General features: G+C 56.5%; 55 protein-coding genes (2 of these 55 running past the window's edge). 26 read left to right on the top strand and 29 right to left on the bottom strand.

The window, feature by feature from the left end:
* The 5 genes from moaA to HMPREF2891_RS04095 form a co-directional block, all read left to right on the top strand.
* Positions 1-482 carry the 3' end of a GTP 3',8-cyclase MoaA gene (gene moaA / locus HMPREF2891_RS04115; RefSeq protein ID WP_070664250.1) on the top strand. 553 nt of this gene lie to the left of the window's left edge, so 482 of the gene's 1035 nt are visible here — the last part of the coding sequence; its start codon lies beyond the left edge, outside the window; its stop codon occupies positions 480-482.
* Positions 482-718: a ubiquitin family protein gene (locus tag HMPREF2891_RS04110; RefSeq protein WP_070621164.1), complete on the top strand. Its 237-nt coding sequence runs from the start codon at positions 482-484 to the stop codon at positions 716-718. The genes moaA and HMPREF2891_RS04110 overlap by 1 nt, the downstream gene beginning before the upstream one ends.
* A gap of 262 nt (positions 719-980) precedes the next feature.
* The gene (locus tag HMPREF2891_RS04105; RefSeq protein WP_070621165.1) at positions 981-3446 is read left to right on the top strand and encodes a DMSO/selenate family reductase complex A subunit; all 2466 of its coding nucleotides are present in this window, start codon (positions 981-983) and stop codon (positions 3444-3446) included.
* Positions 3447-3456: 10 nt separating this feature from the next.
* The gene (locus HMPREF2891_RS04100; protein ID WP_083309467.1) at positions 3457-4074 is read left to right on the top strand and encodes a DMSO/selenate family reductase complex B subunit; all 618 of its coding nucleotides are present in this window, start codon (positions 3457-3459) and stop codon (positions 4072-4074) included.
* Positions 4075-4077: 3 nt separating this feature from the next.
* Positions 4078-5052: a dimethyl sulfoxide reductase anchor subunit family protein gene (locus tag HMPREF2891_RS04095; RefSeq protein WP_034506322.1), complete on the top strand. Its 975-nt coding sequence runs from the start codon at positions 4078-4080 to the stop codon at positions 5050-5052.
* Positions 5053-5124: 72 nt separating this feature from the next.
* On the opposite strand, the gene HMPREF2891_RS04090 is transcribed toward HMPREF2891_RS04095, so the two are convergent.
* Together HMPREF2891_RS04090 and HMPREF2891_RS04085 are read right to left on the bottom strand one after the other, a co-directional pair.
* Complete coding sequence (locus HMPREF2891_RS04090) at positions 5125-5565, bottom strand: molybdenum cofactor biosynthesis protein MoaE (protein WP_070621167.1); 441 nt, start codon at positions 5563-5565, stop codon at positions 5125-5127.
* Complete coding sequence (locus HMPREF2891_RS04085; protein WP_034506331.1) at positions 5562-5861, bottom strand: DUF6457 domain-containing protein; 300 nt, start codon at positions 5859-5861, stop codon at positions 5562-5564. Before HMPREF2891_RS04085 ends, HMPREF2891_RS04090 begins: the two co-directional genes overlap by 4 nt.
* A gap of 167 nt (positions 5862-6028) precedes the next feature.
* Between HMPREF2891_RS04085 and HMPREF2891_RS04080 the strand changes: the two genes are divergently transcribed.
* From HMPREF2891_RS04080 to moaC, 3 genes are read left to right on the top strand one after another with little or no spacing between them, the layout of a single operon-like run.
* Positions 6029-6676, top strand: coding sequence for a TorD/DmsD family molecular chaperone (locus HMPREF2891_RS04080; protein WP_070664248.1), 648 nt, complete (start codon positions 6029-6031; stop codon positions 6674-6676).
* Positions 6677-6715: 39 nt separating this feature from the next.
* Complete coding sequence (locus HMPREF2891_RS04075) at positions 6716-7564, top strand: ATP-binding protein (RefSeq protein WP_070663965.1); 849 nt, start codon at positions 6716-6718, stop codon at positions 7562-7564.
* A gap of 7 nt (positions 7565-7571) precedes the next feature.
* Positions 7572-8042 (top strand): cyclic pyranopterin monophosphate synthase MoaC, encoded by a 471-nt coding sequence (gene moaC, locus HMPREF2891_RS04070; RefSeq protein ID WP_070621170.1) that lies wholly within the window; start codon positions 7572-7574, stop codon positions 8040-8042.
* 3 nt (positions 8043-8045) lie between these two features.
* On the opposite strand, the gene HMPREF2891_RS04065 is transcribed toward moaC, so the two are convergent.
* A complete protein-coding gene (locus HMPREF2891_RS04065; protein WP_070663964.1) occupies positions 8046-8525 on the bottom strand; it encodes a MogA/MoaB family molybdenum cofactor biosynthesis protein in 480 nt (159 codons plus the stop codon).
* A gap of 59 nt (positions 8526-8584) precedes the next feature.
* Between HMPREF2891_RS04065 and HMPREF2891_RS04060 the strand changes: the two genes are divergently transcribed.
* From HMPREF2891_RS04060 to HMPREF2891_RS04040, 5 genes are all read left to right on the top strand, one after another.
* Positions 8585-9307 (top strand): HesA/MoeB/ThiF family protein, encoded by a 723-nt coding sequence (locus HMPREF2891_RS04060; RefSeq protein ID WP_070663962.1) that lies wholly within the window; start codon positions 8585-8587, stop codon positions 9305-9307.
* 8 nt (positions 9308-9315) lie between these two features.
* Positions 9316-10551 carry a molybdopterin molybdotransferase MoeA gene (gene glp, locus HMPREF2891_RS04055; RefSeq protein ID WP_070663961.1) on the top strand — a complete coding sequence of 412 codons (1236 nt, stop codon included), beginning with the start codon at positions 9316-9318 and terminating at the stop codon, positions 10549-10551.
* 118 nt (positions 10552-10669) lie between these two features.
* Positions 10670-11065 (top strand): TOBE domain-containing protein, encoded by a 396-nt coding sequence (locus HMPREF2891_RS04050; RefSeq protein WP_034506349.1) that lies wholly within the window; start codon positions 10670-10672, stop codon positions 11063-11065.
* A gap of 19 nt (positions 11066-11084) precedes the next feature.
* On the top strand, positions 11085-11852 hold the full coding sequence (gene modA, locus HMPREF2891_RS04045; RefSeq protein WP_083309468.1) for a molybdate ABC transporter substrate-binding protein: 768 nt from the start codon (positions 11085-11087) through the stop codon (positions 11850-11852).
* A 124-nt stretch (positions 11853-11976) separates the two neighbouring features.
* Positions 11977-13839, top strand: coding sequence for an ABC transporter permease (locus HMPREF2891_RS04040; protein ID WP_070663959.1), 1863 nt, complete (start codon positions 11977-11979; stop codon positions 13837-13839).
* Positions 13840-13907: 68 nt separating this feature from the next.
* Here HMPREF2891_RS04040 and HMPREF2891_RS09950 read toward each other — a convergent pair whose 3' ends face one another.
* The 3 genes from HMPREF2891_RS09950 to HMPREF2891_RS04030 all read right to left on the bottom strand — a co-directional run bounded on the left by HMPREF2891_RS09950 (position 13908) and on the right by HMPREF2891_RS04030 (position 14964).
* Positions 13908-13982 (bottom strand): 50S ribosomal protein bL37, encoded by a 75-nt coding sequence (locus HMPREF2891_RS09950; protein WP_370870625.1) that lies wholly within the window; start codon positions 13980-13982, stop codon positions 13908-13910.
* A 123-nt stretch (positions 13983-14105) separates the two neighbouring features.
* Positions 14106-14369 (bottom strand): mycothiol system anti-sigma-R factor, encoded by a 264-nt coding sequence (rsrA, locus tag HMPREF2891_RS04035; RefSeq protein WP_034500396.1) that lies wholly within the window; start codon positions 14367-14369, stop codon positions 14106-14108.
* Positions 14362-14964: a sigma-70 family RNA polymerase sigma factor gene (locus HMPREF2891_RS04030; protein WP_070621177.1), complete on the bottom strand. Its 603-nt coding sequence runs from the start codon at positions 14962-14964 to the stop codon at positions 14362-14364. Before HMPREF2891_RS04030 ends, rsrA begins: the two co-directional genes overlap by 8 nt.
* A gap of 95 nt (positions 14965-15059) precedes the next feature.
* Here HMPREF2891_RS04030 and HMPREF2891_RS04025 point away from each other — a divergent pair, with 95 nt between their 5' ends.
* Genes HMPREF2891_RS04025 through rsgA form a run of 3 tightly spaced genes read left to right on the top strand, consistent with a single transcriptional unit; the run spans position 15060 to position 17914 of the window.
* Positions 15060-15569, top strand: coding sequence for a DoxX family membrane protein (locus HMPREF2891_RS04025; RefSeq protein WP_034506356.1), 510 nt, complete (start codon positions 15060-15062; stop codon positions 15567-15569).
* Positions 15559-16878, top strand: coding sequence for a 3-phosphoshikimate 1-carboxyvinyltransferase (aroA, locus tag HMPREF2891_RS04020; protein WP_070621178.1), 1320 nt, complete (start codon positions 15559-15561; stop codon positions 16876-16878). The genes HMPREF2891_RS04025 and aroA overlap by 11 nt, the downstream gene beginning before the upstream one ends.
* The gene (rsgA, locus tag HMPREF2891_RS04015; protein WP_070621179.1) at positions 16871-17914 is read left to right on the top strand and encodes a ribosome small subunit-dependent GTPase A; all 1044 of its coding nucleotides are present in this window, start codon (positions 16871-16873) and stop codon (positions 17912-17914) included. The genes aroA and rsgA overlap by 8 nt, the downstream gene beginning before the upstream one ends.
* Here rsgA and HMPREF2891_RS04010 read toward each other — a convergent pair.
* Positions 17911-18627 (bottom strand): glutamine amidotransferase, encoded by a 717-nt coding sequence (locus HMPREF2891_RS04010; protein WP_222566260.1) that lies wholly within the window; start codon positions 18625-18627, stop codon positions 17911-17913. The genes rsgA and HMPREF2891_RS04010 overlap by 4 nt on opposite strands.
* Positions 18628-18709: 82 nt before the next feature.
* Between HMPREF2891_RS04010 and HMPREF2891_RS04005 the strand changes: the two genes are divergently transcribed.
* The 3 genes from HMPREF2891_RS04005 to HMPREF2891_RS03995 are packed head-to-tail and all read left to right on the top strand — an operon-like array spanning position 18710 to position 23848.
* The gene (locus tag HMPREF2891_RS04005) at positions 18710-19615 is read left to right on the top strand and encodes an inositol monophosphatase family protein (RefSeq protein ID WP_186822285.1); all 906 of its coding nucleotides are present in this window, start codon (positions 18710-18712) and stop codon (positions 19613-19615) included.
* Between the two features lie 34 nt (positions 19616-19649).
* Positions 19650-20837, top strand: coding sequence for an exonuclease SbcCD subunit D (locus tag HMPREF2891_RS04000; RefSeq protein WP_070621182.1), 1188 nt, complete (start codon positions 19650-19652; stop codon positions 20835-20837).
* Positions 20837-23848: an AAA family ATPase gene (locus HMPREF2891_RS03995; RefSeq protein WP_070663955.1), complete on the top strand. Its 3012-nt coding sequence runs from the start codon at positions 20837-20839 to the stop codon at positions 23846-23848. The genes HMPREF2891_RS04000 and HMPREF2891_RS03995 overlap by 1 nt, the downstream gene beginning before the upstream one ends.
* Before the next feature lie 24 nt (positions 23849-23872).
* Here the strand turns inward: HMPREF2891_RS03995 and HMPREF2891_RS03990 are convergent, their stop codons facing one another.
* The 3 genes from HMPREF2891_RS03990 to HMPREF2891_RS03980 all read right to left on the bottom strand — a co-directional run bounded on the left by HMPREF2891_RS03990 (position 23873) and on the right by HMPREF2891_RS03980 (position 26185).
* Complete coding sequence (locus HMPREF2891_RS03990) at positions 23873-24151, bottom strand: DUF6912 family protein (protein ID WP_222566259.1); 279 nt, start codon at positions 24149-24151, stop codon at positions 23873-23875.
* Positions 24152-24302: 151 nt separating this feature from the next.
* Complete coding sequence (locus tag HMPREF2891_RS03985; RefSeq protein ID WP_070663950.1) at positions 24303-25568, bottom strand: CpaE/TadZ family protein; 1266 nt, start codon at positions 25566-25568, stop codon at positions 24303-24305.
* A 2-nt stretch (positions 25569-25570) separates the two neighbouring features.
* Complete coding sequence (locus HMPREF2891_RS03980; protein WP_148131709.1) at positions 25571-26185, bottom strand: hypothetical protein; 615 nt, start codon at positions 26183-26185, stop codon at positions 25571-25573.
* A 172-nt stretch (positions 26186-26357) separates the two neighbouring features.
* On the opposite strand from HMPREF2891_RS03980, the gene HMPREF2891_RS03975 reads away from it, so the two are divergent.
* Positions 26358-26567, top strand: coding sequence for a helix-turn-helix domain-containing protein (locus HMPREF2891_RS03975; protein ID WP_016443912.1), 210 nt, complete (start codon positions 26358-26360; stop codon positions 26565-26567).
* A 34-nt stretch (positions 26568-26601) separates the two neighbouring features.
* Here the strand turns inward: HMPREF2891_RS03975 and HMPREF2891_RS03970 are convergent, their stop codons facing one another.
* Positions 26602-27117 (bottom strand): hypothetical protein, encoded by a 516-nt coding sequence (locus HMPREF2891_RS03970; protein WP_070663947.1) that lies wholly within the window; start codon positions 27115-27117, stop codon positions 26602-26604.
* Between the two features lie 133 nt (positions 27118-27250).
* Between HMPREF2891_RS03970 and HMPREF2891_RS03965 the strand changes: the two genes are divergently transcribed.
* Together HMPREF2891_RS03965 and HMPREF2891_RS03960 are read left to right on the top strand one after the other, a co-directional pair.
* Complete coding sequence (locus HMPREF2891_RS03965; RefSeq protein WP_070663945.1) at positions 27251-28171, top strand: LysM peptidoglycan-binding domain-containing protein; 921 nt, start codon at positions 27251-27253, stop codon at positions 28169-28171.
* A complete protein-coding gene (locus tag HMPREF2891_RS03960) occupies positions 28171-28749 on the top strand; it encodes an Rv3235 family protein (RefSeq protein ID WP_052038719.1) in 579 nt (192 codons plus the stop codon). The genes HMPREF2891_RS03965 and HMPREF2891_RS03960 overlap by 1 nt, the downstream gene beginning before the upstream one ends.
* Positions 28750-28800: 51 nt before the next feature.
* On the opposite strand, the gene secA is transcribed toward HMPREF2891_RS03960, so the two are convergent.
* From secA to HMPREF2891_RS03925, 7 genes are all read right to left on the bottom strand, one after another.
* Positions 28801-31632 carry a preprotein translocase subunit SecA gene (secA, locus tag HMPREF2891_RS03955; RefSeq protein ID WP_070663941.1) on the bottom strand — a complete coding sequence of 944 codons (2832 nt, stop codon included), beginning with the start codon at positions 31630-31632 and terminating at the stop codon, positions 28801-28803.
* A 195-nt stretch (positions 31633-31827) separates the two neighbouring features.
* On the bottom strand, positions 31828-32484 hold the full coding sequence (gene hpf, locus HMPREF2891_RS03950; protein ID WP_070621191.1) for a ribosome hibernation-promoting factor, HPF/YfiA family: 657 nt from the start codon (positions 32482-32484) through the stop codon (positions 31828-31830).
* Between the two features lie 161 nt (positions 32485-32645).
* Positions 32646-33191, bottom strand: coding sequence for a ComF family protein (locus tag HMPREF2891_RS03945; RefSeq protein ID WP_070663940.1), 546 nt, complete (start codon positions 33189-33191; stop codon positions 32646-32648).
* 263 nt (positions 33192-33454) lie between these two features.
* Positions 33455-35095: an LpqB family beta-propeller domain-containing protein gene (locus tag HMPREF2891_RS03940; protein WP_070663936.1), complete on the bottom strand. Its 1641-nt coding sequence runs from the start codon at positions 35093-35095 to the stop codon at positions 33455-33457.
* Positions 35092-36672: an MtrAB system histidine kinase MtrB gene (gene mtrB / locus HMPREF2891_RS03935; RefSeq protein ID WP_070663935.1), complete on the bottom strand. Its 1581-nt coding sequence runs from the start codon at positions 36670-36672 to the stop codon at positions 35092-35094. Before mtrB ends, HMPREF2891_RS03940 begins: the two co-directional genes overlap by 4 nt.
* 3 nt (positions 36673-36675) lie before the next feature.
* Positions 36676-37359, bottom strand: a complete 684-nt coding sequence (gene mtrA / locus HMPREF2891_RS03930; protein ID WP_070663933.1) for an MtrAB system response regulator MtrA — start codon at positions 37357-37359, stop codon at positions 36676-36678.
* Between the two features lie 55 nt (positions 37360-37414).
* The gene (locus tag HMPREF2891_RS03925) at positions 37415-37807 is read right to left on the bottom strand and encodes a DUF3499 domain-containing protein (RefSeq protein ID WP_034506701.1); all 393 of its coding nucleotides are present in this window, start codon (positions 37805-37807) and stop codon (positions 37415-37417) included.
* Positions 37808-37886: 79 nt separating this feature from the next.
* On the opposite strand from HMPREF2891_RS03925, the gene HMPREF2891_RS03920 reads away from it, so the two are divergent.
* Complete coding sequence (locus HMPREF2891_RS03920; RefSeq protein ID WP_070621242.1) at positions 37887-38330, top strand: metallopeptidase family protein; 444 nt, start codon at positions 37887-37889, stop codon at positions 38328-38330.
* Positions 38331-38375: 45 nt separating this feature from the next.
* Here the strand turns inward: HMPREF2891_RS03920 and HMPREF2891_RS03915 are convergent, their stop codons facing one another.
* The 3 genes from HMPREF2891_RS03915 to HMPREF2891_RS03905 are packed head-to-tail and all read right to left on the bottom strand — an operon-like array spanning position 38376 to position 43452.
* Complete coding sequence (locus HMPREF2891_RS03915) at positions 38376-39782, bottom strand: DUF5719 family protein (RefSeq protein WP_070663932.1); 1407 nt, start codon at positions 39780-39782, stop codon at positions 38376-38378.
* Positions 39772-43161 (bottom strand): glycosyltransferase, encoded by a 3390-nt coding sequence (locus HMPREF2891_RS03910; RefSeq protein WP_070663931.1) that lies wholly within the window; start codon positions 43159-43161, stop codon positions 39772-39774. The genes HMPREF2891_RS03915 and HMPREF2891_RS03910 overlap by 11 nt, the downstream gene beginning before the upstream one ends.
* Before the next feature lie 9 nt (positions 43162-43170).
* Positions 43171-43452, bottom strand: coding sequence for a WhiB family transcriptional regulator (locus HMPREF2891_RS03905; protein WP_034506413.1), 282 nt, complete (start codon positions 43450-43452; stop codon positions 43171-43173).
* A 242-nt stretch (positions 43453-43694) separates the two neighbouring features.
* Here HMPREF2891_RS03905 and HMPREF2891_RS03900 point away from each other — a divergent pair, with 242 nt between their 5' ends.
* Positions 43695-44339 carry a TIGR03089 family protein gene (locus tag HMPREF2891_RS03900; protein ID WP_070621198.1) on the top strand — a complete coding sequence of 215 codons (645 nt, stop codon included), beginning with the start codon at positions 43695-43697 and terminating at the stop codon, positions 44337-44339.
* A 71-nt stretch (positions 44340-44410) separates the two neighbouring features.
* Here HMPREF2891_RS03900 and HMPREF2891_RS03895 read toward each other — a convergent pair whose 3' ends face one another.
* The 8 genes from HMPREF2891_RS03895 to HMPREF2891_RS03860 are packed head-to-tail and all read right to left on the bottom strand — an operon-like array spanning position 44411 to position 54936.
* The gene (locus tag HMPREF2891_RS03895; protein ID WP_070621199.1) at positions 44411-45304 is read right to left on the bottom strand and encodes a glycosyltransferase family 2 protein; all 894 of its coding nucleotides are present in this window, start codon (positions 45302-45304) and stop codon (positions 44411-44413) included.
* On the bottom strand, positions 45301-46956 hold the full coding sequence (locus HMPREF2891_RS03890; RefSeq protein ID WP_070663930.1) for a glycosyltransferase: 1656 nt from the start codon (positions 46954-46956) through the stop codon (positions 45301-45303). Before HMPREF2891_RS03890 ends, HMPREF2891_RS03895 begins: the two co-directional genes overlap by 4 nt.
* Positions 46943-47704 carry an ABC transporter ATP-binding protein gene (locus HMPREF2891_RS03885; RefSeq protein ID WP_070663929.1) on the bottom strand — a complete coding sequence of 254 codons (762 nt, stop codon included), beginning with the start codon at positions 47702-47704 and terminating at the stop codon, positions 46943-46945. Before HMPREF2891_RS03885 ends, HMPREF2891_RS03890 begins: the two co-directional genes overlap by 14 nt.
* Entirely contained in the window at positions 47704-48567 is an 864-nt protein-coding gene (locus HMPREF2891_RS03880; RefSeq protein ID WP_070663928.1) for an ABC transporter permease, read from the bottom strand. The genes HMPREF2891_RS03885 and HMPREF2891_RS03880 overlap by 1 nt, the downstream gene beginning before the upstream one ends.
* An 8-nt stretch (positions 48568-48575) precedes the next feature.
* Positions 48576-49742: a UDP-galactopyranose mutase gene (glf, locus tag HMPREF2891_RS03875; protein WP_070663927.1), complete on the bottom strand. Its 1167-nt coding sequence runs from the start codon at positions 49740-49742 to the stop codon at positions 48576-48578.
* Positions 49743-49782: 40 nt separating this feature from the next.
* Complete coding sequence (locus HMPREF2891_RS03870; protein ID WP_070663926.1) at positions 49783-51579, bottom strand: glycosyltransferase; 1797 nt, start codon at positions 51577-51579, stop codon at positions 49783-49785.
* 33 nt (positions 51580-51612) lie between these two features.
* Positions 51613-53634, bottom strand: a complete 2022-nt coding sequence (locus HMPREF2891_RS03865; protein ID WP_148131708.1) for a DUF6541 family protein — start codon at positions 53632-53634, stop codon at positions 51613-51615.
* Between the two features lie 3 nt (positions 53635-53637).
* The gene (locus HMPREF2891_RS03860; protein WP_070664246.1) at positions 53638-54936 is read right to left on the bottom strand and encodes a nucleotide sugar dehydrogenase; all 1299 of its coding nucleotides are present in this window, start codon (positions 54934-54936) and stop codon (positions 53638-53640) included.
* 209 nt (positions 54937-55145) lie between these two features.
* Here HMPREF2891_RS03860 and wecB point away from each other — a divergent pair, with 209 nt between their 5' ends.
* Together wecB and HMPREF2891_RS03850 are read left to right on the top strand one after the other, a co-directional pair.
* Positions 55146-56219 (top strand): non-hydrolyzing UDP-N-acetylglucosamine 2-epimerase, encoded by a 1074-nt coding sequence (gene wecB / locus HMPREF2891_RS03855; RefSeq protein ID WP_070663924.1) that lies wholly within the window; start codon positions 55146-55148, stop codon positions 56217-56219.
* A gap of 145 nt (positions 56220-56364) precedes the next feature.
* Positions 56365-57671 carry the 5' portion of an acyltransferase family protein gene (locus tag HMPREF2891_RS03850; protein WP_222566258.1) on the top strand. 823 nt of this gene lie beyond the right edge of the window, so only the first 1307 of its 2130 coding nucleotides appear in the window; its start codon is at positions 56365-56367; its stop codon lies off the right edge, out of view.

The raw sequence follows: 57671 nt of genomic DNA, 5'->3' as shown, positions 1-57671 counted from the left end.
AGCTTCTGGCCTTTTGCCTTGACCACGGTTACCACCTGCGTTTCATTGAGCACATGCCGCTTGGCCCCGCTCATTCATGGAAACGCGACCAGTTACTAACACAGGCCGACATTTTGGAGCGGCTTTCAACGAAGTTTGAACTAACTCCTTCCTCAAAGCCGCGCGGTTCAGCGCCGGCAGAGCTTTGGAACGTAGCCGCGAGCGCAGACCACCCCGCTGGGGACGTGGGCGTCATCGCATCTGTGACGAACCCGTTTTGCGACGACTGTGACCGCACGCGGATCACGGCTGATGGGCAGATCCGCACATGCCTATTTGCAACCACGGAAACAGACCTACGTGGCCCGTTAAGAACCGGGGCCAGCGACGAAGAGTTGGCAACCATTTGGATGGGTGCCACCGAACAAAAGCAAGCCGGGCACGGCATGGGCAGACCCGATTTTCAACCCCCTACACGCACGATGTCAAGGATTGGTGGATAGTGGCTACGATCCGTTTCTTTGCCGGGGCGGCCGAGGCCGCCGGACGTTCAACCATTAGCGTCGATTCTGCACCAACCGTTGCAGGATTACTCCAGCAGGTTAGTGAGGGAAATGACGTGCTCGAAACAGTTATCTCCCGCTCTCTGCTACTGGCTGATGGCAAGAAGGTTCTTCTAACCGATTCCGCTGCATCAATCGAAACACTCGACGTGCTTCCTCCATTTGCTGGCGGATAACTAAAACCTCATTTGCAGGCGTTACTCGAAACTCGAGTAACGCTATTTTTTTATTGAGACGAGCCTTTAGGTGAGTCAATCTACACCGTAGTTCGTTCATCCTAAGGACGAGTTTACTAACACGATCGTTTTTAATTTCACCATGGTTTTCTATTTGCAAAAATACTGAACGCCACTTTCTGGCGGAAACATAGGGATATGGGTCACACCAAATTAGCCGGCCATAGTATTTAGGAAAAGTTGCAGATTTAAGGAGGAAATCGTGTCCTTGGCCGACGTCAAACCACGAGAGGGTACACCGGGTCCCTCCCGTCGTTCATTCTTAAAATGGAGCGCCGTCGCCGGAACCGCGACCGCGCTAGCCGCATCCCCCGCAGTGTTCTCCGGTAAGCCGGGCGTTGGTGAAGCAAACCAAGCTTTTGCCGTCGAAGGCCACCCGGAAGCAGAAAAGACAGTTTGGAACGCCTGCGTTATCAACTGTGGTTCCAGGTGCCCACTTCGACTACAGGTTAAAGATGGTCAGGTTGTTCGCGTGCTTCCCGATAACACGGGTGACGACGGCCTATTCACCCGTCAGATCCGCGCGTGTGTACGCGGCCGCTCAATGCGTCAGCGCATTCACAACCCCGACCGCATCAAGGTGCCTCTAAAGCGCAAAGAAGGCACCAAACGTGGTGAAGGCGAATGGGAAGAGATTTCCTGGGACGAGGCTTTCGATCTTGTTGCTGAGCGCTTGAAGTACACGTACGACACGTACGGCCCACAGGCGGTTTACCGCAACTACGGTTCGGGCACTTGGAACGCCCACATTGCAACCAGTGCAGGATGGCAGAAGCTGTTCAACCTCATGGGCGGATACCTCGGTTACTACGGTAACTACTCCTACGCTCAGATCGGCACGATCACCAAGTACTTCTACGGCTCCCCCGACGAGCAGATTTCAAACTCCTTCGAGGACGCCGCGCTGCATTCCGACCTCCTCGTCCTCTGGGGCAACAACCCAATGGAAACGCGCATGTCCGGCGGTGGCCTCACGTTCACCTCACTGTGGGCAAAGAAGCACGGCAAGTGCAAGATCATCGTGATTGATCCGCGCTACTCCGATTCCGCGCAGCTACTGGCCGATCAGTGGGTCCCGATTCGCCCCGGAACCGACGCCGCTCTTGTAGCCGGTCTGGTTCACGTGATGCTCGAAGAGAACCTGCACGACCAGGCGTTCTTGGACAAGTACACGATTGGCTTCGATGAGGATCACATGCCGGAAGGGGCGCCAAAAAATGCCTCTTACCGTTCCTACATTGAAGGCAAGGGAGAAGACGGCATCGAGAAGACCCCCGAGTGGGCTTCAAAGATCACCGGTATTCCCGCGCATACCATCCGCCAGCTCGCCCGCGAGATTGCAGGCGCAAAGGCATGCAACATCTCCCAGGGTTGGGGCCCGCAACGCCACGCAAATGGCGAGAACCAGGCAACCTCGATCTACCTCCTCGCTTGCGTGACCGGTAACGTCGGCATTGCAGGTGGCGGCACCGGTGGCCGCGAAGGCTACTACTGGCCAGTCACGAAGTGGCTCGACAATGGTGAAAACCCCTGCCCGGCGCAGATCTCTTGCTTCGGCTGGACTGACGCAATCGATCACGGTGAAGAAATGACAGCGGCTCGCGACGGTGTTCGCGGCGTAGACAAGCTAGACACCGGCATTAAGTTCCTGCTGAACTACGCAACCAACATGCCGGGCTCGCAGCACGCCGACATCAACCGCACGCGCGAGCTTCTGCAAGACGAAACCAAGTGTGAGTTCATCCTTGCCATCGACAACCAGATGACGCGAAGCGCAGAGCTTGCCGACCTCGTCCTGCCCGACACCACCACAGCAGAACGCCACGACCTCGTGCCCTCCGAATACACGGGCGACATGGCCTACCTGCTCATCGTGGATAAGGCGATTGATCCGCTATACAACTCGATGCCCGCATACGAAATGGTTCGCGAGGTTGCAAAGCGACTCGGATTTGAAAAGGAATTCGAGGACGACCTGGAAACCCTCGCCCGCAAGATGCAGGCCGAAACGGTTCGCGAACACCCCGAATTCCCAAGCTGGGACGAGCTACGCGAAATCGGCGTATACCGCTACCAGAACCCCGAGGGAACAACGATCGCACTAAAGGAGTTCCGGGAGGACCCTGAGGCGAATCCGCTAGAAACACCGTCGGGCAAGATCGAGATTTACTCGACGCAGCTGGCAGAAATGGCAAAGACGTGGGAGTTCCCCGATGCCAAGCCGGGCGACGAGATTTCGCCAATCCCGAAGCACCTTGCAACTTGGGAAGGCGCAGAAGAAGCACGCACAAACGAGGAATATCCTCTGCAGTGCATTGGTCACCACTACAAGCAGCGCACGCACTCCACCTACGGCAACCTGTCGTGGCTTAATGAAGCGCACCCCCAGATGGTGTGGATCAACACCATCGATGCCAAGGAGCGCGGCATCAAGAACGGTGACCAGGTATTAATCCGCAACGATCGTGGACGGGTTCGCATTCAAGCACGAGTTACCAGCCGTATCGCTCCCGGAGTTATTTCCCTTCCTCAGGGCGCGTGGAGCCGATTCGATAAGGACGGCGTGGATGCCGGTGGCGCAGTCAACACGTTGACTAGCTGGCACCCAACGCCGGTCTCTAAAGGCAACGGCCAACACACTGCCCTCGTTCAGGTAGAGAAGGCTTAGGAGGTTTATTGTGGCTGCAAAACTTGGTTTTTACTTTGATCAGACCGCTTGCAACGGGTGCAAGGCCTGCCAGATCGCTTGCAAGGATAAGCACGACACGCCTATTGGTGTGAACTGGCGGCGCGTAGTTGAGTACACGGGAGGCTCTTGGCAACAAGACGGTGACACCTTCACCCCGAACGTGTTCTCTTACTACACTTCCATCTCTTGTAACCACTGCGAAAACCCAATCTGCGTGCAGGTGTGTCCCACCACCGCAATGAGCCAAGACGAAGACGGCGTGGTTACCGTCGATCCGGGCAAATGTGTTGGTTGCCGTTACTGCGAATGGGCGTGCCCTTACTCGGCCCCGCAGTTCAACGCGGATCTCGGTTACATGACCAAATGTGACCTCTGCTCTGACTACCGTGCTACGGGTCAAAACCCCGCTTGTGTAGATGCCTGCCCCTCCCGCGCACTGGACTGGGGGCCAATAGATGAGCTACGCGAAAAGTACGGCGACGTCCAAGCCGTAGCACCGCTACCAGATCCATCTATTACCAACCCGAACCTAGTAGTTACACCCCACCGCGACGCTCAACCGTGGAACAACCCCTCCGGTGAGATCGCTAACCGAGAAGAGGTCTAGAAAGTGAACGTTCATGAATGGCCATTAACGGCTTTCACCATTCTTGCGCAAATGGCGGTGGGAGCTTTTGTCACGCTAGGTCTAGTAAACCTATTCGCCCAGACCAAGTACTCATCCAAGACCGTAGACCGCTTGGCCAAGCCTGCCCTCTACGCAATCGGACCGGTCATGGTTCTAGCATTGCTTGCTTCCATGTTCCACCTTGGCAACCCCCTGAATGCGCCTAACGCGATCCGTCACATCGCCACTTCGTGGTTAGCGCGTGAAATTCTGTTTGGCGCTGGCTTTGCCGGACTCGGATTCATCTTCGCGGCCGCCACCTGGTTTGGCTGGTTCAACGCGAAAATCCGTAACGCGCTAGCTATCTTCACCGCCATCTGGGGCCTGGGTTTCATCTGGGTTATGGCCCACGTATACATGCTTCCAACCGTTCCTGCATGGAACCACTGGACTACCCCTGCAACCTTCTACATCAGCGCGGCCCTAACCGGTAGCCTTGCAATCGCTCTGGCCTTCAGTGCCTGGCCGATCGTCTCAACAAAATGGCCCAAACTGGACCACGTCCTAACCGGGGCTAACAAGAGCGCGAACGATCCGGCGCAGGCACGCGCAGATATTCAAACTGAACGCGAAACCATCAGCCTGACCAACCAGGCAACCAAATGGATCGCAATTACCACCATCGCGATGCTCGCACTCCAACTAGTGGTTGGCACCTACGCCGCTGCTAAACCGGCCGGGCCCAACCCCGCCGAAGTTGATCCATCGCCAACCTGGTACGCCATTCGCCTCGTCCTGCTTATCATCGGCGCTGGCATCATTGGCCTCTACCTGACCCTAACCACCCACAAAAACCTCGAGGGCGGCCAGCACAAGCCGCTGCTAGCCCTCACCCTCACCAGCTTTGCCCTCGTGACTATCAGCGAGATCATCGCCAGGTTCCTCTTCTACGGAGAGATGAACAGGATCGGAATATAAGCCGGTAAGGACACACGCTTGAGGGCCACAAACACTTCGTTTGTGGCCCTCAAACTATTATCTGCATCAACTCTAGCTTTGGATGTCAGCTATACCCGTCCACTCGTGGTTACCATCTGGAAAATTCTGTTTCTTCCAAACCGGAACGCGAGCCTTAATCTCATCTACAAAATCACTGGTGGCACTGAACGCCATTGACCGGTGCGAGGCAGCAACGACAACAACCATCGCAGTCTCCCCCACTCGGACATGCCCAACGCGGTGAACCGCTGACACAGCATGTACCCCCTCGCGGCCAGCAATCTCCTCAGCAATCTCACGCAAAATCTTCTGTGCAATCTCGTGCGAGGAATACTCGATTGACTCCACGTCCCTGCCCTGGTCATGGTTACGAACCACGCCGTTAAACGTGATAACTGCGCCAGCCTTGTCATCCGCAGTGGCGGCTACGACCTCAGCCTCCTCAAACGGTTCCGGGCTAATCTCAACGCGAACAACGCGGCCACCACTCACTTAGATTCCTCCACAAAATTCTTCTCAATATCAGCAATCAAAGAAGCGATTTTAGCGCGTGCCGTTGTCACCGTGGCCTCATTGTCACCGCCAGCCGCTCCGGCCGCCAGACCAACCAAGAAAGCGGTAAGCGGAGTACCCGGACGCGAAGTGTTATGCGCAGTCATCTGCGCAAGCTTCAACAAATCGACTTCTAGATCCAGAACGACATCCTTATCCACCTCGATTATCTGCGCGGCGCGCGTAAGCCACTCACGCATTCGTTCCATTTTCTGCGGATCATCTTTGCGCTCCATGTGCCCTCCCAAATCTCAGTGAGCTAGATGCTCTTTTAATACTGTAACTATGCAATTCTAAGCCGCGCCGGGGTCAACCGCTCACCGAGTACGACAGGCACCGGCCATACACGGTTAGATAAACTAAGAGAAAGTAAACATTGCAACTAATGTGAGGAATGGCAGGCATGACCGTTTCAGCTGTGGAACAGGCCGAACGCATCTCGGCAGCTGGCAAAGTACTATCCCAGCTTTATCTAAGCGCTCCCGCAGAGCAGCTACGCGAAGCGATGTATTCCCCCCAAATGCTGAACGACTGGCCCCTCACTGACTCAAATTCTATTCAAGGAGTGCGCACCCTTCTTAGCTCGCGCCCCGAAAGCGAAGAAGAAATCAAACGCGACCACCTCTACCTGTTCGTTGGAGCCGGCCGAGCCCTCGCACAACCGTACGAATCCGTGCGTACCTCTGAAGAGGGTCTCGTTTTTGAAGAAGAAACGTTTGCCGTGCGCGCCGCCTACGCGAGGTTCGGGCTTCGCGCCCCCAACTTTAACCGCGAACCCGATGATCACATTGGCCTCGAAATTGCGTTCTTGAGCGACCTCGCGGAACGTGCCGCCGAGCAACTAGGGGCCGGCGAGGACGCGGAAGAAATCCGTACGGCAATGCGCGACTTCCTATTTGACCACCTCGACCGATTTGCGGGAGGAGTTGTTGAGGACATACGCAAACACGCAAAAACTGCCCTGTACAAGGCCGTTGCTGAGTTCACGCTCGGTTTCATTGCCAGCGTTCGCGCATTTGTTGAAACAGAAGGCGCAAATGCGGTCAAATAGTCTTACTAACACAGCAATATCGCGAATAGAGCTCCGCTCATGAACGCGAGTCTGCTTAGATGGATTAGCGATGAGGAGCCCGCCATAACCCTCATCTGCGGCTCCGCTATCCGAACGTACAACAAATCCACTACGCCCCTTCGCGTTGAAGGATGCATTGCCGACACCCCGCTGGCCCTCGCCCCGCAGATTCTAGCTTGTGGTGCAGAAACGCTCACCGTTGATGTGGATGCTTGCGAGTGCGAGAACCGCGAGCGGGCGAGAAAACGATTCGAGGTATGGCAAAGCCTGCTCGGACCAAGGATCAGCGAATATCAGGGTAAATCCCCTCGATTCCGCCCCGCGCAAGAGGTATTGGCGAACTCTGCCCCAGTTTCACGCCGGGCATTGTTTGGGCTGAGCTCGGATAGTTCATTGCCCGTCGACATTTCCGGCAATGAGAGTGCACAACTGAGCGCCGCCCTCGCAATCCTAGGAATCGAGCCTGAAATAGCTGACGAGTTTGCGACCGCCCCAAGCGCGGCGCGCCTGAAGGTCAGTGGTTGCACTGCCTGCGGCGTATGCGTATCCGCGTGTCCAACCCACGCCCTCGCCCTCGAAAATGCTAATGAAAAAGGTAGTTCCACCGCTGTTTTGATGCACGATCGCACCATCTGTGAAGGTAGTGCGAAGTGCATTGAACTATGCCCCGAAGATGCGATCAGCCGCGGGGCCACCCTTTCCCTAGCTGAGATGAAACGCGTGGAAGTTGCGCGCCTGCAAACCGCGAAATGTCGCAAATGTCAATCGTTATTTGAAGATGACGGCGAAGATCTGTGCCCCACATGCAGGCGTGTTGAACAAGATCCATTTGGGTGCTGGCTGCCACCCGGTTTTGAAAGAAAGTAGAAGCGAAATGAAGTTCACTCACCTTAACAATGCGGGCGAGGCCTACATGGTTGATGTCACCGCAAAAGTGCCTACCGTTCGCGAGGCAACCGCGGTTGGGAAAGTCACCGCATCCGAGGCAGTAATGCAGGCACTCCGCGACGGCACCGTTCCCAAGGGCGATGTACTGGCAGTTGCGCGTATTGCCGGCATTTCAGCCGCTAAACGTGTACCCGAACTATTGCCATTGGCGCACACCATTGGCGTTCATGGCGCAGCGGTTGAGCTGGATCTGCAAGACGATCACGTTGCGATCAAAGCCACGGTTCGCACCGCGGACCGCACCGGCGTAGAGATGGAGGCCCTGACGGCCGTCACCGTTGCCGCCCTCGCAATCATCGACATGGTGAAGGGGGTTGATCGCTCCGCCGCCATTGAAGAGTGCAAGATCATCGCGAAGTCCGGAGGCCGATCCGGCAACTGGGTGCGCGAGCAATAGCGGTTAGTGGTCGCCCCCATCCACTTGAGCCAAGATGTGGGAGGCGACCGTCACCACAACCTCGGCCGCGTCGCGAACGCCACCGGTTGAACCGGGCGCATTCACCACGAGTGCGCCCTCTTTTGTTAAACCAGCCACGCCGCGCGCAATTAGGGCGTGGGGAGTGTTCTGCAATCCCTTAGACACGATTGCACTCATTAGGTGGGACAGCTCGCGCTTAATGAGTGGCGCCGTGGCCTCGGGGGTGAAATCGCGCGGCCCTACCCCGGTGCCGCCCGTGGTTAGCACGAGGCGAGCGCCTTCAGCCACGGCCTCGCAAATCGCACACTGGATCGCTTCTTTAGAGTCGGGAATAACTACGGGTGCCCCCGCATCAAATCCCGCCTCCCGCAGAATCTGCACGGCAACGGGCCCAGAGCGGTCTTCATACACCCCTTGGGATGCGCGATCCGAAATCGTAATTACGCAAGCTTTCAGCTCCACGGCGCCTCCTTGATGCGCTAGCGTTTTTCACGTCACTGGTTTTAGCTTACGGTTTACCTATGGGTTCACGATACGAACGCAACATTCTAGTTAAGGACTTTGGCGCGGCAGGTCAAGCAGCTTTGCAAAATGCGCGCATCGGGGTGTTAGGGGCCGGAGGTCTGGGCTCGCCCATCCTCTACTATCTTGCGGCGGCGGGAGCCGGCTACCTGAAAGTGGTGGATTTTGACGCCGTTGAGGAATCCAACCTGCAACGTCAAATTCTGCACGACACCGCGCGCATTGGCCGGCGCAAAGCCGAATCCGCGGCAAGAACGCTACGCACTCTCAACCCCGAAATTACTGTAGACGCTATCTGTGAACGCGTAGGCAAACACAACGCGGCACGTATTTTTGGTGATGTGGACGTGGTTGTCGAAGCCTCAGACAACATGGAAACAAAGTTCATGCTGGCCGATTACTGTGAAACCTCCGGCCAACCCTTGGTTTGGGGAAGCGCAGTGGGAATGCAGGCTATGGTAACCACGTTCACCTCACGCCCGCTTGCCGCGGATCCCAGCGGGAAAACGGCTACTTTGCGCGAGCTGTACCCGCAGTTGCCAGATCCGCAGACCACCCCCACAGCCGCAACGCAGGGCGTGCTCGGCCCCCTCGTTGGAGTTGCCGGGTCCCTAATGGCTATGGAAGTCATTAAGATTGTGTGTGACACACCCGGGGTGCTGGTGCGCCGACTAGCTCTTGTAGATGTGCGCGAAACCGGAGTTAGACTCGTCGAGTTTTAGGAGAATCCTTGATTAGCGTTGAAGAGTACGTTTCGCAAGTAACCGCGGGTATTGCTCCCCTTCCTGCCGAAGAACGGCCCCTGGAATCTGCCCTCGGCACCACTTTGGCAGCGAGCATCGAGGCCCGAGTTGCCGTACCGCCTTTCACGAACTCCGCGATGGATGGGTTTGCGGTACGCGCAGATGACGTGCACGGAGCGTCAAAAGATGCCGGGGTGAACCTGCCTGTTCTCGAGGACGTTGCCGCCGGCAGCACGGCTAACGGTACGCTAAAGCCCGGTTTTGCAACGCGCATCATGACGGGCGCTCCCCTGCCCGAAGGCGCCGACGCGGTGGTGAAAGTTGAAGACACCAACATTGAGCCTGGCCCGGTGCAAATGCCAGATCAAGTCACCATATTCAGTGCGGTCCAGCCCGGAACAAACGTACGTAAAGCAGGCGAAAACGTTGCCGTTGGGGATCTTATTCTTGAGGCAGGAATTACGGTTACTCCCCAGGTGTTGGCAGCGGCCGCCTCGGTAGGCTACGGGAAGCTACCGGTAATCCCGAAGCCTAGGATTGCGATTATTTCTACCGGAACGGAGCTGCAGGATCCGGGGAGCGAGCTCGCTCACGGGCAGATTCCCGACTCGAACGGGATTATGCTCGACGGTTTAGCACACTCGCTGGGAGCAGAAGTAACGTATCGAAGTCGCACCGGCGACGAGCCTGAGCATCTTGAGCAGATGTTCACCGAGGCTGGGCGCTGCGCGGACCTCATCATCACTTCGGGTGGAGTTTCTGCCGGAGCGTTCGATCCTGTCAAAATCGTCGGTAAGACACACAACTTCAACTTCGAAAAAGTAGCCATGCAGCCCGGAAAACCGCAGGGGCACGGCGTCATTAATGTGGATGGCCGGGGTGTGCCCGTCATGTGCCTACCCGGCAATCCCGTGTCGGTCTACGTATCATTCATGCTATTCGTGCGCCCGATTATCGGCATTCTCGCCGGCCGTCCCGGAAGCAAGCTACAGGCGGTTCCCGCTCTGGCCGGCGCGTCGTTCAAGTCTGCCAAGAATCGGCGTCAGTATGCCCCCATGCGTGCCGAGCTCAGCACGAGTGGCATCACGGTTTACCCAACCCACTCGCAAGCCTCCGGCTCGCACCTCATCGCCACCTTGCATCAGGCTACCGGCCTCGTGGCGGTTGCGGCTGACGTAGACGAAGTGGCGCAAGGCGACCTCGTGCAATACATTCCGCTCTAAACCGCGTTCTCGCCTGACCCCGATCCCACGAAACCTTCTCATATCACCAACGCGACATAGCGCAAATGCGGCACTCATGCGATAGTAATACCGCATTTGCTGGTATATGGTTTGGGATATGAAAGATTTACGAGTATCAAATGTGGCCACACTACTGGGCGTATCCACGGACACGGTTCGACGCCTGGTAGAAGATGGCACGATTAAAGGCACGCGCCAAGATGGGCGCATTCTGATCGACGGCAAGTCCCTGGTTGATTACATTCGCCAAATCGCAGCGCAGGACGAGCGTTCTACGCATGGCACGGAAGTTAACTCCATCCGTAACCAGCTGACCGGCATCGTCACAGACATCACCTCCGATAAAGTCATGACCCGAGTCGAGATGATTTGTGGCCCGTTCCGAATCGTTTCCCTAATTTCCACCGAGGCTGCACAAGAGATGAAGCTCGAGGTGGGCTCGCTCGCCGTTGCCGGCGTGAAATCCACCAACGTTTCTGTAAGCCTTCCCTAGATTCACAATGAGGATGAACATGAAGAAAACAGCTAAAATTTTTGCCACCCTCGCCGCCGCATCGATGATGCTCGCAGCATGCTCGGGCTCTCCTGCCCCGGCAGACAAGGAAGGCGCCGAGCCGCAGACGCTAACCGTTTTTGCTGCGGCCTCGCTAAATAAGGTCTTCCCGCAGATTGCTGAGGAAGTTTTTGAGCCCGCAAATGAGGGCGTGAAGGTGTCCTTCTCGTTCGAGGGTTCCTCCACACTCGTGGACCAGCTCAAGAACGGCGCCCCGGCAGATGTATTCGCCTCTGCTGACACGCGCAATATGGATAAGGCAACGGATGCGGACCTCGTTGAGGCGCCAGAACCGTTCGCACTGAACACGCTTACCCTTATCGTTCCGGCAGGAAATCCGGGCGGCGTTACCGGCCTCGACGACTCTTTGAAGTCTGCAAACGTCATCAAGTGCCATGTGGAAGTACCCTGCGGCAACCTGACCAACAAGGTGCTTGACGAGGCTGGAATCGAGCTAACACCGGTTTCCGAAGAGCAGAAGGTAACCGACGTGCGCGGCAAGATCGAGTCGGGTGAAGGTGATGCAGGCTTTGTCTACATGACCGACGCAATCGCTGCCGGCGACAAGGTAGAGATTATCCCCATCGACGTCAAGGGCGTAAACGAGTACCCCATTGCTGTTGTAAAGGATTCTAAGTCTCCTGAACTCGCACGCAAGTTTATTGAGGCGGTGCTCTCCGACGAGGGCCAGGAGCTGCTGAAGCAGTACGGATTCGCCAGGCCATAGTCCGCAAGCAACTGAAGAACACAACCGTCCCGGCATATTGGACCAAGCGCCGCTAACCCTGCCACGTGAAACCAAGGTGCCGGGACGGATTGATAAGTCATAGGCATTGCAAAGGTGGAGCATTTTGAGTAGGCAGCAAAGCACCAGCAGGCGTGAGACCGCGGCGGGACCGGCACCCTGGCTCGCAGTTCCGGCAGGGATAGCGCTGGCCTTCGTGGTCGTGCCATTTATTGGCATGTTCGCCGAGGTGCAGTGGGCAGACCTCCCTGCGCTGTTGGCCGGTGAAGCTGCACGAGACGCTCTTTGGCTGTCCCTCAAAACAACTTTTGCCTCAACTATCATCTCGCTAATTCTTGGTATTCCCCTAGCGCACATCCTCGCCCACACCAGCCACGGTGCACGCGCAAGTTTGGGTAGCGTCTTACGCCTGCTGGTCACGCTTCCTATGGTTGTGCCACCCGTCGTCGCCGGCCTTGCGCTCCTGGTCACGTTTGGACGCCGCGGCCTCATCGGCTCTTACCTGCACGTGCTGGGCATTGATATCGGCTTCAGCACCATCGCAGTAGTTATGGCACAAGTGTTTGTATCCATGCCGTTCCTCGTTATCTCACTCGAAGGCGCACTGCGCTCACGCGGACGCGACCTCGAAAAAGCGGCAAACAACCTTGGAGCTTCTCGCACTCGCATATTCTTTGAAATCACGCTACCCCTTACCGTTCCTGCGATGGCCTCGGGCACAGCGCTAACCTTCGCGCGCGCCCTTGGCGAGTTCGGTGCAACCATCACGTTTGCTGGCTCACTGCAGGGCGTTACCCGCACTCTCCCCCTCGAGATCTATCTGCAACGCGAAATTGACACCGCCACTGCCCTAGCCCTCGCGACCGTGATACTTCTAGTTGCTGGCCTTGTAATCGCTATAACTAGCGCTATTTCGAAAATATCTGCAAAGAGATCCAGCGAGGAGGCGCACGGAAGGGAACCTGAATCTGCGCGCCAGAACCAGTTGGACACCATGTGCGCGTTGAGCGACCTCGATATGTCACTACAGCAGTGGGAAAACGCGCCCGTTGGGATCGAAATAAACGCGGACGTATCCAAGCGACATGTTCATATCGATGCCAAACTGAAGCGAGGCGCTATTACGGCCATTGTTGGCCCGAACGGCTCGGGCAAGACCACCGGGATAGAGCTGATTGCCGGAACTCTAACTCCTTCCAGTGGAAGCAGGAGCCTAAACCTGGGGGAAGATCCCACCATCGTATGGCTAGAGCAACGCGCGCTCCTATTCCCGCACCTAACCGCCTGCCAAAACGTGGCGTTCGGGCCGCGAATCAGAGGCCTTAGTTCCGAGGCGGCAACTAAACGAGCCCTCGCTGAGCTCGAAGCCGTAGGTTGCTTGCACTTAAAAGACCGCCTGCCGAGTGAACTCTCCGGAGGCCAAGCACAGCGCATCGCAATCGCCCGCGCCCTAGCTGTAAACCCCGATCTCGTTTTGTTAGATGAGCCTTTTGCCGCCGTTGACTCTGAGATTGCCTGGCCCCTTCGCCTGGTGCTGCGCGAGCGTATTCGTGCAGCCAAAGCCACCGCCGTGATGGTCACTCACGATCTCACAGACGCCGCATTCATGGCAGATCAAATCATCACCCTGGAAGAGGGACAGGTTAGCGAGAGCGGATTCAAAACCCAGGTCTTGCAGGCCCCCTCCTCCGCCTTCCTAACCCGTCTTACAGGCGCAAACACGGTTACTGAGGGCAATCAAGTCTTGGTGGTTCGCCCATCCGATTTCCGTGTCGAGGCTGGGCACACCGAAGGCGGAATCCATGGGCAAATCCTGCGCCGCGTGCTTTCACCAACTGGCGAGATTGCGATTATCAGTGGCGAGGACGGTGAGCTGCTCTCCGTATCAATCAACGCCTACAACGTCGATCTGCTTCAACCGGGCAGCGCCGTAACGCTTCACGCCCAGCCGGTAGAGTCCCTGCAGTAAACCGGGAAACAGCGTAGAAACCAAACAAAAGAGGCTCCCGGAAAATCCGGGAGCCTCGAAGCTTTTGCTTAAGAGTTGGGTCGCTTGCCGTGGTTAGCGGCGCTCTTGCGACGTGCCCTGCGTTTGCGGCCTCGCTTGCTCATTTCGACTCCTCTACCTACTTCATTAAACAGCTTTGCCATTTTCGCACAATTTGCGAAGTTTTAACAGCCCGGCCTAAGCGAAATCATCGAAAAACACGCAAACGTGACTAAATCAACCCGAAACTAGTCCCACTGCCGCGTAATATGCGTGACTCGCACGCTTGCAACCACGCGCGCGCGAAGCGATGATGGCGCCTGCTTCTCGTAGCACTTACGCATCAGCTCACGCACGTGCATCTCCGCATCCACCCGATCCGCGCAGTGCCTGCACGTCTCCAAGTGCTGTGAAAGGCGATACGCCAACTCATCCTCCAACGCGTCATCAGCAAACGCGTAAAGGAAGGAGCTCAGTTCCTCGCAAGGATCGCAATCATTGTTGTTAAGCATGATCCTCCTTCACTCCAATTCCCATTCGTTTCGCATAATCTGCAAGCGCCGTTCGAAGCTGCGCCCGACCGCGATAGATTCGTGACATCACAGTGCCAACGGGGGTACCCATGATTTGGGCGATCTCTTTGTAAGAAAACCCTTCAACGTCGGCCAGGAGCACCGCCTCGCGATACGTGTCAGAAAGAGACTCGAGGGCTTCGCGAACCGTGTCGTCTGGTAGCGAGTCAAGCGCCGCAGCCTCCGCGGATTCAAGGGCGACCGGATGGTGACTGGAGGCATCAACTAGTTGCCAGTCCTGCACTCCTTCATCGGAGGTTTGTTGCGGCCGCCGCTGATTCTTGCGGTAGGTGTTAATGAACGAGTTCTTCAAGATTCGATACATCCACGCCTTCAAATTGGTACCCGGCTTGAATGTGTTGAACGAGCTAAATGCACGCACATACGTGTCCTGCACCAGATCTTGAGCATCTGCCTCGTTACCGGTCATACGAAACGCCGCCCCGTACAGCTGGTCTAGCAAAGGGAGCGCCTCTTCTTCGAACCGCGCGCGAAGCTCGGCCTCGTCTACCTGTTCCTTCTTGTCCATCACCATCGAGCATACTTGCACCTCCAACAATTAAGGCAACAACAAAGCCCCCATTTTTCTTCCAACCTCCACTAACGCTGAGATGTAGGTAACATGGACCTATGAAGGTTTTACGGATGATTGCAAGGCCACTAATCGTGGCGCCGTTTATTATCGATGGGCTTTCAGCAGTGAAAGACCCAGATGCCCACGCACGTCAGTTCCAGAAGGTTTCACCCTACCTTGAGCGTTTAGGGGTACCTCCGGTAATCACATCGGATGCAAAAATGGCCTCGCGCGCACTCGGTGCTGTCACGGTTCTAGCGGGCACCAGCTTTGCGCTTGGCAAGGCTCCGCGCACCTGCGCAGCCATCCTCGCAGCCACCGCTGTTCCGATTGCACTGGTTCAAAACCCCGTATGGACTGCCAAGGACCACGCCCAAAAAGAGCGCTACCGCCGTGGTTTAGAGCGTTACGGCACAGCCCTAGGCGGCCTAATTCTTGCAACAGTTGACCGCGAAGGTGAGCCCTCCAAGACCTGGCAGCTTGCTAACTGGCGCGAACATCAGCTGGCTCTAACGCAGGCGCGCAACGAAACGTGGGAAGCCGCTAAGGAAGCATTTGACGCCTAACCCTTGGCTCGCGCCACAGGCCACCAAGCCTGTTGATAGCGATGTCACGATTCCCGGTTCGAAGTCTTTGACGAACCGGGAACTCATGCTGTCGGCGCTGGCGACTTCCTCCTCTACAATTTGCGGCGCACTTAGCGCCCGCGACACGCGCCTCATGGTTGAGGCGTTGCGCTCCTTGGGAGCGCAGGTCGAGACCGGAGCTGACAACTGGGCGATCACTCCCATTCCAAGCGTTCCCGGTTCTACACCAATCAGCATTGACTGCGGCCTTGCAGGAACCGTCATGCGATTCGTCCCTGCCCTTGCCGCACGCTGTACGCGACCAGTGCGCCTCACGGCTGATAGCCAGGCAAATGCCCGCCCGATGGCTGGCCTGTTCAAGGCTCTGCGTTCCATCGGCGTGAGCGTTACACATGAGAGCGACGAAACCTTCCCCCTCACCGTGCAAGGCCCAGCGCGCGTGCGTGGCCCCATAAGTTTGGATTCATCCGCCTCGTCCCAATATCTATCCGCGCTGTTACTTGTTGCTCCGTTGCTAGAAAGCGATCGGGAGTTTATAGAGATTGAGCTAGAGGGCACACTTCCATCGCGACCACACGTAGAAATGACGCTTGCCGCGATGCGTCTACGTGGCGTAGACGCCGATTGGACGGGTGAGCGCACACTGCGGGTTAAACGCGGCGACATCAGCGGACGCGACGCGGTGATAGAGCCAGATCTTTCTAACGCCGGCCCGTTCCTCGCCGCCGCCGCAGTTACCGGCGGCCACGTTCGCATCCCCTACTGGCCGCTCCAAACCACGCAGGCAGGCAACGAGTGGCTACCTATTTTGCGCCAAATGGGTGCCGACGTAAACCTCGTGCCGCAAGGCACCGTGTACGGCACGCTGTGCCTGCGTGCCGGCGAACTTCAAGGATTTACTGGCGACATGTCCCAGGTTGGGGAACTCGTTCCTACACTTGCCGCAATCTGCGCGTTTGCAACCGCCCCCTCAACGATCACGGGAATCGGGCACCTTCGCGGACACGAAACCGACCGGCTAAAAGCGATCGCCACTGAACTAACCAAACTGGGTGTGCTCGTTGAAGAGGGAGCCGATTACCTCAGAATTGATGGCACAAACGGCTGGGTGGAAAACCTTCGTGAACCGACTCTGCTACATTCCTACGCAGATCACCGGATGGCCACATTCGGTGCCATTATCGGTCTGCGCGCCCCGCAAATCTACGTTGATGACGTGGAAACCGTGGCGAAAACCATGCCTGATTTTGTAAACCTATGGACGAAAATGCTGGAGCTAAATGTCTAGACGAGACATTGGAACCGACGACCCGCGCGTAAAAGTACGCCCCGGAAAAGGCTCGCGCCCGCGCACCAAGCGGCGCCCCAGCTATGAGGATGCCCCCACGGGACGCGTGATTGCGGTTGATCGAGGTCGCTACCACGTTATTGCCGAGGACGGCACGCGTGTCACCGCTGTGAAAGCCCGCGAAATTGAGCGCGGCGGCATCGTTGTGGGAGATAGCGTAAAGCTGACCGGCGATCTCACGGGACGCAAGGACACTCTGGCGCGCATCGTGCAGGTAAACGAGCGCGAGAGCGAACTCACGCGCTCTGCGGAGGATGCGGAGGCAAAAGGCCGCGAGCGCACCATCGTTGCCAATGCCGACATCATGGTGATCGTGGTGGCGAAGACCAATCCTCCGGTTCGGCCCGGGTTCATCGATCGGTGCCTCGTTGCCGCCTACGACGCAGGTTTAACACCGATAGTGTGCCTCACTAAGGCTGACCTGGGTGATCCGGATGATGTTGCCACGTTCACGGCCTCGTTGGGCATCGAGACCTACACTGTGTCGATGATGCCGGATCACCCTGCACATGCCGGCTACGAGGAGGTCATTGACCGGCTGACCGGGCATACCTCCGTGCTCATCGGCCACTCCGGGGTGGGTAAATCCACGCTCATTAACGCGATTATTCCAAACGCGGACCGGGCTACGGGCCACGTCAATGAAGTGACGGGGCGCGGACGCCACACCTCCACCTCCGTCGTGGCTCTGCCGATGCCGGGCGGTGGCTGGGTTATTGACACTCCGGGCGTGCGTGGCTTTGGCCTCGCCCACGTCGAGCCACACACCGTTGTTGCGGCATTTGAGGAACTGTGGGAAGTCACCGAGGAATGTCCGCGCGGTTGCGAACACCTCACTGACTCTCCAGATTGTGCCCTCGACGACTGGGTTCGAAATGGAGCTGAGGGCAAGGATATTCGCGAAATGCGCGTCCAATCGGTTCGCCGCCTCCTGGCCTCGTTGAAGGTGGCGCAAGAAAAACCCTGGGAGAACTAGCGCGCGTACATGTCGACGAAGTTCGAGATGATTTTGTGTCCGGGCGCAACGTCAACGTCAATGCACTGATCGATGATGCGCTGTTGGTCATCCGGCTGATAGTAGCCTGAAGCGGCATACCCGATGATGCGAAGCTTCAGGGCAGGCCAATCGAGTTCGGGATGGAACTGCGTGCCGTACATGTTCTGTTTTACCTTAAACAACTGGATTGGGCAGGCCTCGCCGCGCGCCAGAAGCGTTGCCGATTCGGGCAGTTGCTCGCATGCCTCCTTGTGGCCTACATAGGCTCGGAATGTGTTTGGAATTCCGCGCGTTATCGGGTCTTCACGCCCCTCTTGCGTGAGCTCAATGACGGGGGCAGAAATAGATTCACCATACTTTTCTGAGATCTTGCCACCCTGGTGACCAAGCAGGGTACCCACGCCATAACAGATGCCAAGAAACGGGAAATCCTTTGCAACCAATTGATCCATGAGGCCTTGAAGCTCTGCTTCTACACGAAGTTGCACATGCGATTTCTTCTCAATCGGGGAGAGCGAGTCGAAGGGAGATCCGCACAGGATCACGCCGGCCCACTCATCCAGGTTGAGCGGCGGGAGCGAACTCTGTTCAAGCCGGTGCCAGACCAGCTGGTTTGAGTCCAGCCCCGAAAGTTTTCTCAGCATTTCGACCTCGGAAGTCAAAATTGCGGGCTCGGTTCGCGTTGTGATCATTAAGAACTTCGCGTTGGATTTCATTTGCTCAGCTTACGGGATTACCCGGCCATGCGCGCCCGCGCGGGGGTAGTTTGGACACATGGATAAGACTTTGCATGGCAGTGGACAAAATATGGCATCGGCCGCGGATTTAAAGCTGGCACACGCCCTCGCAGATCGCGCTGACGCGGTAACGCTGGACCGCTTTCAATCGGATGATTTGAAGGTAGCGACCAAAGCAGACCGGTCTCCCGTTACCGACGCCGATCAATCTACTGAGGCCGCGATTCGCGAGCTACTGGCCACCCATCGCCCGGACGACTCTATTTTTGGCGAAGAAATGGGAGTTACCGGAAGCTCTACGCGCCAGTGGGTGATTGATCCGATTGATGGCACTAAGAACTTCCTGCGCGGCGTACCCGTGTGGGCCACCCTTATTGCTCTGGCCCAGGATGGCGAAGTAACAGTTGGAGTGGTATCTGCCCCAGCCCTTGGCAGACGCTGGTGGGCGGGCAAAGGCCTCGGCGCCTACGTAGGAGTACAACAGGCACTGCGTGAGTCTTCAAACTGTTGCGGCACTAATGATTGCTGCGCTGATACGCCACCTTCGGGCGCATTTGATTATGTGAGCGCCGGGCAGCGCATTCACGTATCTACCATCGACCGTTTTGAAGATGCCTCACTGTCTTACTCTTCCTTGTCAGGATGGAAGGCACGCGGCAAGCTAGACCATTTCTTGGACCTTACTGATCGCATGTGGCGAACTCGCGCGTACGGCGATTTTTGGTCTTACATGATGGTGGCCGAGGGCGTATGCGATATTGCCGCAGAACCAGAGCTAGAAACCTACGATATGGCGGCCCTTGTGCCCATCGTGACCGAGGCGGGGGGCCGTTTCACCTCTTTGCTGGGCGAGGACGGACCGTGGGGTGGCACGGGGGTTGCGACTAATGGCTTGCTCCACGATGAGGTGCTCCAGATACTGGCGTGGGAAGAGGGACTGTAAAATTTTTGTCCGTACCGTTCGCTAACCTGTAGGCATGAAGTTAATTCACACCGCAGATTGGCACCTGGGCAAGACTCTACATAAGCAGTCGCTGGAAGGTTTCCAAGAGACATTTCTTGACCACATGGTCGATTTGGTGGACGATGAGAGGCCCGATGCGCTCCTAGTTGCCGGGGATGTTTACGATCGCGCGATTGCCCCGACCTCGTCAATGAATCTGCTCGAGGATGTACTGCAGCGCCTCAGTGAGCTCACTCAGGTCATCATGATTCCGGGTAACCACGATTCTGCGGCCAGATTAGGATTCGGATCGAGGCTGTACACAGAGCGATTAAAGATCGTTTCGCGTACTGCAGACGTAGGGAAGCCAATCGTGATCCGAAGCGGATCCGAGGTGGCAAACGTCTACCCTATCCCGTACCTGGAGCCCGATATAGCTCGCGTTAGCCTCTCCGATGAGGTCGATGACGCTGGAGTTCTCACCAGCCTTGCTCGCAGTCATCAGGCCGTTATGGAGGCCGCCCTGCGGCGCATAGACGCGGACCTCGCAAAGCGCGAAGGCATGGGCATCGCGGTGATTCACGCGTTCATCGCTGGATCCGAAACCAGTGATTCTGAGCGCGACATTTCGGTTGGAGGTTCGCAGTCGGTTACCCCCTCAACCTTCAAGACTATGGGCGCAGACAAGCCACTTTCGCGCGGGCTTTCCTACGTTGCCGCCGGTCACCTACATCGGCCCCAGCAACGCGACACTGATGGGCCGATCATCCGCTACAGCGGGTCTCCCCTACCCTTTTCATTCTCCGAAGCACGCGACAAGAAGTGCACAACCATTCTTGAAATTGAGAACGGAGTTGTTGACCTGCGGACCGTGCCCGTGCCCCAAGCTTATTCCCTCCATCAGATCCGCGGGACCATTGCAGAGCTTACGTCCGATGTACCCGAATGGGCGAAAACCGGATTCGCCCACGTTGAGGTCACTGACCTCACAAGGCCTGAGCATCTCCACGAACGCATTAAAGCTAGTTACCCCAATGCTCTGCTGATTCGGCATACTCCTCCGGCCTCGCAAATCGAAGGAGCGGTAGCTGTAATCGAGAAGAAAACGCCACAAGAGCTTGCCGAAGAGTTCTTCGAACTCGCGCTTGGACGCAAAGTACTGCCTGGAGAGAGCGAAATTATTGAGCAAACGTGGGAAACCGTGTTGCAGGAGGAAGAGTAATGCGACTACTAACACTCGAGTTTCAAGCGCTCGGCCCCTTCGCCGGACACCACCAGATTGACTTCACCCGGTTCGAGCCATCCGGCCTATACCTTCTGCGCGGACAAACCGGTTCGGGTAAATCAACTATTATCGACGCCATCACGTTCGCTCTCTACGGCGATGTTGCTGGCGGGCAAACCTCTACGCGTGACCGATTGCGCTCCAACTTTGCCAGCCGCGACACCGACACGTTTGCGCGGTTGCGCTTTGAAACTTCGCACGGCGCGTTTGAAGTCACCAGGCGTCCTTCCTACACCAAGGAAGGTAACAAAACCGCCACGCCAGCAAGTGCCGTCCTGGTAAAGCTCGACGCCAGCTACGACCCTGTTACCGATCCTTTCTGCGGAACAGGTGAAGAAGTAGCGACCAGGGCAAAAACCGTCACCGATGAAATTACACGCGTCGTAGGCCTGGGACTAGACCAGTTCCTCCAAACTGTGGTTTTGCCGCAGGGCAAATTCGCCGACTTCATCCACTCCAGCCCAAAGGATCGCAAAGACGTCCTCGAAGACATTTTCGGCACAGAACACTTTCGCCGTTTCACTGAATCCTTGGCTCTGCAGTCGAAAGCAGCGCGCGCCGAGTTTGACGAGCAACGCGCTGCCGTAGCATTTCAGGCCAGCCAAATCTGTGAAGAAGCCGGTGCGGCAGTCAGGCTGGCCAACTACGAAGAGGCAATCGGCCGCGCACTCACCATCTCTAAAGAGCTCCAGGCTAAAGCACGGCAGGCCGAAGACCAGCTATACCGCGCCATTGCCGACGTACGTGAAGTGGAAGCCACCGAAGCTGAACGTGAGAGGGTTGAAACCACCACGCTCCGGTGGAAAGCCGCAGCCAAGCAGCTCGCCGCGCTCGAAGAAACCGTCGATGAGCACAAGCAACGCGAAGCCAAGTTAAAGCACGCACGCGAAGCACTTGCACTTAACGCAGACCTGCTTGCCAAAGAACGTGCGGCCACAGCTCTCGAACAGGCGAAAACAGGCGCATTTTCCAGCATTGATGCAATTAACGAGGAGGACGCTGACCTGCGTAGCACCGCGCGTGGGGCCCTCGATGGCACATCCTGGGAAGCGATTCGTAAGCGAGATGAGGAACTTACCAGCGAACTAACTCGGCTCGAAAAAACCGAGCAGAACATCGAGCAATTAGAACTTTTATCCACCCAGATTGAAGAGCTTCGCGCGACCATTGTCGAGCTGAAACAGTCCGCATCGGGCCGCCAAGCCGAGATTGATCAGTTCCACCAGGCCGAGCAAAAGGTTGAAGCCGCCGTTGCTCAAATGGAGCAACAAGGACATAGCTACGCAACTCTCGTAGATCAAAGGAATGAGCTCTCACTGCGTCTGGAAGCTTCCAAGAGCGCCGACAAAGAAAGAGCACGCCTGCTTGAAAGCTCTGCAGAAATTGGACGCAAAGCAAAGAAACTTGAGCAGGCTCGCACCCAGGCACAAGATCTAGCTGCAAAGTGGATAAACAACTCCGCTTTAGAGCTGGTTGCGAAGCTTGTCGATGGAGAAGAATGCATAGTTTGCGGGTCTACCAACCATCCTCACCCGTACGAGGGCTCGCCAACCGACGTTCAGCGTGAAGAACTTGACGAAGCCCGGGCCCTCGTAGCGCGGATCGAAGCGTCTCTTACTGCAACCCGAGAAGATCACCAGCGCATCGTTGAATCCATCAAAGAACTCAACAAGAAGGCAGGCGCGGACACCGCGTCACTGCAGATAGCGTATGACGACATCGATACCCAGGTTGTAGCGGCCAAACAAGCAGGCGACACCGCCAGCCAACTGCGTAAAGACCTGGCCGAATCCCGCAGTCAAATTGAAAAGTACAAAACACAGATTGCCAGTGATAACGTCAAGATTGCGGCGAATACCAAAGACGTAGAGAATAAGACCGCTGAAATTGAGCGTCTCTCGCAACTGATACAACAGGCGCGTGGTTCCTTCACGTCCGTAGCCGAACGACGCGAAAGCATCGTCACTAGGCAAGACCACATTCGGCACATAATCAAAGTAATCACCGCATTTGAAGATGCCCACAGCCGGTACACCGAAGCTGCGGCCGTGCTGGCCAAAGCCCTGGCAAATAGTGCCTTCGCCTCGGCTAATGAAATCCAAGAAGCGCTACTGCCCCAGGCTGAAATCAATGCGCTAGAAGAGCAAATCTCCAACTACAACCTGACCAAACGCCAAGCGGGCGCCACTATCGAAGAAACCGAGCGATCCGGGCTTGTGCGCACCGAATATCCCAAACCTCTTACTAACGCGCTATCTCGGCTTCGTCGTATCCACGAAGAAGCCACCAGCACACACGCCCTCGCAAAGAATGCTCTCACTCAACACGAGGAGCAAGTGGGCAAGCTCAGAGCAGGGATAGAGAACCTGCAGACGTTAGAAAAGGAGTTGGGACCAATCCGACGCCTCGCTGAGCTTGCGCAGGGAGCAAGACTCGAAGATGGCACCCCAATCCCCTTCGACACCTGGGTAATCATGCGTCAATTCGAACGCGTACTTGAAGCCGCCAACCCTTACCTAGAAAGGTTCTCTACCGGACGGTACCAACTGCGCAGAGTAAGCTTGGACGCTTCTAGGAAGAGCCAGCAAGCCGGACTTGGACTTGCAATCATCGATTTGAACACAGACACCGAACGTTCCCCCGCATCGCTATCTGGCGGCGAAACCTTCTACTCCTCACTCGCACTTGCCCTCGGCCTCGTAGAAGTAATCTCATCTGAAGCTGGTGGCCTGGACCTCAAATCAATGCTCATCGATGAGGGGTTTGGCTCACTGGACCAAGATGCGCTAGATAAGGTCATGATTGGTCTTCAGCGCCTGCGCGATTCTGGGCGAACCGTAGGCGTAGTATCACACGTAGCCGAAATGCAACAACGCATCAGTGACGGCATCGAAATCAAACATGCAAAATCGAAAGGATCAACACTTGTAATCCACGCCGCCGACTAGCGCCACCACACTTGAAAGCCATTACTATTCGTGCGCGTTCAACGCCTGGCAGAGCTGTGCGCGCTCACTGACGTCAAACCACTCCAAGAAAGCGTCCATAAGCTCTTCCACCGCTTCATCAGCTTCCTCTTGCGTAGCAGCCGCACATGCGCGACGAACCAGCGGCTCAGACTCAAGGCCGTCCACCAAGATAGCCTGCGCATTCTCCCACACCGGCTCCCCCTCAAGGGCTACCACAATGCGTCTTTGTGTGGGTTCCTCTAAATCACGCACAAGCTCCAGCGAAATCAAAGAAGCTGCCACGGCCGCTTCGTACTCGAACCACTCCCGCTCTTCCGCACAGGTCGCTCCAGAAGATGGAGTAACCAACTCGCGGACAGGAAGATCCCCACAAAGCTCCGAAGCAACCAAAGGCAAGAAACAGCGCATAAAACGAGTTTAAAACAGGGCCAAACTATTTGCGATCAAACAACTTAAAGCCAGACCGCTTCGACTTACGCCTACTCCGCCTGCGCGCCGGGGTAGACTCGCCCTGGCCAGTACCAATCAGATCAATAATCTGCGCGATCCCAGCGCCAAACTTCGACTCACCAGATGCCATAACCGTGGCGGCAGAAAGCACTGCCTCATCCACATCCGTGCTGTCCTCAATCACCACGCGAGGGGTCACCGGAGCGATCGAGGCAAGTACAGTATCAATCGGGCGACTCACGGATCCACCCGTACCCGAAGATCGTGCTCGATTTACTACCAACACGTCCGGACGCACTCCGGCTTCTTCAGCCTCGTACAGAGTATGCGTAAGCCGGGTCAATCCAATTGCATCACCACGAGCCACAATCAGAACTACATCTGCATCCTCTAAAACCGTGCGGTTAATGTCTTGTGGCGTTGGCACAAAAGTTAGCTGCGACGGATCATCATCAGCAAGACCGTCAGCCAGATCTACAACCACGTCACCCAGCTTGCGCAGTTCGCTCAGCACGTCCGCAACAACCTCAGCGCGAAGCATCCTCCATTTATCCGCGCGCGTGAGGCCAGAGAGCAAGTGGAAATGCTCATCAACCAGCAGGCGCGCATCGTCCAAAGCCAAACGGGTCAGTTCACCCTGGTTGCGCAGATTCGAAGCCTCCAACAGGCCCGACTGCGGGGCGTCAAACCCCAGCATGAACGCCAGCGAAGGAGCATGAGCATCAGCATCAACAAGCGTTACCTCGCGTCCCGCAAGCGCCAATGCGTGAGCCAGATTCAATGCCACCGTAGAGCGCCCCGGCGCACCCGATGTGCCCCACACCGCGATCAAACGTCCTCGATAATCAACAACGTCGGTAGTCTCCGCGGGAGCAGAGAACACTTGGCTCTCTTGCCCCATCATCCAGTTTTGGATCCCCATCGTCAGAGTGTCGACCACAAACTCAGCACTGGACGCATCACAACGCGCGTCCTCCCCGATGGAGGCTGCCGTAATCGGATCATCAACCACCAGCAGAACAAAAACGCCGGCCTCGTGAAACTCATCTACAACAGAGCGATCCAAGCCGGGAGCTCCGCCGCGTGCGACCACAACCGAACCGATTCCCGCACGCACGCACGCTCGCGCTTCCGCCAAATCCGCACACCTGCGTTGAACTGAAAACTTCGACGACTGCGCGTTGAGTTCCCGGATCACTTCCGTCTCAAAGGGCTCGTCAAGCCAAACAATTACACCCTTAACCGCCATCGCTACCCCGCGGGAACCACAATCAGGGAGCTCTTGGACCCCGTTGCCGCCAAGACGGTATCCAAATCCGACTCGGGCACAGAAATCTCAACGCTTTGGGCGCGATTAACCAGCGTGGTGTCCGGCTCCGAAATCGAAAGAATAATAGCCGAGGACGCAATCATTCTCGGTTCCGTTTGGCTACTGAGCGGCGTATCCGGCGAATCTACGGCCCACACCTCGACCGTAGAGCCTGTGGAGACGGATGAAGGAATACGTGTAGCCACATTTATTACAACCTGTCTGCGATCGAGCGAAGCCGCGCTTGCTACCGCGTCACGAGGAAGTAACTCGCCTGCACTGAGGGTACGCGTTGCCACGGCTCCCTCGGGCAGCGCTCCGGCCTCCAAATACGCCGTTGACCCCGTACGGGCGGACACGATTGAAAGAGCAGAGGCTTGAATGGGCTGGCCTTGCGCAACCGGAGCGTTCAACTGGTAAACGCTCTCCCCTCCGCGAGCCTTTTGCACCAGCCAGGTAGTAGCGACGATTGACACTACAACCAGGGCAAGTCCAAGAAGAAACCTGGGATCAGTAAACACGTGTGAGCGACGCGCTCTGGGTAAAGCTTTAGACACGTGACAATGATGCAGGAATTTTTGCCGCTTGTGGAAGATATCCACAGTTTGGTCTCAGATAAAGAAGACTAACGCCCCGAATCACGCCACTTCTGATAGTTAATTCGCGGAGCTTTTACACAACAGTGCGCGCGGACTATTCAGAACTGACACGAAGTGAGACAATATAGACATGAGCCAAAGATTCTTAACCATTGCAGACGTTGCCGAAACCCTTAACCTGTCTCAGTCCGCAACCCGCGCACTCCTATCGTCGGGCGAACTGCCGGCCATACAGGTGGGCGGGAAACGAACGTGGCGAATCGAGGCCTCCGAGCTTGAACGCTACATTGAGCGCCAGTACGCCGCCACCCGCGAGCGCATCGAATCGGGCAAGATCTAGGCTTCCCACAAATCTGCAGCAACCACCAATCTGCTTAGAATCCCGGCAGGAGGCGAATGCTAAACAGGTGAGATAGCGACACCGAAGAGACCCCGCCTTCGTGCCCTATGTCCACGTGGTCCATGTAGACCGAAACAATAAAACCGGTTAGAGAAGTTGCTCCCACCTGCACTGCCACGCGGCGACGTTGCCGCATAATTTGGCGCAATATAGCGGATAACCCCAAGCGCTTGTCTATAAGACTGGGCTCTGGCGCCACTCTTGCAAGGCCTTCAACGACCGCCATCGACGTGGTAGAGACCAGCTCCTGCACTCCCCCATCCTCAAGCAACACCCACGCCGGGTTTGAGCGCACTATTCTTCCCTTCGCACTGACGCCAAAGGGAGAGAACACGTTAACTTCGAGGCCTTCTGCGGCCCGCAACCGATCTGACATCCCCGCCGAAACCATCTCGGCCTCGGCGAGCTCCGCCACCTCTTCACGGCTTTGCACGGTCTCTTCGCCTGTGAACTCTTGCGCAAGACCGGCAATAATCTTCTCGAAATCCATGTCCTGATTGAAACATATCCAGGATTCAACATCGGGTTTTCCACCAATTTTCGAAACGCTATTGACTTACTAACCCCTAACGTGCAAACATCAATCATCACGAACTGATACGAACTAGCACGAAAGAGGGGCAATGGAGTCGAATAGGAACTCAAAATCTAGCGCAAGCATTGCGCTGGTCAGTGCCGCCGCGTTCACTGTTAGCGCGGCTGCCTCACTCTCGATCGCGATAGACAACTCAAGTGCGTTAGGCCTTCTTCAAACCGATGCGAATGCGATCTTGCATAGTTCTTTAAACCCAAACGCGTTGGCCCTACCACTGATCACCGCATTTCTTGGCTTTACCATCGCCACACTGTCGCTGTGGAGTCTCACTTCCCTGCTAGTTACTGAGATCCTTCTTATTCTTGCCAGGCGAGGCACACCCGTTCAGCGCCTACTCGAACTCGCGGTTAACACCTCCAGCCCTTTGGTTCGATCCTTGTTGAAGAAGAGAGTGGCAACGCTTGCAGTGTCGGCGTCTTTCGTGGTGAGCGTTACCTCGGCGTTTGCACCAGCTCCAGCAACGGTTCAAGACAACCTGGGGTGGCAGGCAGTATCTACACAGGAGACTCGTCCGTCCCAAACGAGCGTTCCAAGCGACCTCACGCTATCTGACCCATCGGCGCCCACCGCACCGACGCCGCAAGCTTCGCCGCCTACTCAACAAGCGGAAAAGAACACTAGCCACGGCGCTAACCTCCCGGCCTCACATACACATCTGGTCAACGAATCCTCTAGCGCTCAAGCCATCGATGTTCTGCTACAGACACACAAAAGCGCGAATGCGCCCGCCGGGAAATCTGAGCCGGACATTGCCGCGGATGAACAATACGTTGTGCGCAGCGGGGACTCCCTGTGGACCATAGCCGCCCGCCATTTGCAAAGCAGTGATCCCACCAAGATTGCTACCGAGTGGCACAGAATCTACAACCTAAACAAATCCGTTATTGGTACCGATCCCGACCTCATCTATCCGGGAACAACTCTGACCTTGCCTGAGGAGGACCTCTAATGTCTACAGCACTTGCAACCCTCGAACCCGTTTACGAACCCGTCAAGCTACGCACTGTCAAGGGCGGCAAAAGCCCTGCTAGGCGGCCCTCCGACATCAAGATCAAGCGCGCACCCAACCCCGTACGAACCCTCAACGGAATCTTGCCGAAGCCCGCACCTACGGGGCGCCACTGGGCAATGATTGAGGCATCGTGGGATTATTCAAAACCCGAGGCTGAAATTGACACCATTGGGAAAGCAGAGCAACTTCCCGACGCACGTAACTGGAGCCGCGCCCTAGCACTCGCGATCGTTGAGACACTCAGCGGACAAAAGTATCCAAGCGCGCTAGAACGCTTCGTCACCCCAGACCTTTACGACGCGATCGAACGAAAAGTTGCTCTCGCTACCAGACTGGATGGGCCGGCGGGACGCTCCGCTAGAACAAAAGCCCTGTCTTCCAGAGTATGCGTGGTCAATGAATCCATTGCGGAGACCACACACGTTGTCGTTAAGGGAGAAACCACCCGAGCCGTTGCCATTCGCCTTGAAGCTCGCAGAAGACAATGGGTAGCCACCGCCCTTGAAATCCTGTAAACGAAAGCCCGCCACCTGCGAATGCAAATGGCGGGCAATCTTAAAACGCTCTTAGCGACGCTTGCGCTTTTGCGCTCTGCGCTGCGCGCGATTCATCGCGGGGGCGGCCCCATCCGCGGACGTAGTCGGAGCCTGCCCGCGGCCGCTCGGACGGAAAGCAGAACCCTCATCCGGGATTCCATCTGAATCTCCAGAGCCGGCAGGGCCAGACATTTGCATCTTTCCGAAGTGAGAACGGCCCACATCGCCCATCACGTTGTCACTCTTAGGCTGATTCAAAGCCTTTGCCTGACGAGCAACCGCAGACGCCTTCGCCGCATCAAGCTTCTCCTCCTGCTGTTGCAACGCAAGCTCAAACTGGCCAGCAAACGAGAATGCGAGCTTCACAGCTTCTTCACGGATGCGCTCCATCATTGCCTGGAACATCTGCGCACCCTCAGACCCGTACTCAACCAGAGGATCACGCTGACCCATTGCGCGAAGGCCAATACCTTCCTTCAAGTAATCCATCTCGTACAGGTGCTCACGCCACAACTTATCCACCGAAGCAAGCACGACACGGCGCTCCAAAGCCCGCATCGGCTCCTCCCCAAGCTGCGACTTAGCTAGCGGATTTGCGCTCACCTTCTCAGAAATCTTGTCGTACTCATTGTGAATATCCGACACGTACTCAAACACGAAATCCTCAGCCGAAGCGCCCGTGCCCTCGCCTACTGCATCCACAATCTCCTGCGGACGAATCGACACCGGATAATACTCATGTAACGTCGAGAACAAACCGTCGAGATCCCAATTCTGTTCATCATCCGACGGAACGTACTGGGACACCACCTGACGCACGAGTTCTTCCATGAAGAACTTCATCTGCGGATTCATGTCTTCACCCTCAAGAACCCGACGACGCTCACCGTATACCGACTCGCGCTGGCCGGTCATCACATCGTCATACTTGAGGACGTTCTTACGAATCTCAAAGTTACGAGCCTCAACCTGGGCCTGCGCCGAAGCGATGGACTTTGAGACCATCTTCGACTCGATTGGTAAATCCTCCGGATAGTTGCCTGAAGCCATAATACGCTGGGCAAGCCCCGCATTAAACAGGCGCATCAAGTCATCTTCCATCGACAGGTAGAAGCGAGACTCACCCGGGTCACCTTGACGGCCGGAACGACCCCGCAGCTGGTTATCAATACGGCGCGACTCATGCCTTTCGGTACCCAGCACGTACAGGCCGCCAAGCTCAACAACCTCATCGTGCTCCGCAGCGACGGCCTCCTTCGCGGACTCCATCACCTTCGGCCACATCTCGTTGTACTTGTCCGCATCCTCCTGCGGATCCAAGCCCTCCGAAGCCATGTGAGCAAGCGCAATATGCTCAGCGTTACCACCAAGCATGATGTCCGTACCGCGGCCAGCCATGTTCGTAGCCACCGTAACAGCGCCCTTACGACCCGCCATCGCCACAACTGCAGCCTCACGCGCGTGTTGCTTAGCGTTCAAAACCTCGTGCGGAATGCGGCGCTCCTTGAGCATGCGCGAAACCAACTCTGACTTCTCCACCGAAGTCGTACCAACGAGTACAGGCTGGCCCTTCTTGTGGCGCTCCTCGATGTCCTCCACCACGGCCTTCATCTTGCCCGCAAAAGTAGGGTAAATCAGGTCCGACTGATCCTTGCGAATCATCGGTCGGTTGGTTGGGATGGGTACAACGCCAATACCGTAGGTAGAAACAAACTCCGCAGCCTCAGTCTCTGCCGTACCGGTCATGCCAGCACGCGAGCCCTCTGGGTACAAGCGGAAGTAGTTCTGCAACGTGATCGTAGCGAGAGTCTGGTTCTCCGCCTTGATCTCCACACCCTCTTTAGCCTCAATCGCCTGGTGCATGCCCTCGTTATAACGACGGCCTGGCAACACGCGGCCGGTGTGCTCATCAACGATCAGCACCTCACCGTCCTGCACGATGTAATCCTTATCGCGCTTAAACAGCTCCTTGGCCTTAATCGCGTTGTTCAAGTAGCCAATCAGAGGCGTGTGCGCGGCGTCGTACAGGTTGTCAATGCCAAGCTGGTCCTCAACCTTGTCGATGCCCGGCTCAAGAATGCCGATAGTGCGCTTCTTCTCATCAACCTCGTAATCAACCTCGGGCTCAAGCGGGCGCACCAAACGCGCGAACGTCATATACCAATCATCCGCATTGCCTTGCGCCGGCCCCGAAATAATGAGCGGCGTACGCGCCTCGTCGATCAAAATCGAGTCAACCTCATCGACGATCACATAGTTATGACCGCGCTGCACCATGTCTTCAGGCACCTGCGCCATGTTGTCACGCAAGTAGTCAAAACCGAACTCATTGTTGGTGCCGTACGTGATGTCACAGTTGTACTGCTTGCGGCGCTCATCGGGCGTCTGCCCCACCAAAATACACCCGCAAGTAAGACCAAGGAATCGGTAAACCCGGCCCATCAGCTCCGACTGGTAAGAAGCCAAGTAGTCGTTAACCGTAACCACGTGCACGCCTTTGCCCTCCAACGCGCGCAGATAAGCCGGCAACGTTGCAACTAGCGTCTTACCTTCACCGGTCTTCATCTCCGCGATGTTGCCCTTATGCAACGCAGCTCCACCAATCAGCTGCACGTGGAAAGGACGCAACCCCAGCACGCGATCCGCGGCTTCGCGAACCGTTGCGAAAGCCTCAACCAGCAAGTCATCAAGCGTCTCGCCCTCTTCTAAGCGCTGCTTGAACTCATCAGTCTTCGCCTTGAGTTCCTCATCAGTGAGGTCCCGAAAATCGTCTTCGAGGGCATCAACCTGATCTGCAATCGCTTCAAGTTTGCGAAGGGCTCTACCCTCGCCCATCCTCAAGATCTTGTCAATAATAGACACGGCGCTCCAAAAGTTGTCCTTACACAGTTGATTCCCATTGTAGACCGCCAGTCACGTGAGCGCCGCACCCGCCCAGCCCGGAACTGATAGCAGCGCCAACAGCCCCACATCAAAAAACGCTCTCACGCCCACTCATCGCGAGCCCTACACAAAAAGGGGCGAGGACTGCTCGTCCTCGCCCCTGGTGGTGAAAACCTATTCGGCTTCAACCTTCGTATTCAAACGGATCACACCGTACGTCCAACCCTCGCGATGGTAAACAACGCACGGCTGCATCGTCTCTTGATCAATGAACAAGAACCACGGGTGGCCCACCAGCTCCATCTGATACAGAGCCTGATCAACCGTCATTGGTTCAGCCTCATGCAACTTCTGGCGAACAATTACCGGCGAATCCCCAAGCTGTTCCTCTCTTGGCTCACCGATCTTCAGATCCTCAGCCGAGCGCAACGTATCGCGATGTGCCTCCTCCTTCAGATCCTGTTCCGCCTCCGGCTCTTCATAAATTCCGCCTAGCTCCGGCGCAATCGGAGCGTTGTAACGCCTGCGATGATCCTTCGCACGATCACGTGCACGACGCAGACGCTCAAACAGTTTTGCGGTTGCAATGTCGACCGCCGCATATCGATCCGAGCTGGATGCTTCCGCTCGGATGATTGGGCCCTTGCCAAAGACTGTAAGTTCAATCCGCTCCGCGGTCTCAGCTCGACGCGGGTTTGGCTCGTGAGTGAGCTCAACGTCAATACGCTGTGCGCGCGGGTAGAACAGTGTCACCTTTGACACTTTCTCTTCTACGTACTCGCGGAAATTCGGGTGGATTTCGGCATTGCGTCCGACAACTGTGATGTCCATGGTTCCTCCAGGAATACGAGGGAAAAATCCCAACTGATTCGCCAGACACACATCGCGCCTGGCCGTGCGTTTAGTTACCACCCCCTACCAGACGTTTGCGGCAAAAACCTTGCTAAGACTTTGCCTGGTTACTTAAGTTTACCCGAACTTCGTGATGGGCGTCACTTTAGCGGATGGCAATTGTGAACATCCGCGAGCGCTACTCCCACAAAACATTGGCCTCCCGCGTATTCCACAGTCTTTCGGCAAGCCAGCATCGTAGCTCCCGTTGTAACCACATCATCCACCAGGATGCACTGCGCCCCGCGTAACTCCACCAACGCACCAACCGAACTACTGTGCGCGCGGCGTTCAACGCCTGACTTCCCTGCCTGAGTCGACCCCCAAGCCTTGGTGAGCACCGGAGCAACCATTACGTCGACCCCTTCGCGATCAAGATGAGACGCAAATCCGCGAGCGATGTGCGGCGTAACCATCAGGCCGCGCCACGCCCTCGTCCACTGGGATGGAACCGGGACAACGAGCAAGGGGCTACCTGCGAGAGGAACATCCACCACTGCGCGATGCGTCATCCACCCCTGCGCCAGCGACACTCCTGCCTGCACCAACCATTCTTGTAACCTGTTTGCCCGGTCATGTTTCGCAGCGAGGATGATTCTGCGTAGCGCTCCCTCATACTCGCCAAGGCTGATTAGCCGCATCGGCATTTCACCCTCCACCAGGCCGGCTCTAGCAGGGCGTTTCGCTATGGCGGCGCAGCTAGAACACAGCGTCGTATCCCACGCGCCACAACCCGCGCAAGAAGCCGGAGCGACGATATTTACTAACTCGCTAAACAATGCCAACACGAGGCAACAGTAACTAGGTACGAAAGTAGCAATAGCTCCCGCGGGCGAAGGTGTGCAAACCTGAGGGCGTAGCGCCCCTGGGGACACCCTGTCACTTTGGAGCCAAGTAAATAGGCAACGAACTAGTGCGGGTACGATTCCTCTACGAGGTCCGTTGTAGAGCTACGCCAAGACACACCAAATCGCGAGTAAATCGCCTCATCTTTGGTGTCTAAGAGCACCGCCTGCGGGGTGGCTCCTCCCGAAATCTTAATCGCGTCTGCCGGCGCTTCGAGCGTTTCAGGCACCGAACCAAGGCTCGAAATAGTGACCTTGCTAGCCTCATCACCGCGCTGCAAAATCAGTGCCGAAGTGTTGCCAGCCCACGACACGTCCAGCACCTCAGCCGCATCGAGTTCCACACGCCGAGGTACGTCAATACCCGCGGGTTTGCCTTGCGCATTACGTTTCACGGCGGCCATCCACACGCTGGAAGAGCCATCCCCATCGCGGCGCAACAATGCTCGCGCGCCATCTGGAGAAATCGAAATACTTTTTATCGAGCGATCATCCTGCCATGGAGATGCGATCCTTACTGAATCATCCCCCGCCGGATTCGTAACAACGACCTCGTTGCCCACAACCGTCCAAATCCAGTCCAGTCGATCGATCGACGGGCGCGAAATTCCCTCGCCCTCTAAAATCTGCACCGGTTTACCGCCCACGCGGACAGAAAAGAGCTTATCGCCGTTAATGAAAGCCAACGGACTGGAATCAACGGGACCAACCGAAGCGGCATGAGCTCCCGGCTGTTCACTAGCCGGAACCACCACAGTAGTGAACGACCTATCGCGCAGAACCAAACCCGACTTGTTAAAACCAACGCGCTTATCCATTGCCCACGTGGGGCCGGCCGGGATAGCAACATCGTCCAGGCGCATACCGTTGTTTTGCACACGTACCTCAGTCACGCCCGGCACCTGCGCCAGCGTTGAAGTTACCTGCCACTTCAGAGCTTCCTGTTGCTCTGAGCTAACCAAGTACTCTCCCTCTAGCTGCACGTCCGCAACGCCAGCCGTTACCGCAACCTGTTGAAGCGGGAGGCGCGCCCCCGCGGGGATTGCCGAAACCACAGCCGAAGCAATATCGCTAGAAGGCCCCTCAATAAGCGCCTGCATCAGGTGAGACTCCAAACGGCGCACCGGATACCAACGCCTATCCGGCACCAACGCGCGATAGTCGGGCGCAAAAAAGTACACCGAAGCCTGCGTGTACACCGCGTGGAAAGAGGACTGAGACAGGAGCACTCCGTCTGGGAGCTCATCAATGCGCCACTCGCCTAGCGAATTCGTTGTGAGCTTATACTTCAACGACGTCTTGGATGAGGCAGCCTGCTCCTCATAACTGCCATCAGGAGTCACCACGGCGTTAACTCCTACCGACACCGAGACCGTACTCGCATCCCCAGTCACGAACGGCGTTTGATCATCCGAATAGATCTGCACCTGCGATTCCGGACGCCACGCGGCCTTCGCACGATCAGTCAAATACGAGCGCGCCACCTGAAAATCATCCGACAAGCCCGCCGCAGAAGCGCGCAGAAAATCACGTACCAAAATGTCGGGAGTGGACCCAGCAACCGGGCCGTAACCTTTCAAAACCAGCGATTCTGCATCGGGAATATCCCGCTCAAAACTTGTAACCGGTCCCGAAGAAGGTAGCGACGAACAGCCCGCAAGCACCAGCGTGCAAGCCATGACCATAGTCAAAATCTTGCGCCTCATCGCTCCTCCCACAACTTCAGAGGCGTTTTCGCAATCTCAACACCCTGCCGGCGCGGAACTGTCACCATGAACGCAGCGCCTCGGCCTGGCTCTCCATACACCTCTATCTTGCCGCCGTGCAAAGCTACGTCCTCACGGGCAATAGACAACCCCAATCCCGTACCGCCGGTTGTTCGCGTGCGTGCCGGATCCGCACGGTAAAAGCGTTCAAACACGTGCGTGCGCGTCTCCTCGTCCAAACCAACACCGAAATCACGCACCCGCACCGAAGTAGCGTCAGGATCCGATCCAACCTCAACCTGCACCGGGCCACCTTCAGCGTGCTCAATCGCATTCACCAAGAAATTACGCAACACCCGCTCCATGCGGCGGCTATCTGCCTCGGCCACATTCCTGCCCTCGCCAGAAATGACCTCTACCTGCACCCCAAGTTTGTCCGCAAGCGCGCGATTCGCATCCACAACTTTTTGCGCCAGCTCCGTGAAGTTCACGTCATCAAGTTCCAGCGAAGCAGACTTTGAATCGTAACGCGAAATCTCTAGCAGGTCCGCCAGCATTTTTTCGAAACGATCCACCTGCTGGTGAAGTAGCTCCGCCGATCTAGCTGAGATCGGGTCAAACTCTTCGCGACTGTCGTAGAGCATCTCTTCTGCCATACGAATGGTAGTCAAAGGGGTACGCAGCTCATGCGAAACATCCGACACAAAACGCTGCTCCAGCTTCGACAGCTCATCATACTCCGCAATCTTGTCAGCCAATGAGGACGCCATGTTGTTAAACGCGCGCCCGAGCTGCGACATCTCATCCACGCCATCAGCACTCACGCGCACACTCAAATCACCATCTGCCAGCTGCGCGGCCGCCTCCGCGGTTCTACGAACCGGCCTGAGCAGACGATAAATCATGTAAATGAGGCCCGCACTAAACAGTAAAATCACGGGCACCGATCCGATTACTAATGTGCGCATGAGCATCGAGATAGTTGCCTGGTCGTCACTGAGCGAATAAACGGTGTACAGCTCATACTCACCCGCGAGCGGTAGCGTTACGATATCGCCCACAATGATGCCCGGGCTAGGCTTGCCAATACCAGTATCAATCTCGACCGACTGGTAGTACGGGCCACCTCCGCCAGCTGTCATCTTGCGCATTTGTGGCGTAAGCGCATCAATCACATTGCTATCGATGAGGTCATTAATCGCAAACGTTGCCGAAGCGCTGGGTGCCCGCAGCAACATCGTGCCAACAGCGCCCGCACCCGTAGCCGAGGATCGAAGCGACGAAATCAACTTGTGCGCCAGATCTTGAACCTGATCGGGAGTGGTAGCAGTGGACTGGTCAAACGTGGATTGCGCCTGCGCTAAACGAACCGTGGCATCATCAAGAACCTGCTCACGTCGCTGCTCGAAAACCTCCGTGCGCACCTGAAACGTCACCGCTACAAACAGTAGCGACAACAGGGTCAACATGAGCAATGTCATGCCAACCGCAACCTTTAGCGACAAGGACTTGCGAATAAACAGAATAGGACGGGCATCTTGGAACGCCCGCACCAACTTGGAGTCGCTCGCCGCCATCAGCTACGCCGGTGTTCCACCCGCACGGTAGCCCACGCCCCGAACGGTCACGATGAGCTCCGGATGCTCCGGATCGCGTTCTATCTTCGCGCGCAAACGCTGCACGTGCACATTAACTAGGCGGGTATCCGCAGCATGCCGGTAACCCCACACGTCCTCTAGTAGCTCCTCGCGAGAAAACACCTTCCACGGTGCCCTCGCCAATGCCACAAGCAAATCAAACTCAAGCGGAGTCAGAGCAATGGGGGCGCCGCCGCGCGTCACCTGGTGGCCCGGCACGTCGACCTCCAGATCACCGACCTTCAATACCTCATCGACGTGCTCATCACGGCCTCGCAAACGCGCCTTCACTCGTGCGACGAGCTCCTTTGGCTTGAACGGCTTAGGCACGTAATCATCCGCACCCGCCTCTAGGCCAACGACCACGTCAGTCGTATCCGAACGCGCGGTCAACATCACGATAGGCACGTCAGACTCAGCTCGGATCTCCTTACAAATCTGGATGCCATTCTTGCCTGGTAACATCACATCCAACAAGACCAAATCCGGCTTAACCTGGTGGAAAACCTCAACAGCCGTCTGGCCATCATGACAAAAAGCGGTCTCGTACCCCTCCGAAGAAAGTACGAGGCCAATCATCTCTGCCAAGGCAACATCGTCGTCCACAACTAACACGTTCGCACTCATATAACGATATTGTCACGACACCTAGAATTTTTCACGCATTAGAAGCGCTGGCGCGTTAGTGTGATGAGTCTCCATCTTCTACTCCGCCATCAACCACCCGGAAGTTCGCGCGCCGATTCTTAACACGCATAGACTCCGGCTTAACAGAGGGAGGCTGCGGCGCAGGGTTCTTACGGGGTGCGGGGCGGTTCCCCACCTTGCGCACAAGATCTGCCAGCGCCATCAGATCGTCCGGTGAAGGCGGTGCGGGCTCAAAATTCGTAGCCAGGCGAATCACCTGCCAGCCGCGCGGGGCCGTGAAATTGTTAGCGTGCATTTCACATAGCTCCATGGTTCCGGGCTCTCGCGAAGGCGAAAGTGGTCCCAAAACCGCGGTGGCCTCGGAATAGTCATAAGTCAAAGTAGCCACCGCAGGCTCGTTACAAGTGGTCTTACTACACGCACGCATCGCATTCACACCTCCAAGAATAGGAGAACTACAGCACTTGTACTACCTGTCCACGCGACAGGTGGGTAAAGTAAGCCCCATGCGCCAAACTAGAAGACGCCGTGATCGGCATGGACGAGGAAGCCGCGGCCCCCTTTTTGTTCCCGGCATTCCCGCACGGGCTAACTGGCGCGAATCCTTTGACCAAATCGTAGCGCTGCAAGTAGGTGAAATCACTGCGCGCCACCCCGAACTTGCACGCATCGAGATTGGCATCGATGAAGTTCCAACCTCAAACCCGGCCTCTTGGGAGCACCACTCCGTGGTTCTGTGCCGCACATTCCCCGAAAACCGGCTCGCGCGTCTTGCACCCCGTCTCGTGCTCTACCGGCTCCCCATTCAGGCTCGAGCAGGGCGCGTATCCGTTCGCCAAATGGGATCCCCCTTGCATGCCCTCGTGAGAGGACTGCTGGTAGAAAACTTATCCGCACTCAGCGGCCTTTCCATGGAGGAAATCCACGGCGGCCCCATTGAGGACATCTAGCGCCACCGGTATCCGACGCGGTTGCTAACTGAACCGATTGGCCGTTTAACGCGGGGCGATGAAGCGGAACGTAGGCGTTCCTGAAGTGGAATCTTGCAGCGCAAGAGCAGAAATGAGATTACCTGAGGTAACCTCGGAAAGCGCATTGACCGACGCGTGGATGGGGGCATCAGCATCAATCTTTAGATCCGATCCAGATACGGCCTGGCTGATCACATGCCCGGCTGCAAGGCTGATTGCCTTGCCGTTCACGCGCACCGCGACGTCCTCATCGCTGGAATTGGACAGGAAGAGAGTGTAAGAAACCCCGGACGCCGCGGGAAGAGGCTCGTGGTAGGTCGTTGCCGCATCTGCGGGCATCCACACGACGCGATCAGCTAGCGCCTTGCCGTCCTGATCCTTCTTACCGGTCATGTATCCCGATGCGGAAGCCAGAAGGGGCTCAGTTGACTCGATGAGCACGCTAGCGTATTCATCCTCGAGACCATCGAGATTTAGTTGGAACACCGCGCCGGGGTCAATCACCACGTCATTGCCGCCGGGAAGCGGCGCCCTACCCTTCTGCGAGAGCACACTGAGAGTAACCTGTGCTTCCTCTTCTCCCACATTTTGGAGGCGAAGCTTCGGCTCCTCCAGTCCCTTCACAACTCCGGATATGAGGGCAGTTTTTGTTGCAACCCTCGATCCGGAGACGTGGTCGAGGCCGCGAGGGGTGAGGCCTGCGGTGCTGATAGTGCGGATCGTTGCGGCCACACCCGGGCCAGACGCCTGCACCTGTACGCCCAGGCGTTCCTCGTCGGGGAAGAAGGCTGCCAGGTTTACCGTCTCAATTGAGCCTGCCCGCACGGTGAATGTGGGTTCACCCTCAACCGGACCAATGCTCGACCACCCGCGCAACGTAACTTCGGAGGCCTGCTTAGACGGGTTCATGACCGTGAGCAATGCGGCTTCACCAACCGTGGTTGCACCCACGTTAAACCAGGAATCATTACGAGCCGTCTGGCACTGATCGAACACTAGGCCGCGCACATCCTCGGTATTAATTTGGCCCAAAATAGCCGAAGGCGCTTTGCTTTCTACCGTGGAATGCACAGATAGGCCGATCGGATTTTTCGATTCAAATTCGATGCCGCCTTCACCTTTTGCGCCCGCGATCTCCTTGCTCGTTACGAGGTCTACGGCTCGAGTCAGTTCAACGCCTGAAATATCGCCAACGAACACCTTAGTGGGGGTCTTGTCGCCGAACTCAGTCTCGATACCCGCTGCGCATGCGAGTTCATAGGTCTGGTCAGGTAAGGTCACGACCTCAGAAATTTGGCGGCCAACGTCCTCGCCAAAATCGATGCTGGACTGCGCAGTTGCCACCAAGCCGAGCGCAACCACGGCAAGCCCGCCGGTAAGTGCGGCGCCACCGGCCCGGACGGCTGAGCGCGCTGACCATTTACGCTTCATTTTGGCGCCTCCTTCTACGGATCGGCGCACCCGCAATCAGCAGGCTCACAACCGAAAGAGCGCTAAGGACCCACCAGATAGGCATCCATTCAGCATGGTACGCAACTTTGACCACGCCGTTCGCTCCGTCCAGTTTGAACGCCTGCTGCCAACCGTGGTCTGCGACGTCCAGCAACTGGGCACCAACCGTGGCTCGCCAGTTAGCATCGGCACGTTCTGACAGCACCAGCGTAGCTCCCGGGCCATATTTGTACTTTGAAAGATCTACGGACGCACCAACTAGACCGGAAGGGACGGGCGTGACTTTTCCTGAATCGTCAATATACATGCGAGCCGGCTCTAGACCCGAGGAGCGCATTCGCCACAGAAGTCCAGCTTCAGATTCACCCGCTCGCTCTAGGTACTCATTCGAATCGAGAGCCGTCTGAGCCGCCGTGTAAGAGGTTCCCTCCCCTGACAATGCGATCTGATCCACTGCGAAGCCAAGCAGGCCCGTTGGCTCAGAATTGTTCAGGACTTCGGCTACCGCGCGGGAGAAGTCAGCATCCGCTTCATCGGGATTTGCCAGCGCCTGGGCTACCCCACCTTGCGGGAGATACTGCATGTTGATCGCGTCTTCGAGGCGGAACCGCGGCGATGAGTCCCCCAGTTCAACGCCGTCACCACGGCGAAGTTGTGCCTGCACTCCCTCGTCATTTACATGCATCACGAGGAAGCGAGCGTGGCGCGGGTAATCCTGCGCGTACTGCGCAGCGGCAGGCGTCTCATACTCTGGCGCAGCTGTGATAGCGCGCGGACGCGCTCCATCAACCGTTATTCCTGCAGCCCACACCGCAACCGGGGTTAGCGCAACCACTAATGTCAAAACCAGGCCCGCCGCTGCCAGCGGCCAAACAACCCGTTCAAGGGCGCTTACACGCGACTTGAGAACAGGCACGGGAGTCGCAGCTTGTTCCTCAAGATGTTCGGTTTCGGACTCGTCCGGTTCGATTTCGTCCACGGATTGCGCTGCGTCCACCTCAGATTGCTCGACATCAGCCTGGGCAACCTGAGCATCAGCCTCGTCTAAGACGTCTTTCTTGGGCGCGTTCTGCTGCGAACGCTCCTTGGCTTTCAAGCGACGCTTTGCGGCTACGTCAAGGCGGCGACGCGAACGGTACGAATAGAGGCGCTCTTGTAGAACCAGAGGACGCAGCAGGCCCGACCACGCAGCAATCATGCATATGCCCGCAATGGACAGAGCCGGTCCTGGCCAAGCAGCAACCAGAGTCCCGTCATAGGCGATGACCGTGCGGGCTGCCACAATCGCGATGATGAAAGCGATTGCACCTGTCAGGTAGAAGAAGCGGGTGCGTATCCAAGCGTACGAAAGGTTCACAAGTGCAAGCGTTGCCCCCAGGACGCACAGAACGCCGGGAGCCAGAGCCAGCCAAACGCCCACGCTACGCGGATCTAACACCAGGTTTTCTGGCATGCCGAGCACACTCAGCCAAGTTGGTGGGGCATCAAAAGCGAGTGGACGACCCGAATCGGCAAGCAGGAATCGGAGCGCTCTTGATCCTCCGATCTGAACGGCCGCAATCCACGTGGGTAGCATGATCGCCAGGGGTGGCATAGCTGCGAGTAGCGTCAGTTTCCATTTGCGAGGCCGCACGAGCAACTGGACGATCGTAAACAGTACGAGCGCCAAACCTGCCCATGGTGCGGCGGCAACCACCACCACGAGAGCAGCTGACGCGAGCGCGGCGTAACTGGTAGCCAAAGCACGATCTTGCACCTCTAGTTCACCGTCTTGCGCGCCGCGGATCCGCAAAGTGGCGCCCAGGCTCAGCATCCTCATCCACCCCAGGAGTACCAGCGGAACAGCCACGTGCACCATCACTGCTGCCATACGCCCATCAGACCAGGACAGCAAGAAAGTGGGAAGCGAAATCCAGATAGTTGCGAACGCAAACCGCCAAATCGGCCGGTGTGTGAGCGTGCTCGTAGCCCAGAACATAGCGAGCCAAGCCGCCAGCGGAGCTAGTAGCCAAAAGCCCACCAGCACGTTTTTGGGGCCGATACCGATTAGAGCAAATGGGGCAGATAGAAGCGCCCAGACCATGAGTAGTGGATCGCCAGGTCCCGCAGCTCCCGCGCCACCAACAATCCAGCCGGCCCACGCCTCGTGCCACAGTTTTGTAAAGGAGGTCGGCAGATTTGCCCAAGCTCCACCCGTTATACCGTTCGTGAGCCCGCTACTAGTAAAGAAAATTGCCACAAGTAATAGCAACGTTCCGACCCCAGCGGCGACGTTTGATGCAATCTTATGTTCGCGAAGTAGCTTAGCTGCTACCGGTTCAAGGACTTCAACGGGCTTAGGTTCGCGCTCTCGTTTAGCCAGCGTGCGCTTGGCCTTTGTGATGGTCAGGTTTGATTCCTCGAGACTCGCGAGAGCTTTCGCAGGAACCTTACGAGTGCGGGCCAAGCGCAGACGCGCTGAGATCGCCTGAGGAATCCTGCTAAACGCCCGCGCAAAGCCAACCAGTTCAAGCCAGGCCAGGTCAGGTTGTTTGGTAAACAGGCGCATAAGTGCGCGCAGGAGCGTCCAAAATGGGAGCGAAACAAGCATTAGGACGAACAGGATAGGTGGATTCGCAACCATCGCGTTGTACAGTTGCGCGCCGCGCCGTAAGCCGAACGAACGGTTAACGTCCGCTTCCTCACCCTCACGGACATCCCGGTAACTGCCACGCGCGTGCGCGATCTTTGCCCCAGGAGCAACCACCGTACGGTATCCGAGTTGGCGGGTGCGCCTACACATTTCAAGGCCGTCGCCAAACGGCCCTAGCACAGGATCTGGCCCGCCGGTCAGTTCCCACACCGTTGCTCGAATCAGCATGCCAGCCGTGCCAACCGCAAGCACATCCGAATCTGAATCATGCTGGCCCTGGTCAATCTCGCCCGGCATCAAATAATCGAGGCGGCGGCCCGAACGAGACGCCCGCACCCCCACCTCAAGCAGGCGATCCGAGTCAGACCAGGCAACCTGTTTTGGCCCAACAATGCCTACGGTTAGGCCGCGAGCGCCCTCGGCAATAAGATTCGCAAGAGCATCCTCAAAAGGCGCGCTATCGTCATGCAAAGTCCAAAGCCACTGGGCCTGCACTATTGAAGGATCCGCCGATACCGCCTCGCGAATCGCATCACCAAAGTTATTCGCGCCCGGCGCGTCGATTACCTCAACACCGTCAACCGCGGGGAATGATTCTTTACCAACGCGCACCAGCACAATGCGCTCAGGCAGATGGGACTGCCCCAAAACCGCGTCAAGAGTGCGCCGCAAGAACGGCGAATTCGCGGGGGAAACAATTAGTGCTGCAACGCTTTGGTCAGCCACTTAGAAGCCTTATACTGCGCGGCGCTTAAGCCGGCGGCGTTCGCGCTCCGACATTCCACCCCAAATTCCAAAGCGCTCATCATTTTGCAGGGCATATTCAAGGCACTGAGCGCGCACTTCACAAGAAGCGCACACCGCTTTGGCCTCCCTAGTAGAGCCGCCCTTTTCCGGGAAGAAAGCTTCGGGATCCGTCTGCGCGCAAAGAGCCTGCTCTTGCCAAGCGAGAGGACCGTCATCAAGGTACGCGCTTTCATCAAATGAAAGCGGTCCTTCACCGAGAATATTCCACACGGTCTTCCCCTCACTTAGATATCGTCTTAATGAATTACACGCGTGTTATATACAATAGTCAAACCGTATGGTGTATGGAAAGTCTTTGAGAACTTTTCCACTCGCCTGAGCGCTCATTTTCGTTTGGTATTGCCCACACCGACGTCAAAATTCGCGTTTTTGCGCAGATGAGGTCTGCGCCCCTCCTATGCTCGACTTCCCCAGCGTATGACTTCCAGCTATGCCTGTGAGAATCTAGGATCATGCTTGACCCTAACGTTTTGACCTGGATGGAATCCACGCCCTCGGCCGTACTTACTTGGTACTCACAATCTGGACGCCTTGAATTTACCGGCCCCGTCATGGCACGTTGGCTTGCAAAAACTGCGAACTACGTTGACGAGGTGCTCGGCGGAGAACAACCCGGCGTGGCCCTAGCGCTTCCCGCCTCTTGGCGAACCCTGGTCTGGGTCACGGGAGCAGGACTTGCGGGAGGGGACGTATCCATCACTGCCGAGTCTGACCTTTCTAGTTTCGACATTTTCGTAACCAGCAACGAGGACGAGGCCCGCGCAGCCGCCGCCGACGATCCAGGCCTCATCGTATTACTGCAGGACTTGGGCATGATGGCCCTGGAATGGAGCGGTGATCTGCCAGATGGTGTATCCGACGCGATCGCAGAGGTGGGTAGCCAGCCCGACGGCCTTGCTTTCGCTGGAGCCGTTCCCGCACGGCTACCCCAGGGCGAGCCTAGCCCCTCCCTCGAGGCCGGTAACCAGCCTGTAGTGGTGTGCGGCGAGCCTTACATCGGCTCCATCTGGGAAGCATGGCGCCTGCAACGACCAGCAATCTGGATCCAACCCGGCTTGGACACCGACGCAATAATGGCGCAGGAAAACCTCGTCTAGCTTTCCTGCGCCTACGCGCCGCGCTACTGCTACCTCAGTTGGAACTGGCTACGGCTTCGCATATGACCTAGCTAAATGTCAGCTACGGTCCGCTTACGCGGATGGAACACCAGTCCTTTCAGGCCGGCCTTCACGAGGCGAAGCTTGAGCGGCAGCGGAATCTGGCGGCCTCGCATTTGTTTCAGCATGCTCTCCCCAATCTGGGCGACCATGGCAGGGTTTCGTAGCGACCATGCGGCCGACACTTGGTTGCGCACACCGTATTCGAACTTCCAAATGTTCGATTCGTTGACCTGCCCGTAGTTCACGCCCAAGTTCTCTGCCAACAGGTGATCAACCTTCGAGCTGGGCACGTAAATGCCAGGACGGAACTTAGACAGACGCGTGGTGTACTCGGAGTCGTCGTACCAGATGAAGTACTCGCGGTAAGGCAGGCCAACTTCCTCCACACCCTCACGCGTCACGAGGCAGGATACGAAAGAACACGACTTCACATCCACGTGGTTCTCCCCATCAATGAGGGGGCGCACCCAGTCCCACACGGTTTCAGGCGAGTTCATCTCACACATGCTGCCGTCCGTCCAAAGCACGCTAGAGCAGGCAAACGATGGCATCGCTCCACGGCGCTTTGTGGCAGCGTCAAGACCTGCGAGCAGTTCTTCTAAGGCTTCAGGCTGCGGAACCGTGTCGTCATCCATCAACCAGAACCCGTCAAAGCCGCGCTTGTATGCTTCTTCGATGCCAAGCGTGAAACCACCCGCACCTCCCGTATTGTTAACGGAGGTAATGACAGCGTGAGGACGCTTCCACTCGCGACCTAGCAGATACTCGCGCGTGTCGTCAGTAGAGGCGTTGTTAATAACAAGGATTTTGTCAACAGGCCGGGTTTGGGCCTCCAGTCCCGCGATTGTCTTCTCTAACAGCTCACGGCGATTGAATGTAACAACTACAGCTGCGACTTTCACTTCGCTTCCCTGCTTTCTTGCGCGTCGAGTTCCCTCATGATTTGCGCGTAGTGGTTTTCAAAGAATGTTGTTGCTGACTCTAGGCTACGAAGACTGTCGAGTCGGCTACGCTGCTCTGTAGCCAGTCTACGCACGAACTCGGCGTCGGATACCAGGCGCGGGAACAGGTGCCTGGCCGCTTTGAAGAATGCGATAGGCTCGCGTGGAAGTAGCGCGCCCCGAGCGATGACGGTCTGCTGTGATCCAACATCGGTAGATACCACCAGAACGCCGGCCGCGTCTGCCTCGATTGTAGTTAGAGTTAGGCCCTCATTTTCAGACGTGATTACGAGGACATCGATATCGTCAAAAAAGTCTGCAACCGGCCCCCAAGGGCGACGCTCAATGGCGGCATCGAGGCGCATACGGCGGATTTGTTTCGATACGATCTCTTCGAGTTCGCCATCGCCCTGCATAACAAACTCGAACTGCCCGGGATAGCGTTTGTTCAGGTATGCGGCGAGCGCAACGAACAGAACAGGCCTCTTTTGCGGAGATAGGCGGCCCAAGAATCCGAGGCGAAGCGGACGGTTTGTTGGCAACTCAACTGACCGCGGCTGAGCCTGATCAGAGGTGAATGTCGTGAGCGGACGGTATACGACATTCGCCGAGTCGACACCGCCCTCACGGTATAGGCGTTGCAACTGCGGGGAGATCACGTGATGCAGAGCCACGTATGCTCGCGCACCGATCGAGGCTGACACGAAGCCGCCACCTCGGTGCTCAGAAATATGCGTGCTGTCTTCAATGCACACGCCCGGGTAAAGGGACTTCACCAGCGGAATCATACTGTAGGCAAAAATCGAGTGGTGAATGTGGATGCGGCCGGGCCTATGCGTAGCCATGATTTCAGTGACGAGGGCCGGCCAGTTGCGCCGCGGCACAGCCTGGTCAATCAGGTAGACAAACCGCGACATTGACGAGGCGAGATTGAGTTGCCGCTGGGGCGCACACCGGTCAAAAGTGAAGATCAGGTTGAATCCGGCGGCTTTGGCGATGCGGGCCTGCTCCCACGCCCAGGCTTCTGCTCCCCCGGACTCCGCCCAGTGCATGGCGATCCACATGGTTTTCGAGTTGAGGTCTCCTCCGGCCTCACCCGCACGCGTCATAGCTGGCAAAACCTGCGGCTTGCGGCCGCGCCCGTGCGTGTTGCGATACTGGCGATACACGTCGAGCGTGAGGGGCGCCGCGTGGTAGACCTTCGTGTAGGTCTTCGCAACGAGTGCGGCCAGCTTGGAAGTATTGAGCTCCATCTTGAAGTTAGCTGGCTTGCCTACTAGCTCCGCGGTAGGCACTGCCATCATGATGCGTTCAAGCGGAACGTCGGTTCTGCTTTGTGCGGTGATGACGCCCACCTCAGCGCCATCCTCGTAAACATGTTCGAAGGGTTTTTGAAGCTCAGCCGGGTTGGACATGGGCTCCACATTTCGACAACTGAGGACAACCTCAATCCGTTCGTGAAGTAAAAGCAAGGGGCGAAGCGCACTCTCAATCCATGCATCATCGAGCCGGCTGAGGATGTTCTCACCCTCTTCGCTGAGCATCACGGTGAACTTGTATGCGGGGAAAACGTCGGCTAGCCGCGCTGCTAGCTCCTCGCTATTTTTGCTCACTACGCATCCTTTCAATCGCTTCGTCCACGGTGCCATCGACAACAATTCTGCCTTTTTCAAGCAAGATGCCGCGGTCACAGATATCTGCAATCATGTCGAGGTCGTGGCTAACAATCACAAGAGTGGTGCCAGCGGCTTTCATTTCTTGCACGCGGGCGAGACACTTACGTTGGAACGGTTCGTCACCAACCGCGAGGATCTCATCCACGAGGAAAATGTCCGGGTCGGTATGCACAGCAACGGAGAATGCCAGGCGCAGGAACATGCCGGAGGAATAGAACTTAACCTCGGTGTCAATGAACTTCTCGATTTCCGAGAATGCCACAATCTCGTCGAATGCGTCCTCAACTTCCTTCTTAGACATGCCGAGGATAGCGCCGTTCAAGTACACGTTCTCGCGGCCCGTGAGGTCGGGGTGGAAACCTGCTCCCACCTCGATCAGACCCGCTACCTTACCGCGCACGCCAACGTAGCCGGAGTCCTCGCGTAGCACGCCAGAGATCAACTTCAAACAGGTGGATTTACCCGAACCGTTATAGCCGAGTAATGCAACCGTGTCCCCCTCGTTCACGGTAAAAGACACGTCGTCGAGTGCGCGGAACCGTTCTGAAATCTCAGAGCGTCGCCCAGTCATGGACCAGACGAGGGTTTCTTTCAGCGTGTGGGTGCGTCGGATAATGAACTCTTTGCGAACGTTCTCGACCTTCACCACAGGGCGCGGCTTGTGACTGTTATTCTCCGTAGCCATCAGAGCTCCTGCGCAAAACGCGGGTCGAGTTTTCTAAACACAATTTCGCCAACCAGTAGCGTCATAATCGCGGACACACCCGCAATGATGCCCCACATGAACATGTCCGGAGGCCGTGTAGCCGCCTCTTGCATCATCGTTGGCTCCCAAAAAACGATGTGGAACATTTCCACGATAGGGGTTAGAGGGTTCAGCTGATAAAGCCTCCACAGCCAACCATCGCCGAGGAAGTTGTAAACCATCTCCCACTTGTACAGCACTGGCGACGCCCATGTAGTGACCATGAGGATGAGTTCAACGAAGTTTTCAGCATCTCGATAGAACACGTTCAACGCCCCCATCAAAAGCCCGACGCCAAGGCCGAAGATGGTGAGAACTAAGAACACGTAGATGAAGAGCCCCAGTTCTACGAGGCCGGGCCTCCACCCGAAAATGAGGGCGCCGGTCGCGAGGATTACCAGCTGCGGCACAAAGTGCACGAATGCAACCCACGTGGATGCTACCGGGAAAAGCTCGCGCGGCAGGTAGATCTTCTTAACTAATGGAGTGTTCCAAACTACCGAACGAGTGTCGTTGTTGAATATCTCAGCAAAGTAGTTCATCGCAACAACGCCGGCAAACATGTAGATCACGTAGTTTTCAATGGCGCGATCCATGCCCATGAACTTGCCAATGGCCAGGTAGAACACGAGGAACTGAACTGCGGGTTTCGCGTAGCTCCACAGCATTCCCAGCACGGAACCGCGATAGCGTACCCGCAACTCCTTGTGCACCAGAAGAGAAGCGAGGAAACGCTTATCGAATACTTCCAGTAGTCCTCGTGACCGTCCAGGCCTTACGAACTCGTCAGTGGAATTGGTCAAACCGGCTCCTAGTTTTCACCGTCAAACAGTGGAGCAAGCTGGTTGTCCCACATCGATAGCGCGGAGGCAATAGCCATGTGCATGTCCAGGTATTTGTAGGTACCCAGGCGGCCTCCGAAGAACACCTTATCTTCGCTTTCCATTAGCTCGCGGTAGCGGGCCAGGCGCTCGCGGTCCTCGTCTGTATTGACCGGGTAGTACGGTTCGTCGTCGCGGCTTGCAAAACGCGAGTATTCGCGGGCAATAACGGTCTTGTCGGCGGGATATTGTTTTTCTCGCTCGGGATGGAAGTGACGGAACTCGTGAATGCGAGTGTAGGGAACGTCCTCGTCTCCATAGTTCATGACGGAGGTTCCTTGGAAGTCGCCCGTGTTTACGACGTCTATTTCGAAGTCGAGTGTGCGCCAGGTGAGTTCGCCTTCGCGATAATCGAAGTAGCGGTCGAGCGGGCCCGTGTACACTACAGGAACCTTGCCAACCACCTTGTCTTTAGACAGCTCGTGGGAGTTGTCAAAGAAATCGGTATCGCGGAAGACATCGATGAGGTCGTGGTCTGCCATACGTTCCAGCCAAGCAGCATAGCCGTCAGTGGGTAGGCCTTCATAAGTATCGGAGAAGTATTTGTCGTTGTACGTGTAGCGCACGGGTAGGCGCGAAACAATGGAGGCTGGCAACTTCTTCGGATCGGTCTGCCACTGTTTCGCCGTGTATCCCTTGAAAAAGGCCTCAAACAAGGGGCGTCCCACCAGGGAAATGCCCTTGGATTCAAAATCTTTAACGTCTGAGTCTGCAACTTCAGCGGACTGCTCTTTAACTAGTGCGCGCGCTTCATCGGGAGTGTATGCAGCGCGGAAGAATTGGTTGATCGTGCCCAGGTTTACAGGCATTGAGTACACCTGACCGCCAACTGTGGTTTTCACGTGGTGAACGTAGTTTGTGAATGAGGTGAAGCGGTTGACATACTCCCACACCCGCTCGTTAGACGTGTGGAATAGGTGGGCGCCATACTTGTGTACTTCAATACCGGTTTCAGGGTCGGCCTCGGAATAGGCGTTACCGCCGATGTGGCTGCGGCGTTCCAAAAGCGCAACTTTGAGGCCGCGTTCTTCTGCGCATTGGCGCGCAATTGTTAGGCCGAAAAGGCCGGATCCTACAACTACAACGTCATATTTCAAGGCATGCTCCTATTTCTTGGCGTAGATACGCTCTTTTAGTTTAGCCGCGTCGGAACCATGAGAGGGTGCCAACCCCCTGATATAGGGTTTTTCGCATGGTGGTGGGAATGAGGCGGTAGCCAGCGCGAATCACCACGTTGCGGGCGTATTGTGCGGGCGTGACAAAGCCGATGCGTAGGAGGTTGCGTTGCAGTTCGAGTTCAGAGTCGAACAGGTCGCACCCTCCCCTGCGTGCGTATGCGCCGGCCCCGACTCGGTAGGCGACGAGGGGTTCTTCGATGTTGGCAGTGCGCGCTCCGGATGCGATCATGCGGGCGAACAGCCAGTAGTCTTCCATTCGGTCAAGGTGCTGATAGCCACCTGCGCGTTCTAGGGCGCTTTTGCGCATAACCACTGTTGGGTGGTTGAACGGATCGCGGAACCTTGCTGTTTTGGCTATGTCTTGATGCTTGGCGGGTAGCACGCGGATCATGCCCCATTGGGTTTCGTCACGCTCGAACTCGGCTATGGCGGACCCAATAAGGTCACGTCCACGCATGAGTGGAAGTTGCTTGGTGAAACGCTGTGGCAGTGACACGTCGTCGGCGTCGGCTCGCGCAATGATTTCGTGTTTGGCAACTTTGAGACCGGCTTCGAGAGCGCAGGCGAGCCCTTGATTTTCAGTCAAACGCACGACGTCAATGTGCTGACCAGCGATGTCGCTGGCCCTATTGATGGCTTCTTGTAACTCGTCTGGTACGGGCCCGTCTTGCACGAGGACTACCTGGTCTGGTTTTAACTCCTGTTCACGAGTGATTGATACGAGCGCGCGTTCAAACTGCTCGGGATCATCGCCCGCGTACACGGATGTGAGCACGGTGAATGGCTCGTACTCGCCTGCAAGAACTTGGTGCCCGGCGTCTTCAAGCGCTTCAACGTCCTTCGCTACGGGGGTGTGAGCGAGGATTTCTGCGGTGGTGCGCGGCGGCTTCGTTCCCTGCTTTATGCCTTCTCTAGCGAAGCCAAGTAGTGCTTTCGGATTGGCCGAGTTCTTCACGGTCAGGCCCCAACGCAGCACAGATTTGCCGCCATATAGAGCTTTTTCAACTGGATTGAGCGCATTCGAGCGCGTGTACATCCACAGCTTGTTTCGCACTTCGTTTACAAAGCGCGGGCCGGGGTCAGCCGAGGAATCTCCAAATTTCTTGGTCTTGTGGACTACCACGGAGTAGGGCACGTATAGGCCGATCCGGTGGCGTAGTAGCCGCGCGGTGTATTCGAAGTCGTCATTCCACAGGAAATAGTCGGCTTTCGGTAGGCCGTCTTCTTCGATGGCGCGCCGGTCGATCATGATTGACACGAAGGAGGCCGTACGGATAGGAATCGTGTCGATTTCTTCTGCTCTACGAGCAAGTTTTGGATCGAGCAGGGGGCGAGGGCGTGGACGGTTCATCGGGTGTTCCCGCCCGTCGGTCCAAATGGCTTTGGAGGCGAGGATAGCTGGCTGGCCCGGATACCTGCGGCGTGCTTCGAGAAGGCCGGCGAGGGCCGTCTGGGTGGGAACCGTGTCGTCATCCATGATCCACACAAGGTCTGCATCCCACTGGTTTACGGCGCGTGCTATGCCCGCGGCGAATCCTCCGGCCCCACCAAGATTTTCGGGCATGGTGAGAACTTCATCCACTATCTCGTGTTCCTCCGCGATGACGCGCGAGTTGTCGGTGGAAGCGTTATCTATAACGACCACGGCCTCGGGTGCCCGAGTTTGGCAGGCAAGCCCGTTTAATGTTTGGATCATAAGATCCTGGCGATTCCACGCCACTACTACCGCCACAACGCGGGGCTTGGTGGTTTTCACCTTTCTCCTTTGCTGATCCAAGTCTGGTTAGTCTTACTGGGCATTATCGCACGTGGTGATTTCGTATAGTGCGGCTCCCCCACCTTCAGTTATAAGTTTGAATACTCCGGCATAGTCGTGGGCAACTTCCAGACCGGCATATTTTGTGCCAACTGGGTTTTCTGGCCAGTAGATGATGTTGTCGGTGTAGAAGTAGCGGATGTGGTTGCGTTCCAGCAGAGCACAAATTTCCGGATCGGATTGGGTAGATAGTTCGAAGTGCAGACCGATTGAAAGAGCATCGTTACTCCATTGGCCTTCAACATGTCGGTATAGGACGTCGAGTCCAGTAAGTGCGTAGAGGAGCGGCAAGCCGGTGCGTGGATCCCCAACGATTGTGCCCCCTTCGCGAACATATTCCGGAAGTGTTTGCATGAAGCGCAGCTCTTCGGGGCTCACCAAACCGTTGAGGCCAGATTCGTTTTTGAACTCGTAGTTCAGGTGCAGTTGGGAGGATCCAGAGTAGTATCCCAAGTTGTTCGTGCCTACGACTAGACCAGCGACCATGACGACTACTAGGCCCGCGCGAGCCTGTGCTTTTTGTCCAATTTGACCGGCGAAGCGCGCAACGGTGTTGAAGATGAACCACGTGCCAATGCCCGCGATCGGGGCACCGAACAGCGGGACGATGGCGCCGAGGCGCACGGGATCGGAGTACCAGGGGCTCACAAGGGCGTAGCCGGGAATGTTGACCACTGCGGACGCTACGAACAGGTAGCTACCTATCCCGTAGGTGAATACCAGCCACCGCATGTGGGGCACGGTAAGCGCGACGATACCGCCGATGATAGTGAGAATGCCGAGCGCCCAGTCTATGTATGCGTCGCCGTATCCCATCCAAGAGAGTTGGGATTCGAAGATGACGCCAAATGATTCGCGTTTGAAACTTCCGATGGGTTCGCGTGCCCAGTTGGTCACGGTTTGCCAGGCTGGGTGGCTCATAGCGAGGTATAGGACGCCGGCGAGTCCAACCACGCCCGTGATGAATGTAGCTAACTGTCCCGTGTTGAGTTTTATCGTGCGAGCAATCAAGCGGATTATAAGGTCGATCGAGAGCGTGATGATGGCGACTATAGATACGAAGATTCCGGTTGGGTGAATGATCGCGATTCCGGTAGCGCCAAGCAGACCGATAAAGGAGGTGCGTAGCGACATGGGTTTTTGGTTGGTGCGTCCAAACCAGTCTGCGAGCGCAATGATTATTAGGGGAATAAGGGCGTAAGCATAGACGGTTGGCCAGAGCACGCCGTACGACGCGGGACGTTCCGGGAATGATGAGAAAGTGGCAGCGAGCAGGGCTGTAAAGATTGGCAGTGCTGGAGATTTGGGCAGAAAAATGGAGCTGAGCTGGGCAACCGCTAGTGGCCAGAGGATGCATGAGATAACGATGACTGCCGCGTTGGTGGAGACGATGATATTGGTGTCCCCCACCATGGTGAGTGCAACGAGATCGTGAAATCCTGCTGGATAAAATCCGCCGCTATTGGCGCGTGACTGGTCTAGTGAGGTGGCAACAGCGGACAGGTTGAGGGCCGAACCATTGCCCGTTTGGAGGATCCAGCGGATTGCTGACAGGTGGAACATGCCGTCCCAGGTTTGGGTTGGGTATTCGGGCCTGCCGATACCTCTGATGAAGGCGCCCACGGTGAAGGGAAGCGTGATGGACATGCCCGCGATGGCTGGCCAGATTGCAGGATTAGCGGGGATCTTGCGCGTAGTTTGTGGTGATTGCGGCGAATGAGAACCTGCGCGCGGCCGGGTTAAGTATTCAATTAGATACGCGAGGGTAGCAATAACTACCGTTGCCCCTAGGTACAGGGGCCAGCCCCAGCGTACGCCGATGAGTGGACCAAATACAGCGGCTATCCCCATGACACCCGCGGAGGCTAGGGGCGCGAATGTGATGGCACGCCACTTACCTGGACGTAGAGCCGAAGTTACCACTAATCCCGGCCCCCACAGTGCCGCGACTGTGAGTAGGGCCGGGATCAGAGCTGGAATCCAGGCGTTGATCAAGGTTTAGCCTTGAGCGTCACCGATTACGAGGCGTGACGTGCCCTTCCATAGTTGCGGGTCGGTTACGCGGCGTCCGTCGAATAGAACTTTGATGCCCGGTAGGTCTGCGGGCGTGATGGTTTTGTATTCGGGGTGGTCTGCCTGCACGATGGCGGCGTCAACGGGCTCGCCGAGATTGTAGGATTCCCAGCCGAAGCCAGCGAGTTCTTCAGCGGTGAACATCGGGTCGTGTACAAGCACTTTCGCGCCGCGCTTGCGCAGTTCATCAACCGTCGCAAAAACGCCAGAGAACGCGGTTTCCTTCACCTTGCCGCGGTAGGAGGCGCCAAGTACCACAACTGTCATATTTTCGAGGCCACCAAGCACGCTCTCGAGGCGTTTAACGGAGTATTCCGGCATGGATGCGTTGAATGTGCGCGCGGTGCGCACGATGGAGGCGTCCGGGTCGGTGGATAGGTACAGGCGTGGGTAGACCGGAATGCAGTGTCCACCAACGGCAATGCCGGGGCGGTGGATGTGCGAGTAGGGCTGGGAGTTGGAGGCGTCAATGACTGCCTGCACGTCGATGCCCTGCTGGTCTGCAAATACTGCGAACTGGTTTGCCAGGCCGATGTTAACGTCCCTGTACGTGGTTTCAGCGAGCTTTGCCATTTCTGCAGCTTCAGCGGAGCCGAGGTCCCACACGCCGTTGGGGCGATCTAGGTCGACACGCTCATCGAATTGGAGAACTGATTCGTAGAACTCAATTGCCTTCTTAGTGCCTTCGGCGCTTAGGCCACCAACGAGCTTGGGGTAGCGGCGTAGGTCTGCGAATACGCGGCCGGTGAGTACACGTTCTGGAGAGAATACGAGGTGGAAGTCCTTGCCTTCTTTAAGGCCAGAGATTTCTTCGATCATTGGCCTCCAGCGGCCGCGCGTGGTGCCGACTGGGAGCGTGGTTTCGTAGGAAATGAGCGTGCCGGGCGTGAGGTTTTCTGCCAAAGACTTGGTGGCGGCGTCCATCCAGCCGAAGTCCGGCTCCCAAGTTTCGTCGTTAACGAAGAGGGGAACTACGAGCACAATCGCGTCCGCGCCCGGGATTGCGTCGGAGTAGTCGGTGGTAGCCCGTAGCTTTCCTGCGGGGACGAGCTGTGAGAGCTTTTCTTGTAGGTGCGCCTCGCCGGGGAACGGCTCTTTGGCATCGTTGATCATTTGAACGGTCTTTTCGTTCACGTCAACGCCGATTACCTCATGGCCAGAATCTGCGAACTGTACGGCCAGGGGCAATCCGATCTTTCCCATGGCAACTACGGCGATACGCATGCGCTTCTCCATTTCAAAGATTTTCAAGAATAAACCAAAGCTAGTTTAACACTGCGCCCCGCACCGCCTGGTGTCTTATTGCGCATCCCACCCCTCTTCGTACTGGGAGAATCTGTTGCGTCACAACTCGTGTGATGCACGGCCACGGGGCCCGAATAAGCTGCGCAAGTGAAATCCCTATGCGTGCGCGTCTTGTATAAGATTGGGGCATGAAAATCATGTCTGTGGTGGGCGCGCGCCCTCAGTTTGTGAAACTAGCCCCGATTGCTCACGCCTGTGAGCGGGCTGGGGTGAAGCATGTCATTGTTCACACTGGTCAGCATTACGATCCGATGCTGTCGGATGTGTTCTTTGAGGAGCTGAACATTCCTGCTCCCGATGAGCATCTTGGGGTTGGTTCTGGTTCGCATGGTGTGCAGACCGGCGCGATGCTAGCTGCAATGGATGAAGTGATCTTGACGCATGAGCCCGATTGGGTGCTGGTGTATGGCGACACGAATTCCACTCTTGCCGCTGCGCTATCTGCGGTGAAGCTTCACTTCCCTATTGCCCATCTTGAGGCTGGTTTGCGCTCGTTTAATCGACAGATGCCAGAAGAAATTAACCGCGTGCTCACTGATCATACCGCGGATCTGCTGCTTGCCCCCACCGAGGTTGGGGCGAAGCACCTTGCCGATGAGGGGCTAGCTGACCGCACCGTGGTTGTGGGCGACGTGATGACGGATGTGCTGATGGAAACCCGCGCTAAGGTTGCGGACAAGCCGAGCCTAATCATGCAAGAGTTTGGTTTTGCTGAGGGCGAGTATTCATTGGCCACGATCCACCGCCCCGCTAACACGGATACGAAAGAACAGCTGGAGGCAGTGCTTGATTCGCTAGGCGAGGTGGATCACCCGGTAGTTATTCTGGCGCATCCTCGCCTTGTAGCAAAGGCTCAGGAACACGGTTTAACCATTGCGCGAGGGAACCTAAAAGTTCACGCTCCCCTCGCCTACCCGGATTTGGTTGCGTCGACGATGCATGCTCGCGGTGTGATTACAGATTCGGGTGGTTTGCAAAAGGAGGCGTTCCTGCTACGCACGCCTTGCACAACGGTTCGCCCGCAAACTGAGTGGGTAGAAACTGTTGAAGTTGGCTGGAATGTGCTCGTAGATGCTGGCGCGAAGCTAGTTGAAGCCGCGTCCCGTCCACGCCCGGCCAATACTGATGTCGCCCCGTACGGTGATGGCCACGCAGCCGAGCGCGTAGTCGAAGTGCTGTTGGAGCAGACCGCGAACAAGTAGGAAAGCATTGCGGCATTCAAACACCATTTGACTATGTGCCCGCGCCGACTCCCGTTTGGAAGTGGGTTACGCGAAATCGATTTGCCTCTTTACGAGTAGTCGCTACACTCGCGGGTAGCATTCTCGAGATTTGATGGGATTTGTTGTGCTTGCGACGGCTACGAAGTCTGAGTCTAAAAGGGCGATTGATTGCTCGAAATCTTTTTCGGACAACCGCAAGTGGCGGGATGAGCTCCACGGCATTCGTGGAATCGCCATTTTATTGGTTGTTACCTTCCATATTTTTGGTAACGGTCGTGTCTCTGGCGGCATCGACATATTTCTTGCAATAACCGGATTCTTAGCCATCCCCTCGCTATACAGGCGCGCGATCGCAGGAGGCGGGTTCATTCCGTTAACGTCTCGTTTCGGGGGACTAGCGAGGCGACTGTTGATACCCCTAGTTCCAGTACTGATTTTCATCGCGGTTGTAGGATCTTTCGTTCTTCCACAAGCTTTCCAACCACAGATGTTCATCGAGCTACGAGCATCTGCCCTGTTCGCTGAGAACATTGAACTAGTAAGGTCACAACTCACCTACGACGCGGCTGGCCCTGCAACTTCAGCGCTACAACACTTATGGTCTACCTCCATTCAGGTGCAGTTCCATATTTTGATGCCATTCGTGTTCATGCTTCTAACAGTCCCGCTGGTAAAACACGGACGAAATCCACGCCAAGCATTGATGGTTTTCCTGTCCTTAATCACGGTTGCTTCGTTCCTCTATGCGTGGTGGAACCAAGGAGTTAACCAGCCAGCAAACTATTTCTCTTCCATCTCGAGGTTGTGGGAGCTCACGCTCCCCGGCATTCTTGGCCTGACCATTTCCAAGTTCAAATTTAACGCCGCGACAAGGGCATTCATGACCTGGATTGGCTTACTCATGTTGCTTTCCACCGGGTTTTTCTTTGACGGCGCATCCGTATTCCCCGGCCCACAAGCACTCCTACCAGTAGGTGGCCTTTTACTGTTCCTCACGGGCGGAAAAAGCTACACAAGGTGGGGTGCGGACAACCTTGTCAAAATCCCTCAAATCAAGTTCTTGGCAGATATTTCCTACTCGCTCTACCTCTGGCACTGGCCGGTACTCATCTTCTACCTGAACTACTTCGCCAAGCAAAAACTCGGTGCTCTGGATGCCCTAGCCGTGTTCACAGTAAGCATTGCCCTGGGAACAATGGGCAAGAAACTATTCGAAGACCGAGTGGCCTCCCTGAACGTCCTAAAGAACAACAACATCGCAGTCCTCCTCGCCATAGTCATCATGCTCACCACCGCAGGAACGTTTCATTGGAAAGCACAGACGAGCCAAACGGAACTAGATCACCGCAAATCTTCATTCCACAACGCCTCGTATACAGTGACGCAATTCCCCGGAGCAATGGCTTTGACAAGCGGAATTGACGCATCACC

This window comes from Actinomyces sp. HMSC065F11 (genome assembly GCF_001813085.1).
Taxonomy (GTDB): domain Bacteria; phylum Actinomycetota; class Actinomycetes; order Actinomycetales; family Actinomycetaceae; genus Gleimia; species Gleimia europaea.
The sequence above is the reverse complement of the archived record's forward strand: the minus strand, read 5'-3'. Positions and strand labels throughout refer to the sequence as shown.

Bases quoted from the DNA above. Each gene is read 5' to 3' on its own strand.
- HMPREF2891_RS03985 (WP_070663950.1), bottom strand. From the start codon at position 25,568: ATGGCGGTTAAGGGTGTAATTGTTTGGCTTGACGAGCCCTTTGAGACG.
- HMPREF2891_RS03965 (WP_070663945.1), top strand. From the start codon at position 27,251: ATGGAGTCGAATAGGAACTCAAAATCTAGCGCAAGCATTGCGCTGGTC.
- HMPREF2891_RS03925 (WP_034506701.1), bottom strand. From the start codon at position 37,807: ATGCGTGCGTGTAGTAAGACCACTTGTAACGAGCCTGCGGTGGCTACT.
- HMPREF2891_RS04075 (WP_070663965.1), top strand. From the start codon at position 6,716: ATGAACGCGAGTCTGCTTAGATGGATTAGCGATGAGGAGCCCGCCATA.
- HMPREF2891_RS03900 (WP_070621198.1), top strand. From the start codon at position 43,695: ATGCTTGACCCTAACGTTTTGACCTGGATGGAATCCACGCCCTCGGCC.
- HMPREF2891_RS03945 (WP_070663940.1), bottom strand. From the start codon at position 33,191: ATGCCGATGCGGCTAATCAGCCTTGGCGAGTATGAGGGAGCGCTACGC.
- HMPREF2891_RS03920 (WP_070621242.1), top strand. From the start codon at position 37,887: ATGCGCCAAACTAGAAGACGCCGTGATCGGCATGGACGAGGAAGCCGC.
- HMPREF2891_RS03940 (WP_070663936.1), bottom strand. From the start codon at position 35,095: ATGAGGCGCAAGATTTTGACTATGGTCATGGCTTGCACGCTGGTGCTT.
- mtrB (WP_070663935.1), bottom strand. From the start codon at position 36,672: ATGGCGGCGAGCGACTCCAAGTTGGTGCGGGCGTTCCAAGATGCCCGT.
- HMPREF2891_RS03885 (WP_070663929.1), bottom strand. From the start codon at position 47,704: ATGGCTACGGAGAATAACAGTCACAAGCCGCGCCCTGTGGTGAAGGTC.
- HMPREF2891_RS03995 (WP_070663955.1), top strand. From the start codon at position 20,837: ATGCGACTACTAACACTCGAGTTTCAAGCGCTCGGCCCCTTCGCCGGA.
- HMPREF2891_RS04000 (WP_070621182.1), top strand. From the start codon at position 19,650: ATGAAGTTAATTCACACCGCAGATTGGCACCTGGGCAAGACTCTACAT.
- modA (WP_083309468.1), top strand. From the start codon at position 11,085: ATGAAGAAAACAGCTAAAATTTTTGCCACCCTCGCCGCCGCATCGATG.
- HMPREF2891_RS04080 (WP_070664248.1), top strand. From the start codon at position 6,029: ATGACCGTTTCAGCTGTGGAACAGGCCGAACGCATCTCGGCAGCTGGC.
- HMPREF2891_RS04085 (WP_034506331.1), bottom strand. From the start codon at position 5,861: ATGGAGCGCAAAGATGATCCGCAGAAAATGGAACGAATGCGTGAGTGG.
- HMPREF2891_RS03975 (WP_016443912.1), top strand. From the start codon at position 26,358: ATGAGCCAAAGATTCTTAACCATTGCAGACGTTGCCGAAACCCTTAAC.
- HMPREF2891_RS04025 (WP_034506356.1), top strand. From the start codon at position 15,060: ATGAAGGTTTTACGGATGATTGCAAGGCCACTAATCGTGGCGCCGTTT.
- HMPREF2891_RS04005 (WP_186822285.1), top strand. From the start codon at position 18,710: ATGGATAAGACTTTGCATGGCAGTGGACAAAATATGGCATCGGCCGCG.
- HMPREF2891_RS04010 (WP_222566260.1), bottom strand. From the start codon at position 18,627: ATGATCACAACGCGAACCGAGCCCGCAATTTTGACTTCCGAGGTCGAA.
- HMPREF2891_RS04050 (WP_034506349.1), top strand. From the start codon at position 10,670: ATGAAAGATTTACGAGTATCAAATGTGGCCACACTACTGGGCGTATCC.
- HMPREF2891_RS03960 (WP_052038719.1), top strand. From the start codon at position 28,171: ATGTCTACAGCACTTGCAACCCTCGAACCCGTTTACGAACCCGTCAAG.
- rsrA (WP_034500396.1), bottom strand. From the start codon at position 14,369: ATGCTTAACAACAATGATTGCGATCCTTGCGAGGAACTGAGCTCCTTC.
- HMPREF2891_RS03915 (WP_070663932.1), bottom strand. From the start codon at position 39,782: ATGAAGCGTAAATGGTCAGCGCGCTCAGCCGTCCGGGCCGGTGGCGCC.
- moaC (WP_070621170.1), top strand. From the start codon at position 7,572: ATGAAGTTCACTCACCTTAACAATGCGGGCGAGGCCTACATGGTTGAT.
- mtrA (WP_070663933.1), bottom strand. From the start codon at position 37,359: ATGAGTGCGAACGTGTTAGTTGTGGACGACGATGTTGCCTTGGCAGAG.
- wecB (WP_070663924.1), top strand. From the start codon at position 55,146: ATGAAAATCATGTCTGTGGTGGGCGCGCGCCCTCAGTTTGTGAAACTA.
- hpf (WP_070621191.1), bottom strand. From the start codon at position 32,484: ATGGACATCACAGTTGTCGGACGCAATGCCGAAATCCACCCGAATTTC.
- HMPREF2891_RS03860 (WP_070664246.1), bottom strand. From the start codon at position 54,936: ATGCGTATCGCCGTAGTTGCCATGGGAAAGATCGGATTGCCCCTGGCC.
- HMPREF2891_RS03970 (WP_070663947.1), bottom strand. From the start codon at position 27,117: ATGGATTTCGAGAAGATTATTGCCGGTCTTGCGCAAGAGTTCACAGGC.
- rsgA (WP_070621179.1), top strand. From the start codon at position 16,871: ATGTCTAGACGAGACATTGGAACCGACGACCCGCGCGTAAAAGTACGC.
- HMPREF2891_RS04030 (WP_070621177.1), bottom strand. From the start codon at position 14,964: ATGGTGATGGACAAGAAGGAACAGGTAGACGAGGCCGAGCTTCGCGCG.
- HMPREF2891_RS04060 (WP_070663962.1), top strand. From the start codon at position 8,585: ATGGGTTCACGATACGAACGCAACATTCTAGTTAAGGACTTTGGCGCG.